We start from the raw sequence: 57,671 nt of genomic DNA on the forward strand, positions 1-57,671 counted from the left end.
CCGGCACGCATCCGAAATAAGTGGGGCGGACCCTCCCCACGGGGGGAGAGGGCTATTTTCGTATTCGGAAGCGTACCTTTACCTTTGCCCCCGTCAATGAAGACAAACTAAAAACAAACCGTTAAATGAATAACATCAAGATTACCGCTTACCGCGGTTTCTCCGCCGTTTCCGGCGAAACAAACCTCACCACCGTGATAACCAATATCCGCAACGGCGCCTACTTCCACACCGTCCAAAAGGTGGAACAGCACCTCCGCCTGGGCGACCTTGCCAAAGCGAACGCCGTGAAGAAACAGCTCCCTTTTTTCACGCTCACGGGAAATTACTCCTCGCTGCGGCAGGCGCACAGCCTGCTGCGCTACAACCCCGTCATCACCATAGACGTGGACGGCCTGGCGGACGACCGGGTGGATGCTGTCCGCCGGTTGCTCGAGGCTGACGCGGACGTGGTGGCGTGCTTCCTCACGCCCAAGCGCCACGGTTTCAAGATATTCCTGTACCTGCGTACGGAGTATGCCCGTCGCCTGCGCAAGACGACTTTCTCCGTACCCGTCATCACGTACGCCGAACTGGAGAACCACCATGCGCTGATGTACGAGTCGGCACGCCTGTACGTGGAGCGGCTCATCGGGCTGCCGGTGGATGTGAGCGGCAAGGACATCAGCCGCGGGTTCTTCGCCTCGTTTGATGCACAGGCGTACCTGAACACCTCCCTGCTGGCGGAGATTGAGGAGGTGACCACACGCGTGACGGTGCCGGAGAAAGTCGCTAAGGCGGGAGAGAGGAGGAAGAAAGCGGCGGCAGCGGAGCCGGCGGCAAAGATCCCGGCGGACGGCGGAACGCAGGAGCACAAGGCGCAGGAGGGCGACGAGCCCTCCCTGCCTCCCGACATCGCTCCCTGGCATCTCATGGAATATAAAAAGGCGCTCAACACCACCCGCCGCACGGAGAACTTCCGCAAGGGCAACCGCGACAACTTCCTCTTCATACTGGGCAACCGCTGCTTCCGCAAGGACATCCCCCAAGAGGTTGCCGCCGCCCTTGCCCGGCGGGACTTCCGGCAAGACGGTCTGGACGTGGATACCGCCATCGGCAACGCCTACCTGTATGTGAGCAAGACCTGCGCCGCCGAGAAAGCGAAGGAGGAGAAAGTGCCCGCAGCGAGCCGCATCATGGACTTCCTTGCGCTGCGCTACCGTTTCCGCCGCAATACGGTGCTGGACCGTCTGGAGTTCTGCGAAACGGGAGACACCGGGCAGGAGGACGCCCGCACCGCGCCTTCCTCCTTCAGCCCCCTGCGCCTGAAAGACCTGAACTCCATCTACGTGGGCCTGCTGACTGAGGGCATCAACTGCTCGCTGAACACGCTGAGGGCCATTGTGGACTCGGACTACGCGCCTTTGTTCAATCCCTTCGAGGACTACCTGCTGAACCTCCCGGCATGGGACGGCGCCACGGACTACATCGGCGGACTGGCGGATACGGTGCAGACGGCGGACAGGGAGTTTTGGCGCGAGAGTTTCCGCCGCTGGCTGGTAGGCTCTGTGGCGTGTGCGCTGGACGGGAAGAAAGTGAACCAGCTTGTGCTGATACTCTTCGGCGGCCAGGGCAAGGGCAAGAGCACGTGGATAAGCCGGCTGCTGCCGCCCGAATGGAGCGAGTACTACCATACGGGCATGATTTCTCCGGACAGCAAGGACGACATGCTGCTGCTCTCCACCCGCTACCTCATCAACATGGAGGAGTTTCAGGGCGTGAGGCCTTCGGACCTCGCGGGGCTGAAGCGCATCATCACGCAGGAGAGCGTGACGCTACGCAAGGTGTACGATACGCAGGCCTTCTGTTTTGCGCGCCACGCCTCGTTCATAGCCAGCACGAACAAGCGCCAGTGCCTGCAGGACATTGACGGCAACCGCCGTTTCCTCCCCTCGGAGGTGCTTTCTGTGGACTACGGGCGTCCCGTGAACTATCAGGGTGTCTACTCTCAGGCGATGTCACTGCTGGACAGCGGCTTCCGCTATTGGTACGAGGGCGACGAGATAGACTGCCTGAACACGCATAACGAACGCCACCGCATGAAGGACCCGGTGGAGGAGAACCTGTTCATCTTCTTCCGCCGCCCCCTTCCGGAGGACTTGTCGGTGCAGTGGATGCCTGCCTCCGCCATCCTCACTCACCTCACCATTTACGGCAAGGTGCAGGTGAACCGGCAGACGCAACAGGAATTGGTGCAGGCGCTCGAGAAGTATGAGTTCGAGACGCGCACCAACAATCAGGGCAGTACGGAGTATGGGGTGGTGAAGTACCGGTCGGACGAGGTGGAACGGAACTTCAGGCAATAGGTGTACATCAAAAAAAGTTTTGCCTGTGGTGCAAAGTCCGTTTGATGTATATCAAATGGGATTTGCAAGACAGGCAATTGTAGTTTATGCAGATTTTGGGGATGTCTGTCATTCAGAGAGTATCCTGTCATTCAGAGCGAAGCGAAGAATCTACTTTCTCTTATAATACAGGGAAGAGATTCTTCGCTTCGCTCTGAATGACAGGATACTCTCTGAATGACAGACACTCTCTGAATGACAGATAGTTTTACGGCTCTCCGAGCGTCTCCACAATCATCCTCACCTGCCTCCTCGTATAGTGGTGGTCTCCGGGGCCTTCTCCCGCACTGTACATGGCGTTGTACAGTGCGGGGTTTCTCTTTATCCAATAGCGCATCTTGCGCATGGCGGGCACGAGCGGCATATCGGGATTGTACAGGTGTGCTAACTCCGCTTTCCGGTAGGAACGGATAATGAACGGCTCTTCAATGCAATGGTTTTCCATCTTCTTTTTTTGTTTTAAGTGGTTGATAATAGCTGTTTTTACTCTCTTAAATGTAGCTCAAATATACGGAAAAATCATGGATTACGGAAGTAAAAAGCGTATTATAATCGGTTGAAATTCAATGAAATCGTAAAGCCGAACCTTACTTCCACGCGTGCCGGGGAGAAGATTGAATTTCTCGATGTGCAGGCAGCGATAGACGGTGAAAACTCCGGTGGCGGCGGCAATGGTAGCGGGATTCCCGACGAGGGGGATAAGGACAATCCGCTCGGATAGTAAATTTGTAATATGGAATAATTTCAAACTTGACATGAACAAACGGGCGTTACTTTTTGTTTCAACTATGAAGATAAAATTTACAAGTATATGGAGACTTTAAATAAAACTGACATTGGACTAATAGGTCTTGCCGTAATGGGAGAGAATCTCGCACTGAATATGGCAGACAAGGGCTGGCAAGTTTCGGTTTATAACCGTACGGTTCCGGGGATTGAAGAAGGCGTGGTGGAACGTTTCATAAACGGGCGCGCACGGGGTAAAAATATTAGAGGTTATACGGATATGGCACGCTTTGTGGAATCTGTTGCCACTCCACGCAAAATAATGATGATGGTTCGTGCAGGCAGTGCCGTGGACGAACTGATGGAACAACTCTTTCCGCTGCTGTCGCCGGGAGATATACTGATAGACGGCGGCAACTCCAACTACGAAGATACCAACCGCCGCGTGGCGCTGGCGGAGGAGAAAGGTTTCCGCTTTGTAGGCGCAGGCGTTTCGGGCGGTGAAGAGGGTGCGCTGAACGGCGCTTCCATCATGCCGGGCGGCTCGGTGAGCGCATGGGAGGATGTGAAACCCGTCTTGCAGAGCATCGCCGCCAAAGCATCCGACGGCACGCCCTGCTGCCAGTGGGTGGGACCTGCGGGCTCCGGTCACTTTGTCAAGATGATTCATAACGGAATAGAATACGGCGATATGCAGCTTATCTCCGAAGCCTACTGGGTGATGAAGAACCTGCTGAAGCTGGATAACGAGGAGATGTCCTCCGTCTTTTCCCATTGGAACGAAGGCAAGCTGCGCAGCTATCTTGTTGAGATTACCGCCCGCATCCTGCAACATAAGGATAAGTCCGGCGGCTATCTGATAGACAAGATTCTGGACGCCGCCGGGCAAAAAGGAACCGGCAAATGGTCGGTAATCAATGCGATGGAACTGGGCATGCCGTTGGGACTGATTGCCACAGCGGTCTTTGAACGAAGCCTGTCGGCACAAAAAGGCCTGCGCGAAGCGGCATCCAAGCATTTTGCGTGCCAACGCACGGATGTGGTGTACAACAAACCCGAAATGGTGAAGGACATTTACTCGGCGCTGTATGCGTCCAAGCTGGTGTCCTATGCACAAGGTTTTGCCGTGCTGCAACGCGCTTCGGACGCTTTCGGGTGGAACCTCGACCTCGCCTCCATCGCCCGTATGTGGCGGGGCGGCTGCATCATCCGCAGCATCTTCCTGAACGACATTGCCGCCGCCTTTGAACAAAGCGAAAAACCGCGGCATCTCCTGCTCGCCCCTTACTTCAGCAATGAGATGAAACAGCTGCTTTCCGGCTGGAAGCACTTGGTGGCGCACGCCATGAAGGAGGAACTTCCGGTTCCCGCCTTCTCGTCGGCATTGAACTATTTCTATTCACTCGTTTCAGCCAAGCTGCCTGCAAATATGATTCAAGCGCAGCGCGACTACTTCGGAGCGCATACCTTTGAACGTGTGGACGAGCTGAGAGGACAATTCTTCCATGAGAACTGGACGGGACACGGAGGAGATACGAAGTCGGGGACATATAATGTATAGAGTGGGGGAAAAACATAAAAACTATGAATAGATTTGTGATGATAATTTTCGGCGCTTCCGGAGACCTGACGAAGCGTAAATTGATGCCGGCGCTGTACACCTTGTACAAGGATAACCGCCTGCCGGAAGATTTTTCTATTTTGGGTATCGGACGTACCGAGTATCAGGACGATACCTACCGTACTTACATCCGGACAGAGTTGGAACGTTTTGTTTCGGCAAAGGAACATACTGCCGAACATATGGCGGGGTTCTGCAACCGGTTGCACTATCTTTCGCTGAATCCCGCCGAAGCCGCCGATTACGGCAAGCTGGACACCCGCCTGCAAGAACTGACGGGCGAACGGGAACCGGACGGAATGCTGTATTATCTGGCTACGCCGCCGTCCCTGTACGGCGTGATTCCCCTCCACCTCAAAGCCGCCCGGCTGAACCGGCCCCATACACGCATCATCGTGGAGAAGCCCTTCGGCTACGACCTTGAGTCGGCGCGCGAACTGAACCGTATCTATGCCTCGGCGTTCGAGGAACATCAGATTTACCGCATAGACCACTTTCTGGGCAAGGAAACGGCACAGAATATCCTCGCTTTCCGCTTTGCCAACGGTATCTTCGAACCGCTTTGGAACCGTAACTACATAGACTATGTGGAGATTACAGCGGTGGAGAATCTGGGCATCGAACAGCGGGGCGGCTTCTACGAAGGAACCGGAGCGTTGCGTGACATGGTGCAGAACCACCTCATCCAACTGGTGGCGCTCACAGCCATGGAGCCCCCCGCCGTATTCAACGCCGATAACTTCCGCAACGAAGTGGTGAAAGTGTACGAATCTCTCTCGCCGCTGACCGAGGAAGACCTCAACGAGCATATCGTGAGAGGACAATACACGGCGTCAGCCACCAAACCCGGCTATCGCGAAGAGAAGAATGTGGCCCCCGACTCACGCACCGAAACGTACATCGCCATGAAAATCGGCATCGAGAACTGGCGTTGGAGCGGCGTCCCCTTCTACATACGCACCGGAAAACAGATGCCCACCAAAGTAACCGAAATCGTGGTGCACTTCCGCGAGACACCCCACCAGATGTTCCGTTGTGAAGGCGGTAACTGCCCGCGCGCCAACAAACTGATTCTGCGCCTGCAACCCAATGAGGGCATCGTGCTGAAGTTCGGCATGAAAGTGCCGGGCCCGGGGTTCGATGTGAAACAAGTGATGATGGACTTCAGCTATTCCGACTTGGGCGGCCTGCCCACCGGAGACGCGTATGCCCGCCTGATAGAAGACTGCATACTGGGAGACCAGACGCTCTTTACGCGCAGCGATGCCGTGGATGCGTCATGGCGTTTCTTCAACCCTGTGCTGAGATATTGGCAGGAACATCCTGACGCCCCGCTATACGGCTATCCTGTGGGAACATGGGGCCCTTTGGAGAGTGAAGCTATGATGAATGAGCATGGAGCCGAATGGACAAACCCATGCAAGAATTTGACCAATACCGATGAATACTGCGAATTATGAAAAGTTATATATATCCAGCTGCAACTACTACAGCGCGTGCTCTTATACGCTACATTATAGATATGATGAACCGTGAGCCGGAGAGAATCTTTTACATTGCTTTCAGTGGAGGGACGACCCCCTGCCTGATGTTTGACATTTGGGCGCATGAGTACCGCGAGGAAACCCCATGGATGCGAATGCGCATCTTCTGGGTGGATGAGCGTTGCGTACCCGTGCACGACTCGGACAGCAACTACGGCAATATGCTGCGCCTGCTGCTGCAGGAGGTGGGTATGCCGGACGAGTTCGTATTTCCCATCTGCGGAGCCTGCCGCCACCCGGAGAAAGAAGCGAAACGCTATTCGGACTTGGTGTTCAGCACCGTACCGCTGCGTCGGGGCTTCCCCTCCTTTGACATGGTGCTGCTGGGTGCAGGAGATGACGGACATACGTCTTCCATCTTCCCCGGACAGGAACACCTGCTCTCTTCCTTCCTGCCGTACGCGGAAAGCATAAATCCTTATAACGGCCAACCGCGTATTGCCATGACAGGCTGCCTGCTCTTTGCCGCCAAGAAGATTGTATTCCTGATTACCGGCAAGAGCAAGGCAAAAGTAGTATATGACATCCTGAAATCGGGCGACATCGGTCCCGCAGCCTATGTGGCGCATCACGCCGAAGACGTGGATGTATTTACGGACATAGAGGTAGAGTCCCGGTAAGCGGTCACCCTTTAGAGGTGCCGCTCTCCAGTATGCTTACTATGGAGAAGAGTGTGAAACAAATGCCGCCCAAGCCCGCCAGTACGCGTGCAGGCACGAAATAGACATCGTGTATGCCCGCCGCTTCGAAAAGAAAGGCGGACAGAAACAGGCAGAGAAGCGCAGTGAATACAGGTATCAGCGGGATTCGGCTTGCCAGCTTGAAGGTGTTGCGCCAGATTGCCGCCAACAGTATGACTTTGCTCGAAATACTGTAACAGACCAATCCCAATCCTATCATTATATATCCTATGGAGGACCTTGCAGGATTGGGATTGGCCATTACCAGCAAGCCCCAAAAAATGCTCAGCGTTCCCGCCGCAAGCACCATCACAGGCCACCATTTGCGCTCGGTGTGCGAATAGCTGTTGCGTATCTGGCGTACGATGGTGGCGACCAGTGCCACGAGAGCGGTGCAAATGCAGGAAATTCCCGCCATGACGTGTCCGGCAACGTAGTAGGCATTGTGCACACCGCTCTGCGCAAGTAACCGGAAAGTCCATATCCAAGCGGCAAGCGCCAGTAGAGCCGCAACACCGATAAGGATGTTACCCTGCGTGGCGGTAAATGCCTGCGGGGGAGTATTGTGTCCCGTAGCATTGGAATTGGCGGGGATAAGGGTAAAACGGGTGGAGGAAGTGGCGGTAGTTGCCACGCAAGCGGTGATGAAAGCCACGCCGCAAATGACGTGTCCGGCAACGAAACGGGCGGCAGTGGAAGTCTCGCCGATATATTCCCACCCGTAGATGAAGGTCAGCAAGGCAGCCAGATAACCCAAAACGGGCAGGGCGTATTTGGCAACCGTGCTGTAAGTGTGGATAATCTGCCGGATAATGGTTGCCGCCGTTGCAAACAAAGCAATGCAAATCATTCCCAACGACATCACCACCGGGCCGGCTACATACTTGGCAGAGTCCGTCCCCATATCGAGCACGAAAGCCCCGTAGCCGAAACAAAACAAAGCCATCAACAGAGGTATGGCACGAAAAAGAATACTGATTCCATAATTCATAACTATCTTCTTTTAAGTTTTCTCCCTCTAACAGTAGCATTCTGACTTTGTTTCTCCTTTTAAGTTTTATTTATAGGATATAATGCTTGGCAGGTTAAATCAAGGCGCAAGACGTACGATTTCCCAACTTCCGGATTCCGGATGGGGAGAGGCGGCAGGGTGGGAGCGTTCTCCTTCCCGGAGAGTGTAGAGGAAACGGTCGTGCAGCCGGCTTTCCCTCCCCTGCCAGAACTCGAAACGGGTAGGGGTGACGGCGAAACCACCCCAGTTGCCGGGACGCTGTACGGTCTGTCCCGCCAGTTTAACGGCTTCCTTTACAAAGGCGCGGATAATCTCCCTGCGACTGTTGATGGCATGACTCTGCGGAGACACCCTTGCGCCAATCTTACTCTTGTAGGGCCTGGTGGAGAAGTAGGCATCCGATTCCTGCGGGGAACATTTTACAGCTGTCCCCTCGATGTGTACCTGCCTCTCCAGCTTATGCCAGACGAAAGAGAGGGATATGCGGGGATTCGCCGCAAGCTGTTGCCCCTTGCGGCTTTCGTAGTTGGTATAGAAAATGAACCTGCCGTTCTCCACACCTTTCAGCAATACGGTGCGGGTGGAGGGATGTCCGTCCGGAGAGACGGTGGCGACAATCATGGCGGTAGGCTCGTCTTCACCGCAATGCAGGGCATCATCGAGCCAACGGGCAAACTGCCCGAAGGGGGTTTCCGATACCGTATTCGGTGTCAGCTTACCTTTCTTGTATTCTTTTCGTATGTCCGAGAGTGGTGTGTCCATATTGTCTTCATTTGTAATTATAACAATAAAGGACCGAAAAGGTTGTTACTTCAGCCAAGTGGCACGCTTCCACAGATACTCCAACGGCCCGTGCGTATGGCGCTTCATCCACCAACGGCAGAAAGCGAGTTGCAGTACAAAAAGCCCGATGCCTGCCAGACAACTGGCGGTGATGCCCCAGTGAGTATGGAGGCCCAGCCCCCAGTTATAGAACAGGAAAGAACCGATGATGCTCTGCGTGATGTAGTTCGTGAGGCTCATCTTCCCGTAAGGGGTAATCTTCATCATCAGCCCGCGCAGATTGGTCCGGTAGAAAGCGAAGATGACGCCCGAAACCAGTACCAGCATGAATGAGAACTTGGACAGGGAAGTGATAATAAGGCTCAGCGGAGCAAGCACAGACTTGTCAGCGATGAAGTCCGGCAACATATTGCCCAGCCCGTACAGCGGGAAGAAAGCGACAAGGGCACCGCAAAGCACCTTATTCCAGAACTTTATGTTCTCTTGCAGGAAAAGCCCCCGACGGCCTATCAGCATACCGAACAGGAAGAGCGCAGCCGTCTGGAACACGCGGGCATTGTCCCAAGCCCAAGCAAGACTGGCGAGCTGCCCCTCCCACAGATTGACACGCAGGGTTTCGAGGAACGTTCCGTGGCTCTGCATCTCGAAAGTGGCCTGCCAGAAACTATCCGACGGAATGGACGGTGTCACGAAAGAGGAGTCCGCGCAAGCGCGTATCACGTAGTAAAGCGGCAACGGCTGTATCAACAGTACGCAGCCCAAGAGGAAGACCCACTTGTCTTTCATCCGGCAAGTCAGCGGCAGGATGAAGCCCATCAGCGAATAAAGCACCAACACCTCGCCCGTAAAAAAAGCGGCATTGAAATTGCCGATGATGAACAGTAGTACCAACCGCCAACAGAAACGTAAACGGAAATCATTGCCGCGCACACGCCGGTTATTGTCTTGGACGAAGAAACTGAACCCGAATAGCAATGCGAACACAGCGTATGCCTTCCCGCCGAACATGAAGAAAAGCCCGTCCCAAATGGCCTTATCGGAGAAATTGAGCCACGCGCTCTGAGTGGCAGTGTCCGGATAGGAATAGAAATTGAAATGTTCGATAGAGTGCAAAACGATGATGCCCATAACGGCAAGCCCGCGCAGCGCATCGGCTACGTCAATCCTTGTGTGTTTTTCTAACTTTTGTGTCATGATATCAGTGTAAATTTATTAGAGATAAATGCTTTTTTGTATTAAAAATGCAAATATAGAATTTATTATCTGATTTTGGGAAATCATAATCAGTGCAAAAAGTTTAATCAATGTAATATTACTCTAACTTTTCTTCTTATTACTTCGTAATATTATTTTTTTTTATTTTATTTGTATATCACAATCAATCCATTTTTTTTATTAAAACACTAAAAACAACATGACAAAAAAGAGTATCTTATTGTGTGGTGTGCTGGCTCTCCTTCTATGGACAGCATGCTCGGAAACAGAGAAGTATCAGTATCCGTTTCAGAATCCTAAACTAAAAGTAGAAGAACGTGTTGACAATTTGATGTCGTTGCTCACCCTCCAAGAGAAAGTCAGCATGATGATTAACCGTTCATTGGCTATCGAGCGATTGGGTATTCCTGCCTATAATTGGTGGGGAGAAGCCTGCCACGGTCTGATAGCAGGCGGAGTTACCGTATTTCCTCAATCCATCGCATTGGCCGCCACTTTTGATGACCCTTCACAGCTGACCACCTATACAATGGTGTCGGACGAAGCGCGTGCACGCTACAACACCTTGCCGCTTGACGGTGATATAGGTCCCTACGTATCAGCCATCCCTAATCTTACTTTTTGGGCTCCAAATATCAACATCTTCCGAGACCCCCGTTGGGGAAGAGGTCAAGAAACTTATGGAGAGGATCCCTTCCTGATGTCAAGAATGGGCTTAAATGTCGTATTGGGAATGCAAGGCGATGATGAACATTATTATAAAACACACGCCTGTGCCAAACATTATGGAGTACATAGTGGTCCAGAACCACTACGCCATGAATTCAATGCCGTGGTTTCGATGCGTGACTTATGGGAAACGTATCTCCCTGCTTTCGAGACACTGGTAGTTAAAGGAAATGTACGTGAAGTAATGTGTGCATACAGTGCCTATGAAGGTGAACCATGCTGTGCCAGCAATCGTTTATTGGTAGATATATTACGTAATCGCTGGGGATTTGACGGAATGGTGGTAAGCGACTGCGATGCCATCAATGACTTTTATGTGAAAGGTCGCCACGAGACACATCCGAATGCAGCCGCAGCCAGTGCAGATGCAGTACTGACCGGTACAGACCTGGAATGCGGACGAAGCTACAATGCATTGATAGAAGCCGTAGAGAAAGGCATCATCAAGGAAAAAGATTTAGACGTTTCTTTGCGCCGTATCCTTACCGAACGTTTTCGCTTAGGATTACTGGACCCTGCCAAATATGTACCTTATTCCAAAATACCGGGCAGTGTGATTGATTGTCAGGAACATCGGGACCATGCTTTGAAGATGGCTCACGAATCACAGGTTCTCTTAAAAAATGAAGGTAACATACTGCCATTGGACAAAAACATCAAATCTATTGCCGTAGTTGGTCCTAACATCAACGACTCCATTATGATGCGTGGCAACTACAGCGGCTCGCCTACTCATTGCATCACCATTTTGCAAGGTCTTCAAAACAAGCTGCCCAATACTCGTATCATCTCCGAGCGTGGCAGTGAAATCGATTCTGATTATTTGCAAATACCGCAAATACACCTGGTAAAGCATGATACACAAAAAGGATTTTTGGCCCAATACTATGCCACACCCGACTTTTCAGGAGAAGTAATCAATACAAGCCATACAGAAACAATCAACTTCCGTACAGAAGGCGGATACGGTTTTGGAAAAGATGTACCTTCTTCAGATTTTAGCGCCAAATATTCCGGAACATACGTTCCTGATTTCACCGGTACTCTTTGCTTCTCTGTCAGGGGTGACAATTATGTACTAAAGGTTAATAATAAAAAGATAGGCGAATATGCTCCCAAGGAGTTGTCGTTTAAATATACTCCGGGGATGGAACTTACAGAAGCTCAACGCCGAGAGTTTACTGCATCTATGAAAGGCAGACGTGGTTCCATTTATACACTTCAAGTAAAAGAAGGCGAAACCTATCAGATTGCCCTTGACTATAAATCCGGTAAAGAAGGAAGAGTCTCACAACTCTCTGTTGATATGTATGAACGCAAACTGGCGGAATTTGAGGAATTGAAAGAGAAAATTAAGGATGTTGAGGTCATTATATATGTAGGTGGAATTACTCCCACACAAGAAGGTGAAGGACATGAGCGTGCGAGAATTGAGTTGCCTGATGTGCAAAAGCGTTTCTTAAAAGCAATGCGCGAAACCGGCAAACCTGTAATCTATGTAAACTGTTCCGGTAGTGCCGTAGCATTAGCTGACATTGATTATGCATACGATGCACTTTTGCAAGCTTGGTATCCGGGTCAAGAAGGAGGTACAGCCGTTGCCGACGTACTGTTTGGAGATTATAATCCTTCCGGAAAACTTCCGGTAACATTCTACAAGTCAACGGAACAGTTACCCGAATTCACCAATTACAGCATGGATAACCGTACTTATCGCTATTTTAAAGGTGAACCTCAATATGCATTTGGTTATGGGTTGAGTTATACAAATTTTAAATTTGGTGCAGCAACCCTCTCTTCCAATTCTATTAAGGCTGGTGAGAAAGTAGAAATTACCATTCCTGTAACCAATGCCGGTAAAATGGATGGTGCTGAAATAGTACAAGTATATGTTAAAAGTCTGACCAATCCTAATGCACCTATCAAATCACTTAAAGGCTACGTACGTCAGGATATAAAAGCGGGTAAAAGTGAAAAGGTGAAAATCACACTCGAACCTGAATCGTTTGCTTATTATAATGCAGATGTGGACGGATTGAAAATTTTCCCCGGTAAATATCAAATATTGTATGGTAATTCCTCGCGGGATATAGACTTAAAGTCATTGGATTTGGAAGTTACACCTGCCGTATAATAAGCGAATGATGTAACAGCATTCTTTAACGGATCACTTCCTTGCTATATATAGCAATAGAAAGACAGAATTTGGGGATATTCCTTAAAATTAGAACATAAGGAATATCCCTATTCTTTTGCATTATAACTATTATCTTTGCCCCATGACTTACAAAAAGGCTTTATTAGTATAAGCCTATAAATAAAAGCACTTCCAACGTTCGCTTACGGAGGAAGTGCTTACACAAAAACTAAACTAGACTTAACTAAACTATTCTATTGGGGGAGTTTCACAACTCCTATCTGTTCGCCGCAAAGGTAAAAAAACATCTTTTAATATGCAATAGGATATTATTAGAAATCGACCATTTTCAATAAAACATATACGAATGGGTGTCTTTTTAACTCCTTTTATTAAGAAAATCTTGAAAAACTTGCTTATAGCTGTCACTGATAGGAATGTAGTTCTTGCCAAAGACAATACGTCCGCGGTCGATGATACGTATTTTATCCTTTTGGACAATGTAGGAACGGTGTACACGCATGAAGCGCGAAGCGGGCAGAAGTTCTTCCATGGATTTCATGCTCATGAGTGAGAGGATGGGCTTGGGAGAGTTCTCTTCGTAGATTTTGATATAGTCTTTCAGCCCTTCGATGTAAAGGATGTTTTTCAGCTCCACTTGTACAAGCTTGTAATCGCTTTTTACGAAGATACTTTCGATTTCCTCTTTGGGTTGTTGCAAGAGTTCAAACCATTGTACGGCCTTATTGGCGGCTTGCAGGAAATCTACATACGAGATGGGTTTCAGCAAGTAGTCGAGCGCATTGACCTTGTAGCCATCTATGGCATATTGGTCGAAGGCGGTGGTGAAAACAACGCGGGTATGCGTATCTACCATTTTAGAGAACTCCAGCCCGTTGAGTTCGGGCATTTGGATGTCGAGGAACAGAAGGTCGACAGCCTTGTCCGACAGGTCGTTCATAGCCTGTACCGCACTGGAGTATTTACCTGTGAGTTCTAAAAACGGGGTTTTGTTGGCGTAACTCTCCAAAAGATTCAGGGCCAACGGTTCGTCATCTACAATTGCGCACTTCAAATTCATATTATCCGTGATTGATTACTAATACTGATTTATATTCTTTTCCATCCTCACTTACGCCATGCAGCCATTGGTACTGACCGGGGTAGGTCAGCTCCAAACGCTTGTGCACCTGTTCCAGACCGATGCCGCTTCCACTCTTGTCGGCTTCGTCTTTAGGGTGGTGGCTATTGGCGATTTCACACCGTACCTCATCGGCGCTTTCACTGAAGTAGATGCGGATATAACTGGGCTCGGTGGGAGAGATGCCATGCTTGAACGCATTCTCTATAAGAGAAATAAATATCAGCGGAGCAATCTCCGTAGGGCTGTCCGGACGAATGTCGAAACGTGTTTCGACGGTAACATTGGAGGAGAGGCGGATGCGCATCAGTGCGATGTAATTCTTGATGAAATCCATTTCTTTGCCCAATGCTACGAAGTTTTGCTGATTATCGTAGAGTACGTGACGCAGAAGGCGGCTCAGTTCTTGTACGGCAACTTGCGCCTTGTCCGCATCAAAGGCTATGAGGGCATAGATGTTGTTCAGCGTATTGAGCAAGAAATGAGGATTGAGCTGATTGCGCAGGTTCTTCAATTCCGCTTCCGTACGACTTTTCTCGGCTTCGCGACGGGCGGCTTCTACTTGTACCCAACGCCCGCTAAGGCGGATAGCCGCACTCAACCCTACGGTAAGTATCATGGAGAATAAATCGCGCATGATGAATATCCACTTCGGCGGTCCCATGTGTCGTCTGCCCTCGTTCGCGTCTTTTACATAAGTATGGAATGCGTACTCCTGCCAGAAGTGCACTCCGGCGGTAACACAGACTATCAGCAAGACGTTCAGCAACAGATATTTCCTGATGCGCCCCTCGAACAGGTAATGAGGAATGAGGAAACAGTAGTTACTGTAGAACACAATGAGGAACGAGAGCGGAACGACACTGCCATGACGCAGATATTCCATCAGCGTAATGGTGAATCCGCTGCGTGTCATCATCACGAAAGGAAATGCAAACACAATTCCCCAGCCGATGATGTGAATCAGGGCTTCAATGATGCGTGAACGTGAGTAGAGAAATTGTTTCATATGAATGCAAAGATAGTCTTTTTTAGCGATTACTCATACCGTATAGCTTCTATCGGATCCAAGTCTGCGGCTTTTTTGGCAGGATACCACCCGAAGAACACTCCCGTCACCGTACAAACGGCGAAACTGAGGAACACGCTCCACGCTTGTATGTAAATGGGCCAATGAGCCACACTCTTCACTATCCAGCTTGCACCGCAGCCGATAATGACACCGATAAGTCCGCCTGTGATACTGATAAGGATGGCTTCAATAAGGAACTGCGACAGAATATCCACCCCTCTGGCACCCACACTCATACGCAAGCCGATTTCACGGGTGCGCTCCGTTACGGACACATACATGATGTTCATAATACCGATGCCGCCTACTACCAGCGATATGCCTGCAATGCAGGCGAGTAGCGTGGTCATCAGGTCGGTGGTGGTATTCAGCATCGAACTGAGCTCCTGCTGGCTGCGTATGGTGAAATCATCGTCGTCATTGTCTTTCAGCTTATGGTTGCGACGCAGAATTTTGGTAATTTCATCGGTGGCATTGTCCGTCATGTCCTCGGTGAGTGCGGAGGCGAAGATGCCTTGCAGGTAGGTCTGAGCAAGCAAACGCTTCATTACGGTGGTGTAAGGGGCAAGTACAACGTCGTCTTGGTCCATACCCATACTGTTGTAACCTTTTGCCTTGAGTACACCCACCACGCGGAAAGGCACTTGGTTGAAGCGGATAATGCGTCCTACGGGGTCCTCTCCATTGGGGAAAAGATTATCCTGTATCGTCTTGCCGATGACACATACTTTGGCGGAGGTCTGTATATCGGTTTCGGTAAACATCGTGCCGTTGTCCACCGTAAGCTGCCTGATTTCGAGATAGTCCGTACCTACGCCGCTTACAGAAGAGGGGTAGTTGTTGTTGCCCGCGATAAGCTGTCCCGAAGAGGAGACGTTGGGGCTGACTGCAGACAGGAAGTTCGTTTCGTTGCGCAGCGCCTCGTAGTCAGCAAGCTTTAGTGTCTGCATGGCACTGGGGTCTTGGCGGACACCGCCACGCATATCCGCTCCCGGATGAATCATTATCATATTAGAGCCCATTTCGGAGATTTGCGCCTGAATACTTTTCTTCGAACCTTGCCCGATAGCGAGCATCGTGATGACGGATGCCACACCGATGATGATGCCCAACATGGTGAGGAATGCCCGCAGCTTATTGTTGGCAAGTGCCCGGAGAGCTATTTTGAAAAGGTTGGTTCCATTCATTAGTTTACTGTTTTATGAAATTATTTTAGTCTTACACGAAACTGTGTTAATCATCCTCTTGCTTGGGCAATGCCGCCAATGTCTCGGCGGCATTCAGAATATCGGGATTGACTTTGTCATCTTTCACTTGTCCGTCGCGCAATACGATGTTGCGGCTGCTGTATTGGGCTATCTCCGGATTGTGCGTTACGAAGATGATGGTACGTCCCTCGGTATGCAGCTTTTGGAAAAGCACCAGAATCTCGAACGAGGTTCGTGTGTCCAGATTACCGGTGGCTTCGTCTGCCAATATTACGGCAGGATCGTTCACCAGTGCGCGGGCAATGGCCACACGTTGCATCTGACCGCCGGACATCTGATTGGACTTGTGTTCCAGACGGTCGCCCAGTCCTACGGCTTTCAGTGCTTCAACAGCCCGTTTGCGGCGTTCGGAAGCCGATATGGAGGAGTTGTACATCAACGGCAATTCCACGTTCTCTACGGCTGTAGTTTTGGGCAGCAAATTGTAGTTTTGGAAAACGAAACCTATTTTACGGTTGCGAAGTACGGCACGTTGGGACTTGCTCATGGTGCGGATGGAGATACCGTCTAACAGGTACTCGCCTACCGTAGGTGTGTCCAGACAGCCGAGTATGTTCAACAACGTTGACTTTCCCGAACCGGATGTACCCATAATCGTGACGAACTCTCCTTCATTGATGGAGAACGATACGCCCCGCAGTGCATGTACCGTTTCGTCTCCCACATGGAAGTTGCGCTTTATATTCTGAAGTTCAATTACGGCTTTGCTCATGATTAATGATATATGTTTGTAAAATTATCATTTACTCTTCTTCTTGTTTCCTCCCGGAGGACCCGGCATGAAAGGGCTCTTCTCGCCGCTTGCTTCCTGTGGCATACCTGCTACACCTTCTCCCGGCATACGTCCTATGGTGGCTTCAGTCACTACCACTGCGCCTTCATTGATGCCGCTGATAATTTCCGTGTTGATGCCGTTGGAAATGCCCACCACTACCGGATGCGCGGTGAATGTATTCCCTTCACGAGTCCAGAGTTTGTACTCGCCATGACAGTCTTTCACGATGTCATCGTCACCGATAAGCGGCTTTTCGGGAGTGAAGCGAAGAGCACGCGCAGGAACGGAAAGAACATCTTTACGGTCGAGCGTGTAAATCGTGACATTCGCCGTCAGACGAGGTTTCAGCTTCAGGTCGGGGTTGGGGGCGGAGATAACCACTTCGTAGGTAACGACTGTTGTGGATGTGCCGGTAGAGCTTGTAGAACTGTCCTCTCCCAAACGGATTTGCGTTACAGTACCTTCAAACGTATCGTTAGGATAAGCATCTACGGTAAATGTTACGCGCTGCCCTTCTTCCACACCGCCTATATCGGCTTCATCCACATCGGCCACCACCTGCATCTGTGTCAGGTCGGCGGCAATGGTAAACAGGGTAGGAGTCTCAAAGCCGGATGCCACCGTCTGTCCTTCTTCTACCGCACGGTTGATGACTACCCCGTCAATGGGCGAGGTGATTGTAGCGTATGACAGGTTGCGCTCCGCCTTTGCCAGCGATGCCTGGCTGCTTTCGTAGTTGCTTTTGGCTTTCTCGTAATTGTAGACAGACTGCTCGTAATCGGTGTCACTGATGAGTTGTTTCTCGTGCAATCCCCGGTTGCGTTCGTAGTTCTTTTTCTGATACTCGTATTCAGCTTTTGCACCGTTGTATGCGGCACGTTGTGAAGCCACCTCGCTTTGCAGTGTCACGCGGTCCATTTCAGCTATTAGCTGGCCTTTGGTGACTACGGAATTGTAATCGGCATATATTTTGTCGATGATGCCGCTGACCTGCGTGCCGACTTCCACTTCTGTTACCGGTTCGATTGTGCCGGTGGCGGTTACCGATTCCGATATCTCACCTTTGGTTACGGTGGCTGTCTCATAGGTCACCTTATGCTTGGCTTTGGAGCCGCCGAAGAGCCAGAAGCCTGCACAGGCCACTACAACGACAATTGCAGTGATGAGGATAATTTTCTTCTTGTTCATACTCTATATGTCTTTATTGATTTGTTTAATCTTACTTGATATATCTTTTTACTTTCGGAGATTTATTAGAGCGCAATCTTCTCTCCCTGATAAAACATCAACAGTTGCGTGTTCAGTATCGCCATGTATTTGGCTTGTAGCATTTCCTGCTGTGCGCTGAGTAGGTTACTCTTCTCTGTCAGAAGTTCCACGGTGTTCTTCATGCCGAGGTTGAACTGCTCTTGAATGAGGTCGTAACTGATTTGTGTGCTGCGCAGCTTCTCTATGGCAGCCACATAACGCTGCTGGGCACTGTTGGCATCCAGCCACAATCCTTCAATGGTCTTGTACAGGGCTTTCTGATTGTCCAGTAAGTCCAGTTCGCTGGATTGCTTCTGGATTTTGGCTTTCTGTACGGCGCTTTTGGTTTGGCGGTTGTTGAAGATAGGTATGCTTACGGTTACTCCCAGTGAGTTGTTCCAATTCTGTTTGATTTGTTCACCAAAGGTGAAGTCGTTGCCGTTGGTGTTGGTGCTTCCTATGCCTGCACTTAAACTGACGGTGGGAATGTAGCCGGAACGGGCGATGTTGATATCAAGTTCCGAGGCCTTGACGTTCAGTCTGCCTGCCTCGATTTCAGGACGTAAAGTGAGGGCGGAACGATATACATCTGTCTTTGAGGGTAACGGAGACAATACATTCTCATCGCCAAGTGTAGGGATGTAGAGGTTCATTTCTTCTTCGCCGTCCAGTTCGAGAAGCTGCTTCAGTTGCAACTTATAGTCTTGCAGAGTGGCTTGTGCGGTTACCAACTGATATTTGTCTGTACTGACTTGCGCTTCCAGTTGGGCGAGGTCGCTCTTGGCGATGCTTCCTGCTGCAAGCAAGGCGCGTGCCCGTTCGCATTCCGCCCGGCTGACATCGAGGGTTGCTTCGTTCACTTTGACGGCTTCGGCGGCATAGAGTATCTGTACATAGGTCTGCGTGATGCTTTCTTCGATACTGTTCTCTGTTTCCGCTACGTTCAATTCGGCGATACGGTTGTTCATGCGTTGTTGTTTCAGGGTGTTCAGCCGCTTGCTGCCGTTGTAGAGTGTCCAATTGGCATCTATACCGTAGCTGCCGTTATAGCTGGTCTTGCTTTGGCTGCTGGTGATGTTGTCACCGTCAATAATCGTGCTGACTTCGCTATTGGGACGGTTTACAATACGTTGGCTTACAGATGCCGTAAGGCTGGGGAAGAGGGCTGCTTTGGCAGTCTTTACATCCACTTCACTACTTTCAGCATTGAGACGGTTCTTGCGAAGGGTGATGTTCTGCTGTAAAGCGTAGTCAATGCAAGTCTGCAAATCCCATTGTGCAGGAAGTGCGTGCACGCTGTCCTGTTGCTGTACACCGGTGACGGCATCTTGCGCCTGCAGCGTTATATTGCAGGTACAAGTACTTGCCACACACAGCGACACCATTGTCAATCTTCTTACGTTTATCATATTACCTAAGTTCTATAGTTTTTTACTTTGACAAAGGTATGCGGCGCTCTTGAAAGCCGCAAAAACAATAGATGTTGACCGGATTTGTGTCGGCTGATTACTTTTTTCTGCCGATAATTAACTTTTTAGGCTTTTATTTGTTATTTATATAAAAGTATTTTATATTTGTAATGATTATAAATTAAGCTCCTATGAGAAACCTCGTAACCGGTATCTGGCGATTCTATCTTGAAGGCTTCCGAAGTATGACATTAGGGCGTACTTTGTGGCTGATAATCGCAATCAAACTATTTATCATGTTTTTCATCCTCCGTCTTTTCTTCTTTCCTAACTATCTGAATAAAGCTGCGGTAGGCGCTGATAAGGAAGATTATGTCAGTCGGGAACTGATACTGCGGGCAGGAGGGGAATAGTGATTATTTATACCTCTCTTATATGTAACACTTAATAATTAACATTTAATTCTCATGCTTGAAAACATTGACACTTCTCTGATTGACTGGTCGAGAGCGCAATTTGCCTTGACCGCTATCTATCATTGGATTTTTGTGCCGCTTACTTTAGGACTGGCGGTAATTATGGGCATCATGGAAACGGCGTATTACCGTACGGGTGACGAGTTTTGGAAACACACTGCCAAGTTCTGGATGAAGCTCTTCGGCATCAATTTCGCCATAGGTGTGGCTACGGGATTGATTCTGGAGTTTGAATTCGGTACGAACTGGAGTAACTACAGCTGGTTTGTGGGCGATATTTTCGGTGCTCCGCTTGCTATCGAAGGTATCTTGGCGTTCTTCATGGAGGCCACGTTCATAGCGGTGATGTTCTTCGGCTGGGACAAGGTGAGCAAACGTTTCCACCTTGCTTCTACTTGGCTTACAGGACTGGGAGCCACTATTTCCGCTTGGTGGATTCTGGTGGCAAACGCTTGGATGCAGAATCCGGTGGGTATGGAGTTCAATCCCGATACTGCCCGCAATGAGATGGTGGACTTTTGGGCTGTGGCTACTTCACCGATGGCTGTCAACAAGTTTTTCCACAGTATATTGTCCGGCTGGGTACTGGCTGCTGTGTTTGTGGTAGGTGTAAGTTGTTGGTATTTGTGGAAAAATCGTGAGAAGAAGTTTGCCTTGTCAAGCATAAAGATAGCTGCCTGGGTGGGACTGTGTGCTGCCATACTTTCCGCATGGACAGGTGACGGTTCCGGTTATCAGGTGGCGCAAAAACAGCCTATGAAGCTGGCTGCCATGGAAGGTTACTATCAGGGACGGGAAGGTGCCGGGTTGGTGGCATTCGGTATTCTTAATCCTGAAAAGGAAACGGCTGATGACGGAAAAGATGCTTTTCTTTTCCGTATGGAGATTCCCAAATTCCTTTCTTTGCTTGCCGAACGTGATTCAAAGGCTTTTGTACCGGGCATCAATGATTTGTTGAAGGGCGGATATCCTCTGAAAGACGGAACGACTGCACTCTCCGCCGAGGAAAAGATTGAAAAGGGAAAGACGGCCATCGGAGCTTTCTCCGCCTATCGAAAGGCTAAAGCTGCGGGCAATGATGCCGAAGCACAGGTGGCAGCCAAAGTACTGAAAGAGAATGTGGCGTATTTCGGTTATGGATATATTAAAGATGTAAATGAACTGGTTCCCAACGTACCGCTTACATTCTATATGTTCCGTGTCATGGTGATATTGGGCGGATACTTCATCCTATTCTTCATCGTAATTTTGGTTCTTGCCTATAAGAAAGACTTGTCACAGATGCGCTGGATGCATTGGGTGGCAATGCTGACCATTCCGCTGGGCTATATTGCAGGACAGGCAGGCTGGGTAGTAGCCGAATGCGGACGTCAGCCGTGGGCCATTCAGGATATGCTGCCTACCAGTGCCGCTATCTCCAAACTGGATGTTGGCTCGGTGCAGATAACGTTCTTTATCTTCCTCGTGTTGTTCACCATTATGCTGATTGCGGAAGTGGGCATTATGTTGAAGGCGATACGGAAAGGACCGGAAGGAAGAGGATAAAAGGTGATACCTTGTCACTCTATCACATTATAACTTTATCATATTTTAAATTATGAGTACTTATATATTTCTTCAACAATATTGGTGGTTTGTAGTATCCCTGTTGGGAGCTATACTGGTTTTCCTGCTGTTTGTGCAGGGTGGTAATTCGTTGATATTCTGTCTGGGCAAGACGGAGGAGCAACGCAAGATGATAATTAATTCTACGGGGCGGAAGTGGGAGTTTACATTTACTACGCTTGTAACGTTCGGTGGTGCGTTTTTTGCATCGTTCCCGTTGTTTTACAGCACAAGTTTCGGCGGAGCATACTGGCTGTGGATGATTATATTGTTTACTTTTGTGTTGCAAGCTGTCAGCTATGAGTTCCAGTCAAAAGCGGGCAACCTGTTGGGTAAAACAACGTACCGTGCTTTTTTGGTGATAAACGGAGTGGTAGGTCCAGTGTTGTTGGGAGGCGCTGTGGCAACATTCTTTACGGGATCGGAGTTCTATATTAATAAGAGCAATATAGCTGATACGGTGATGCCTGTTATCAGTAGTTGGGCCAATGCGGGACATGGTTTGGATGCGTTGCTCAACCCTTGGAATGTGGTACTGGGACTGGCGGTATTCTTCCTGGCGCGTATTCTCGGCTCTCTCTATTTCATTAATAATATCAGCGACGCGGATTTGGTGAAGCGTTGCCGTCGTGCGTTGTGGGGTAATACGGGATTGTTCTTAGTATTCTTTTTGGCATTCGTAATCCGTACGTTGCTTGCCGAAGGTTATGCGGTAAATCCGGAAAGCGGAGAGGTATTTATGGAACCCTATAAGTACCTGACGAATTTCATCGAGATGCCCGCAGTGCTGATTGTATTTCTTGCAGGTGTGCTTGCTGTGCTTTGGGGAATTATCCGTACGCTGTGGAAGCCCGCTTTCGACAAAGGAATATGGTTTGCCGGCATAGGTACGGTGCTTACGGTATTGGCTTTGTTGCTTGTGGCGGGCTATAACAATACTGCCTATTATCCCTCTACCGCCGATTTGCAAAGCTCGCTTACACTGGCAAACAGCTGTTCCAGCCAGTTCACACTGAGAGTAATGGCATATGTTTCTATTTTGGTTCCTTTTGTGCTTGCTTATATATTCTACGCATGGCGCAGCATCGACAAGAAAAAGATTGATGTGCAGGAGATGCAGGAAGAAGGGGGACATGCTTATTGATAACCTGTAGTTTCTTTATGAAAATCTAAAGATATTGAATGATAAAGCCTCGCATTTGGATTCCAAATGCGAGGCTTCTTGTTTTATACTCCTTGCGTATGAGAAGTAAGAGAAACAGTTACTCTTAAATGATTATTTCTTTTTAAAAGTAATTTCTGTATATTCTTCCTCACCATCTTCGTCTTTATCATGCCATACAATAACAGCTGTATTGGTATTTAAGGTTGTAATAGTGTATTCCTCATCATACCCATACTCTGTGATAATAAGTTTGTTGTTGTCTTTAATCTTCCAAGTGATTTCGTATTCATCGGAATATCCGTCATAGCTATATTTGTAAGTTCCTGTACCACCTTTTTTGAAAATATAGGTATCTTCGGTGTAGGCTCCGTCATAGCTATCGGTTTTCCACTTATCATCATCATCCAGATACTTTTCCCAACCTTTCATCCAAGTAGATTCCCAAGTACCAATGATTAGTTCGTTGGCATCTCCGGCAATACCACCTTCGTCGTCATCACCACAAGAAGTAAAACCAACACATAATGCCAACATTATGCATGACATCCAAAATTTAAGTTCAAAGTTTTTCATATTGTTCTTTTTTTGAAATTAATATTAAAACGGCACAAAGATAAATTCTATTAGATTGAAAAACTTTGTCTTTTTGTGGTTTTTATTTACACAGAAGTGTTGTGTAATATTCTACAAGAAACGTATATTATTCTGAATCATTTTTATTATCGACAGGAAGGAGGGGAGAATCTTTTAGCTCGGCGGAGTAATATTGGAAGAAGTCATGATTTAATATATAACAAATGCGCATTAATAAATCTGTGTCTAAACTTTGTCTTTTAAAGATGGAATACACATTGGTACGATCGCAATATAATTTCTTTGCGAACCAACTTGCGGTACGTTCTTGACGATGTAACTCAGTTTCTATCAGTTTGCCAATGTTTATCATTATGTGTATAATAATATATACTAGTAATTGTTTTTCTGATGTATTATAAACTAAATTTATTGTTTTCTATTTGTTCTTTTTTATTTGCCTATTACAAAAATAAGAAAATTCTTATTTCTTCACAAGAAAAACTTTTTTTTATTTCTTTTTTCTTAAAAGCAGAGACTTTCTCTTCCGGAAATTTCGGTATGAGTTTCATCAATCGCAGTATCTGTCCTTGCCTTTTCAGTATGTAACTTGAAGGGTGTGCAGAGTCAAAACGTATAGGGTTGGGTAAAGTTGCGGCAATCAGTGCGCACTGTCCGGCTGTGAGTTTGGCTGCAGTGGTGTGGAATTTGTATTTGGCGGTGGCTTGTGCTCCATAAATGTTTTTACCCATTTCGATGGAATTGAGATAGACCGTCATAATCCGTTCTTTCGACCAGAAAAGTTCTATCATCCACGTGAAGTAGACTTCAAAACCTTTGCGAATCCATGAAGACTGAGGCCATAGGAATACATTCTTTGCCGTCTGCTGACTAATGGTGCTTGCCCCGCGTTTCCGTTTGCGTTTTTCGTTTTCTTTCATAGCTTTCTGTATCTCAATGAAATCGAAGCCGTTATGGGTGGCAAAGCGATTGTCCTCCGAAGCGATAACGGCCATAGGCAGATGAGAGGAGATTTTGTCGAACGCTACCCACTCGTGATGCCATACGGGACTTTCTCCCTTAAACATCTGCTGTACGCTTCGAATAACCATTAATGGAGTGATGTATACCGGTACAAAACGATAAACCACTACCATAACGGTAGTGGATATAAAGAAAAAAAACAACAGGTTGCGGATTATCCGCAGAGGTTTGGAGAATTTCATATGTATTCGGTTAATGAAAACTAATTAAGCGGCTTTGCCGCTTAATTGTCATTTCCCTGCTTCCGCATTCCTAATCATCTGTTCACTGGCATACATGAATATCACCACCCGACGGTTTTGGCTGGCAGACAAACTTTCATCGTATTCATTATATCCCACACCTTCCACTTGTTTAAATTGTGAAGGAGACACGCCACAATCCTGCAAATAATTCTCTACGGCATAGGCGCGGTTCTTGGAAACTTTCATATTGGCTTCGTATGTACCGACCTTATCGGTATGGCCTATTATTGCGATGTCCGTAGTGGTGTCTTCCTTCAAAATCTTGGCAAGGTCGCGCAGGGAAGCTTTGGCATCGTTACTCAGTGTAGAGGAGTTAAAGGCAAACAGAATACCGGAATCGAATGTTACCTTTACAGCATCCAGATTGTTGGCATCTTTCACCATTTCCACCTGTGCACCTTCAATTTTGGCGGCTTCGGCAGCTTTCTTGTCCATCTTATGACCGATTGCCACACCTGCACCCGTACCCACTGCGGCACCCACTGCGGCACCGATAGCCGCACCTTTGCCCTTACCGAACAATCCGCCGATAATGGCTCCTGCCGCTGCACCCGAACCTCCACCGATGATTCCACCTTTTGTTGTATTATTCATGGTGCTGCAACTACCCAGTAATATAGCACTGCTCAGCAAGAATGCTGTAAATTTCATTTTCTTCATACTCCTATTTTTTAATTGGTTCAAGTTTTACTGATACAAATTTATGTATATAATACATTCGTTGACACCAAAAAGTTTACCGTTGTACTTTTTTTAGAGAATTTTCCTTTTAATAAATATAAACCACCCCGTCAGAATCAATCCTTTGGCAATGGTAGTGCTGCTTACCGCCCACCAAATTGCATCCACTCCAAACCCCATTTGCACAAGTACCAAAGCTACCGGAATACGCATATAGTTGCATCCTATACTAACGATAGCCGGCGGTACAGTGCGCCCTATGCCGTAAAATACACCTTGCATGGTTATTTCCAGCATCATGAACAATTGTGAGTAACCGTCGATGCGCAGAAAGTTACCTCCAGTGCGGTAAGCGGCTTCTTCGGGTACGAAAACCGAGAATACCTCGCTGCCATAGAAGATGAATAGTAGCGAACAGAGTGTGCCGAATACCCCCGTCATCCAAAGCGTCGTCTTCCATGCCTGCCATACACGTGCTTTCTGTCCGGCGGCATAATTTTGTGCTATGAAGGCACTGAGTCCCGTAGAGAAGCCTTGTGACGTATTCCAAGTGATAGCTTCTATTTGTCCGCCTGTGGTGAAAGCCATAAGTCCGATATGCCCGCCTTGTTCAGCTGCCGTACGTGAGAGGAACATATTGACAAAGGCAAACAGTGTGTTTAGTGTAGCAACAGGCAGCCCTAACTTAAATATACGCTTGCTGTACTTCTTTTTCAATCGGATGAAAAATGGAAATCCTCCGAGCAAATCATCTTTTTGTCGGAGCTTGTAGATGAAGATGAAGCATACGGCAGCTTCGGACAGCCATGTAGCAAGTGCTGCTCCCACCGTTCCCCAACCGAAGCCGAAGATGAAGAGAGGGTCGAGCAAGATGTTCATCACAAGTCCTGTTCCGCTAATGTAGAACGGTGTCTTGCTGCGCCCTGATGCGTTGTAGATACCCGTAAAGGCGGCGGACAGAAAGACAAAGGGTAATGCCGTCGACACGATGCGCAAATAAGTTACGGCATTGTCGGTGATATATGTTTCCAACTCGAAAAGGCGCATGATGGGCTGGGCGAAAGCAAATAACAGTCCGCCCCAGCATACGGAAATAAGTAATGCAATGCTGATGTTGTGCGAGGCGAACGCACGTGCGTCTTCCTGGTTTTTCGCTCCGATGGACTGTGCCACGCTGACTTCCGACCCTACCTTGTTCAGCAAGGCGATAGAACCTGACATCCATGTGAGAATACCTACCGCACCTACTGCTGCAACCGCCTCACTGCCCAATCTGCCCACCCAAGCCATGTCCGTCAGGCTGTATGCCATTTGGATAAAGGAAGTGGCCATAATAGGCATCGCCAGACTGAACAGCTGGCGATTGATAGGTCCTTGAGTCAGATTTTTTGCTCCAAGCACGGTATTGCGAATTAGTTTACTTATAATTCAAGAAACTCTCTTGCACCAGTTTCCCCGCTTGCCATACAGCACGTATGTTCAGTTCCTTATCCAATATCAGGATGTCGGCATCCTTATCTTTCTGCAGAGAACCTTTCCGGTCGTACACTCCCATAATACGTGCCGGAGTTTCAGAAGCCATACGTAAGGCGTCTCCCAACGGGATACCGGCTTTTGTCATGGTACGTACCAACACATCCATAGTAGCAATACTGCCTGCCAGAGAAGACCGGTCGGCAAGTTTGCATACACCGTCCTCAATGATATAGCGGGGATCGTTGATTTCCTTGCCTTCGGTGGCAGCGCAGGAGAGGGCATCCGTTACGAGACAGGTATGTTCCACGCCTTTCAGCTTATATGCCAATCTTAGGATGGTGGATGGCAGGTGGATGCCGTCGGCGATGAGTTCAATGGTCATGCCATCGGTCAGGTAGACGCTCTCCACAGTGCCCTCGTACTTGTATTCGCGGCGTTTGTGGAAGCCTGGCATGGCATTGTAAAAGTGTGCGGCATGGGTGAATCCGGCATCGTAGGCGGCACGGATGCCATCATATTCGGCTTCGGTGTGCGATACGGCTGCCAATATGCCTTTTTCGCGCAGGTAACTTGCAAACTCCAGTGCACCGGGCAATTCGGGGGAAGCATCCCATCGACGGATACAACGGGTACTTTCTACAAGTTCCCGGTATTCTTGTTCGTCAATCTCTTTTACTTGGTCGGCAAACTGTTCACCAGCCATTTTTTTGTTGAGGTAGGGACCTTCGATGTGAAGTCCCAATACGGGGCTGTCAGGCTCTGACATAAGCTGTTCGCACACTTGGACAGCCTGGTGCAGCTTGCTGAACGGAGAAGAGGAAATGGTAGGGTAGAAGCTCGTAGCACCATGATTGAGGTGTGCATTGATGATGTTGCGGAACGCTTCTTCTGTACATTCATTGAAGTCGTGTCCGCCACCGCCATGTGCGTGCATACAGACAAAACCGGGCACGATGTACATACCTTTGGCATCAATGAGCCGTGCGCCGATAAGGGCGAGGTCGCAGTTAGTCACTTCGAGAATTTTTCCGTCGCGCATCAGGACGGAACCTTCATTCAGCCAACCTTGCGGGGTGAATATGCGTCCGTTAATAATTTGAGTAAGCATTTTCAGATTTATGATTTAAGATTTATAAATTATGATTTCAGCGTTGTGATTTCCGTCTCCGGTGGTGGCGCTGTTTGTGCTTGTACTTGCGTATCTTGCCGTACACCAACCAAATGAATAATACTCCGAATACAGAAAATATCAGCAATACGATACCGGTGTTGAGGTTGTCTCCTTTCACGCGGCTCCACATCTCGAGTACGAGTTCGGTACGGTCGCCGAAGTCACGTATCATGGCACAGCGTTCCACTACTTTTCTGTCGGGATATTGTACGGGGTTTATTTGCAGACTGTCTGCACCTACACCTTCACCAAAAAAGTAGCTGAGGTCGGAGCGCGTCTCAATGGAAGTGTCCCGCTTGGCTTCCATAATTTCGGGAGTGGCAACAGCACTTACGTAGCCTATAGCATCCATGTTGCGCAGGGCGATATCTGGTTGACAGAGATAGTTAATGAAGTAGGAGGCAGCCTTTGGATTGCGTGCGTATTTGGGGATTACCCAACCGTCATACCATATATTACTGCCCTCACGCGGCACTTCATAGGCAAGGTCCACGCCTACTGCTCCGGCTTCTTCAATGGCCCATACGGCGTCACCGCTCCAAGTGAGGTTGAGCCAGGTCTTGTTCTTGGTCATCATCTCTTTGCCAAAGTCTGCTTCCCAACCAGATATGTTGGGTTTCATAGCTTTCAGATATTTCTCGGCAAGGACTATGGTCTGTGAGGAATTGTCATTCATAAGTTGCTCTACGGTTACAATACTGTCAGCAAGCTGGCGGGCATGGGCGTAGATAATGGCGGTTCCGTAGGCATCGCGGTAGCTGTCTTTCATCAGGATTTTGCCCTTGTTCTTGGAGTTCCACAGGCAATGCCAGCTGCCGGCTTCGTCAAGAGTGATGAAACTACGGTTGTAGAGGATGCCGGCTGTACCCCACATATAAGGTACTGCATAGTCGGTGGTGATACGTCCCGGTTGACTGGTCTTGTTCAGCTCCCGACGGATGTAGGGGGAGATGTTGGGCAGGTAATCCGGAGTTTTGCCGAAATTGCGGTTGATAGGAAGGAGAAGGTTTTTTTTCAGCATTCGTTCGATGATGTACTCCGAAGGGCACACCACGTCAAAATCCTCATGACCACGCTCTATTTTGGTGAGCATTATTTCGTTAATGTCGAACACTTGGTAAACGAGACGGATATCCTCACCCGTTTGCTGTTTATACCAAGCAGGAAATTCGGCAAGCACATCTTCGTCGATGTAGTCCGCCCAGTTGTAGACTTTCAGTACGTGGCTGCGCTCCTCGCCCGAGTCCTTACAGGAAACGGCTGTGAGGATAAAGCAGAGAAGAAGAAATATGTCTGTAAATCGTTGCATTGTTTTCGTTTGGCAAGTTTATCTTGGCTATATTTTAATTTTTCTGCGCACGTTCCGCACGTTTGTTGATGACAATCAGCAACACCAACACTGTAATGAAAATTATGGTGGACAGGGGACGCAGTTCCGGTGTCAGTCCTCCTTTGCGCGCATCAGCGTAGATATAGGTAGAAAGCGTTTCCAGCCCTTCGTTTCCAATAGTGAATATGGTTACCGCGAAATCATCGATAGAGAGCGTAAAAGCAAGTATAAATCCGCTTATCATTCCCGGAAATATCTCCGGCAGAATTACTTTGCGCAATGCCTGAAAAGGAGTGGCTCCAAGGTCGAGGGCAGCTTCATATACATTTTGGTTCATCTTTTTCAGACGGGGCATTACGCTCAACACCACGTAAGGGGTACAGAACGTGATGTGCGCCAGTACTACTGTGGTGAATCCCTGAGAAATACCGAAACTGACAAACAACAAGAACAGTGACACACCCGTAATGATGTCCGCATTCATCATCGGAATGGCATTAGCGAAGTTCATCACTTGGCGTGTACGTGTACGCAGGTTGAAGATGCCGATAGCTGCGATGCTGCCCAACGCCGTACTGGCGGTAGCAGCTAATATAGCGATGGCAAAAGTGTTCCAAATGGCGTTCATCAGAGAATGGTGCATACCACCTGTAAAGAGTGAACTGTACAGCTTCGTGGAGAATCCTGTCCAGTTACCCAGCACTTTGGCTTCAGTGAACGAGAATATCATTATAATAAGTATAGGCGAGTAGAGCAGCGCAAGCAGCAGCCACAGGTAGCCTTTGGCAAGAATACGTGTCATCATATCACACCTCCGCTTTCATTGGATGCGCCGTCCTCCTCGTTAGTAAAGAGGATGGTGACGCCTATCAGCAATAGCATGATGAGCGACAAGGCTGCACCGTAGTTCCACATTCCGTTGTAAATATTCTCTTGCACGGTCGTTCCAAAGAGTTTGATATTGTTCATCGTCAGCAGTTCGGCAATGGCAAAGGTACTCACCGTAGGCATAAATACCATTACTATACCGCTCATGATGCCCGGCATGGAAAGAGGCAGTATCACTTTACCGAATACTTGCAACGGGTTGGCTCCGAGGTCTTGAGCAGCTTCTATGAGGTTGTGATCCATCTTCTGTAATGTATTGTAGATGGGGTATATCATGAAGGGTAGGAAGTTGTACACCATGCCGAACACGAGCGCACCTTCACCCAGCGGCAGGTTCAGAAAGTCGAACAGCGCTACGGTGGCAAGTGTACGTATCAGTATGTTCACCCACATGGGCAGTATGAAAAGCACCACCATCGTCTGCGAAGTGTTAAACTGTTTCTGACTGAGGATATATGCCGCAGGATAGCCCAGCAACAGGCATGTCAGTGTCGTGATGATGGCTATGCCGATAGAGTACACAAATGTATTCATTGCCTCCGGATGCATCATGAATTTGCGGAAGTTGGCAAAGGTAAAAGCTCCCTCGGCATCCGTAAAGGCATATAGTACAATCAACAGGAGCGGCACTATCACAAATATCAGCAGAAACAGTGCATAGGGAACTGTCCAATTGCGCCGCCGCATGAAAAAAGAAGATAACTTACTTAACATCACATATTAATTTATCGCCTTGTCACTCTATTATCTTATCACCTTTTTTCACCCGTATATTCTCGGGTGCAATCCGTATTCCCACTCTGTCTCCGTCATCCCATACATCGTTGGTGTCTACGAAGATATCTTCGTCCCAATCAGTAAACACAGTCAGGTGGTAATGATTCCCTTTGTAGAGGATAAATTTCACTTCGCCCGTCAGTCGTCCGTCTTCTTCGTTGTCTTCGAGGATAACGTTTTGGAAGTCCACTTCTACCTTTACGGGTATTTCGGGTTGTATGTCGCGTACCGGACTGCACTCGAAGCTGCAACCCAAGAATTCCACATGTGTTTCATCCAAAAGTTTTCCTTCGAAGGTATTGCAGGTGCGTTCTTTCTTCATTACGTGGATGTCGAAGGGCTTTACCAGTAAGCCCACCTCCCTGCCGGCTTCAAAGCAGTGATAATCCTGTACCATCAATTCGTAGCCTTCACGGGTCTGCACCAGCATCTCGTAGTGTACGCCTTTGAAGATGGAACTTGTTACGGTTCCCATCAGCTGTGCCGCATCAGAAGGGTCGAAAATGTAGATGTCTTCCGGACGGATAACTACATCCACCTGTGCCTGTTCTCCGAAGCCTGCATCCACACAGTCAAATTCGTGCCCGCAGAATGCGACGAGCTGGTCGTGCACCATTACACCGTTCAAAATGTTACTTTCGCCGATGAAGTCGGCTACAAAAGAGTTGGTTGGTTCGTTGTAGATGTCTATCGGAGTACCGATTTGCTGTATTTTGCCTTCACTCATTACGACAATGGTGTCGCTCAGCGTAAGGGCTTCTTCCTGGTCGTGGGTGACATATACGAAAGTGATGCCCAGCTTTTGGTGCATCTCTTTCAGTTCCATTTGCATATCCTTGCGCATTTTCAGGTCGAGGGCGGCAAGGGGTTCATCAAGGAGCAGCACTTCGGGCTCGTTGACGATGGCGCGGGCTATGGCAACACGCTGTTGCTGTCCGCCGGAGAGGGAATCCACGTCGCGATCCTCATAGTCGGTCATGCCTACCATACGGAGCGCCTGTTTCACTTTCTTTTCGATAGTGGTGGCGGGCAGCTTCTTCAGCTTGAGACCGAAAGCTATGTTATTAAATACATTGAGATGTGGGAACAAGGCATACTTTTGGAATACAGTATTTACCGGACGGCGGTGGGGAGGTGTCTGTGTGATGTCTTTCCCTGCAATGGTAATCACTCCTTCCGAAGCAGTCTGGAAGCCTGCAATCAGACGCAACAACGTCGTCTTTCCGCAACCGGACGGTCCCAATATCGTTACAAACTCGCCCTTACGGACAGACAAATTTACATCATTCAGTACGGCTTTATCTCCGAAGAACTTTGATACGTGCTCTACACTGATGATGCAGTCGGACTTTTGCATAAGCGTTTCTTACTTTATCCAAACTAATTAAACAAATCTCTACCTGATATAGTCAGTCATAAAAAAGTGGCGCAAAGGTACATATTTTCTTGTAATTTTTAAGGGTTATGAATTATAAGTTATGACTTATTTGCCAATGCTTGCAAATAAGTCATAACTTTGCCGTCCGTAATATTAAATTCCTTATAAGAAATGGAAAAGAAAATCGTACTTATCACCGGCGCTTCTTCAGGTATAGGAGAGGGCTGTGCACGCAAATTTGCTATGAATGGTTACCGCCTGATTCTCAACGGACGGAATGTAGAAAAGCTGATTGCTGTAAAGCATAAACTGGAAGCGGAATACCATGCGGATATTTGCCTGTTACCTTTCGACGTACGTGACCGCCAAGCTGCGAAAGCCGCTCTTGACTCGCTTCCCGAAGCATGGAAGGCGATAGATATTCTCATCAACAATGCCGGACTGGTAATCGGTGTGGACAAGGAGCATGAAGGTAATCTGGATGAGTGGGACATTGTTCTCGATACCAATATAAAATCCTTGCTTGCCATGACACGTCTTATTGTTCCCGGAATGGTGGAGCGAGGATGCGGCCATATCATCAATATGGGTTCCATCGCAGGCGATTATGCCTATCCGGGCGGCAGCGTATACTGTGCCAGCAAAGCTGCCGTAAAAGCGTTATCTGACGGTTTGCGCATCGACCTTGTGGATACCCCCATACGAGTGACTAACATTAAACCCGGTTTGGTGGAGACTAATTTCTCTGTGGTACGTTTTCGTGGTGACAAATCCGCTGCCGATAATGTGTACAAAGGCATCCGCCCGCTTACAGGCGATGACATTGCTGAAGTTGTGTATTTTGCAGCTGCCGTACCCGAACATATTCAGGTGGCAGAGGTGTTAGTAATGCCTACTAATCAGGCTACAGGTACAATTGTTAGCCGGAAATAAGCTCTATTTTGCAACAACAGAAGTGCAAGAGTATACTTGAGCAAAGAACGTATGCCGTTTGTTTACGTAAAATAACACTTGTTATTACTCTCGTAAAAAACCCAAAAAAGGTAAAAAGGTTTTGCTCCTACGCCATAGGCAGCTAACTTTGGAATATCAATATTTAAAATCATAAAAGCATATGAAAAAATTAATCTTATCTCTTGCACTTTGTTGTGCAGCTACTAATTTCTTTGCGCAGAATGCCGATCCTGCACAATTAGTCAACGAAGGTAAAGCCGCACTTGAGGCTAAGAATTATCAAGTAGCATTCACAAAATTCAGCACTTATCTTACACAAACAAACAACCAAGATTCTGTAATTGCATTTAATTGTGGCGTTTGCGCTGACAAAATTAAGAAACCGGCTGATGCCTTAAAATATTTTGATATAGCTGTACAGAAGAAGTATAACTTAGCCAATGCTTATATAGGTAAAGCAGGTGCATTGAAGGACTTGAAGAAGAACGATGAATATGTCGCTACCCTGAAAGAAGGCCTGGAAGCTGTTCCCGGTAATAAAACTTTGACTAAACTGTATGCCACTTTCTATGTAAATCAGGGTATTATGGCACAGAAAGCCAAAAAGAACAGTGATGCGGAAGAGGCCTTCAAACAAGCGCTTGCTATTCAGCCTAACAATATAAATGCGCTCAATAGCTTGGGAACATTGAGTTATAGTCAAGGTGCGGCTCTGTTAAAGACAGATGCTGATAAGGCAAAAGAAGAATTTAAGCAAGCCAAGGAATGCTTGGACAAATTGCTCCCACTGTTATCTGCCGATAAACCGGCTCAAAAGAAAATGAAAGACAATGCAAATACCATGTTGACTTTCATCAATTCTCAGTTGCAGTAAGCCATAAAAAAACGATTGTAAAAAGAGAGGCAGGTACCGGAAGATACCTGCCTCTCTTTTTATGATTATTTCTATATTTATTTAGTTTTTCTCAATACCACTGCGGTACGTGCCGGAATATAGAGCTTCAACCACTCCTTTTTCTCCTTCTTATACAGAGGATCTGAAAGTGTAAAATGTTTCACTGTATCATCAGCAAGACCATTACCGCCATAGTCAGGATTGTCCGTGTTTAATATAACTTCATAAGAACCTGCAGGAACCAAGAATCCGTAATCAGTGAAAGACTGTTTAGGATTGAAGTTAAATACAAATATCAAATCCTTGCGCATATATGCTAAAATCTGGTCTCCGTCATTATGCCATATTTCTTGCACCGGTGTAGCTTGGAAATTCTTTACGCTTTTGATAACTCCCAACATGGCGCAATCAAAATCGCCCAGATAATGGTATGCCAAATTTTTGTTGTCTACCAAATCCCATTGACGACGGGCATACTTACATGACCAGCCATTACCCTCACGAGGAAAGTCTATCCATTCAGGATGCCCGAATTCATTACCCATGAAATTAAGATAACCGCCATTAATAGTCGTTGCAGTCAGCAAACGTATCATTTTGTGTAAAGCAATGCCACGATGTACCGTATAGTTTTCATCGCCTTTCTGCATATGCCAGTACATATCAGCGTCTATCAGACGGAAAACAATGGTTTTGTCACCTACCAATGCCTGGTCATGACTCTCCGCATAAGATATTGTTTTTTCATCTTGACGGCGATTGGTTACTTCCCAAAACATACTGGACGGTTTCCAGTCTTCATCTATCTTTTCCTTGATAGTCTTAATCCAATAATCGGGAACATTCATCGCCATACGATAATCAAATCCATAGCCTCCGTCCTCAAATTTTGCAGCCAAGCCCGGCATCCCCGATACTTCTTCTGCGATGGTGATTGCCTTGGGATTAACTTGATGAATCAATCGGTTGGCAAGTGTCAGATAACAAATGGCATTATCATCCTGATGACCGTTGAAGTAATCTCCGTAATTACAGAACGCCTCACCCAAACCATGACTGTAATATAACATAGAGGTTACACCGTCAAAGCGGAAACCGTCAAAACGATATTCTTCCATCCAATATTTGCAGTTAGACAGCAAGAAATGAATAACTTCATTTTTTCCGTAATCAAAGCAGAGTGAATCCCACGCCGGGTGTTCACGGCGAGCGCCCGGATAGAAATATTGATTCGGATCACCGGCAAAGTTACCCAAACCTTCAACTTCGTTCTTCACTGCATGAGAATGGACAATATCCATGATAACGGCAATGCCCATACTGTGGGCCGTATCAATTAATTCTTTCAGTTCGTCCGGAGTACCGAAACGTGAAGAAGCCGCAAAGAAACTGGATACATGATAGCCGAAACTTCCATAATAAGGATGCTCCTGAATTGCCATAATCTGAATACAGTTATATCCGTCTTTGGCAATGCGGGGGAGAATCTTTTCTTGGAATTCCTTATAACTACCCACTTTTTCTTCCTGTTGCGCCATGCCGATGTGGCATTCATAAATCAGCAACGGGTCAGTGGCAGCTTTAAAAGCTTTTTTCTTCATCTTGTACGGTTTCTCCGGATTCCATACTTGGGCGCTGAATATCTTGGTTTGCTCATCTTGAACAACCCTGTTGGCCCATGCCGGAATACGTTCGCCGCAACCGCCGTCCCAATGCACCATTAATTTATATAAATCACCGTGTTGCATGGCATCAGCCGGCAATTTTATTTCCCAGTTACCGTTTGCTTTGCGTTTCAGACTGTATTTTTTTTCTTCTTTCCAACCGTTGAATGTACCTATCAGGAAAATCTGAGTGGCGTTGGGAGCCCATTCGCGGAAAATCCAGCCATCAGCGGTGCGATGCAGACCAAAATAAAGATAGCCGGATGCAAAATCCGATAATGTTTGTTTTCCCTTGTTGGTCAGCTCCGCCTCTTTTTCAGCAGCATGTTTATGGCGTCCGTTTATGGCATCTGCAAAAGGTTCCAGCCAAGGGTCATTCTTAATCAAATTCAATGTTTCCATAGAGGATTAATTTTGGGTATATGATATTATGCTTTAACTTTTACAATTACTTTTTTCACGCCGTCCGGAGTGATACCCGGAGCGTGTCCGTCTTGCGGGAAGAAAATGGCAAACATACCCGGTTTCACTTCAATGTAGCTTTCCGCCAGACCGGCAAAGAAAGTAATATCTTTTTCCGCATTATAGGGAGCGTCTGCCGGAACACAGTCTTTAGCGGCAGTATAGCCCATTAGTTCAGTACCTGATAGAGGAATTTGGATGTCGATAAAATCTCTGTGGGTTTCCAGCTTTGCATCTTCCTTTGCTTTCGGTTTGGTTTGCGCCACGTTTACAAGCAAGTCCTTACCTTTAAGTTCTGTCTTTCCCACTTCCAAAGCGTTCAAGTCGTGTGATTTCAAAAACTCAATGGCTTGTGCGAATAAAGGATTCAGCGAAGCATATTTCTCTATGTTTTCAAGTCTGTCTACTACCATAATTCAAATGTTTTAAGTTAGTTATAAATAGGTAATTATTCAAAGTCGTCTATTGTATAATTTACAAAGTCCGAAAAGCGTTTCATCTGTTTGAAAATGTCATCAGTACGGTCCAGAAAGTCCGGAGCAAGGAAAAAACTGTCCGGCTGATAGCAGGCAACGGTATATTCCTTACATTGCAGATATTTCAAGTACGGATAATCTTTAGGGAAACCTTTCGGAGCTGTTTTTAGGAAATTCTCTCCGATGACGGGGAAGTATTGTTTGAAAGCTGCATCTTCGACAATCCCACGGAATTCATCCATATTATCATAAACAGCTTGTCTTAAAGCCTTCAGCAGGGGAGAGGGCGGGCAGTAGCTGCCACCTGCCAAAAGGCAGTTTCCCGGTTGCAAATGGACATAATAGCCGCAATGGTCGGATTTTTTTCCCTTGGCATTGATGTAGCCGCCAAAATGATTTTTATAAGGTGTTTTATCTTCCGTAAAGCGTGTATCCCGATAGATGCGATACGTACACTCTTTGGCTTCAATGCCGCGAATACTTTCATCAAATAATGAGATACGGGAGATAATTACTGTCAGCAAGTTCTCAAACTCGTTCCGGGCATTTTCATACTCATCCCGGTGAGCGTTGAACCATTCACGATTATTGTTGGCGGATAGTTCTTTCAGAAATTGAAATATAACAGGGACGTTCATATCATATAAATCCTTATTTCTGCCAAATTTACGGATAATATTTCTAACATACTACAAACAGGCATAAAAAAAAGCATCGGCTCTGGTAAACCGATGCTCCTTACACATTTATCAATCAAACAGACGCTTCTGTTTTTTGATGTACTTACTTATCACAAGCGGGTACGTCTCCTTTAATTAATCTTATATCTAATACTATGAAAAACACATCTATATAACATTGCACTTCCAGATTTTGTTCATAAGGGTGAGGATTACTTTAGCAATTGTTATATCTTTGCAAGAAAATATGTGAGATATGAAAGAATATAAATACGATGAAGAAAGCGTCAATACCTTGATAGAGTGGGCTAAGACAGCGTCATTCCCCGAACAGGTAATATTGAGCGAAGCCGAAAATATTTTTGATGTAAAAAGGTATGTACAGGCCAATCTGAATGACATAGCCGCTCATTATCCGGATGAGTTCTATAATTCGGCTATCACTCATTTATATCGATTAAAGGATAAGATGGAAGGCAAAGATAATGCAGAGTGATTGGTTCACCCTGCATTGTCTTTTCGGCTTATAGTTTAATTTTGAGAATCTTACCGCTGCATCCTTCTACGGACACTTCCGTAGCTTTATAGGGCAATAAACTTATTTTTTCTTCCTTACCGGTCAATAAGTCTACGGCTTGATACTGATCCATCTGCGGTATTTGCAGAAAATCGAAAGCATGGGAAGGAATATTGATTGCAAGGTCTGCCGATATATGGTCGAAGTTTACGACAAACAGCAACAAATCCCGTCCGAACTTACGCAGAAAAGTATATTGCTTATGCTCGTTGAAGCGCCAGCCGTTTACGTTGGCATACATCAAGTCGAAGAAGTCCCCTTGTGAAATTGCCTTTTCTTCGTTGCATAAGGTCAATATGCGTTGGTAGATGCCATACAAATGTTTTTGGTTGTCCGTCAGCATCTTTCCGTCAAATTTTCCGCCATTGCGCCAGCGGCGAATAGTATCTACACTCCAATAATCAAAAATGGTGGTACGTCCGTCTCTGCCACTGAATCCTTCGCTGTCCATACCCAATTCGCCGAATTCCTGTCCGAAATAAATCATCATGGGGTTTACATTCATACACGCCGATACGATAAGGGCGGGAATAGCTTTACGCGGATTACTTGCAAAGAAATCGGAAGCGATACGTTGTTCGTCATGGTTTTCCAGAAAATTCAGCATCCGCTTTTCTATTCCACCCAGACTTTGCCATGCCCGTGTAATGGCGGTAGCGGATTCATTGCCGCAAACTATCGCACGAAGCGTATCATATAATCCCACTTTATCATAGAGGTAATCAAATTTTCCGCGAAACAGGTAGTTGCCGTATTCCTTCGGATTATATACCTCGGCAATAAAGAGCAGGGCAGGGTACTTGGCCTTTACTTGCGGAATAGCCCATTCCCAAAACTCAACGGGAACCATTTCCGCCATATCGCAACGGAAACCGTCGATATTCTTATCCGCCCAGAACATCAGAATGTCCAGCATCTTGGTCCATGTATCGGGAACGGGATTGAAATGGCAAGTACCGCCATTCTGATAATCCACGCCATAATTCAGTTTGACTGTTTCGTACCAGTCGTTGATGTTAGGATATGCGTCAAAGCGGTTGTTACCGGTAGCCTTGGCGGGAAACTCCCTATAAGGTTCGGTGGCAGCGCCTTTCATGTCAAATTGTCCATGCAGTTCCGACTGCGGAATATAGTAAAAATTGTTATAGGGACTGAACGCATAGCTTGTATCATCGTTTGCCCCCAACTGAGAAGTACCGTCCGGCTGCATATCCGAATGATATTGGCGTGCCACATGATTGGGTACAAAATCGATAATAACTTTCAGTCCGCTACGATGTGTGCGTTGTACCAGATTCTCAAACTCTTTCATCCGTTCGGGAACATCCTTTGCCAAGTCCGGATCTACATCATAATAGTCCTTTATCGCGTATGGCGAACCGGCCTTGCCCTTTACGATAGCCGGATGATCGGGCTGGATATTATAGCGACGGTAATCCGTTTGCGTTGCGTGTTCAATGATGCCGGTATACCAGATATGGGTAGCACCCAGTTTCTTGATTTCCCCTAATGCTTTGGCGGTGAAGTCCGCCATCTTGCCACATCCGTTTTCGGCAATACTGCCGTTATTGATACAGTGGTTATTATTATTACCGAATAGTCGGGTAAACACTTGATAGATAATCAGTTTGTTTTCGTCGCTCATTTCTTTTTATTTAGAGAATGGTTATTGTTATTCTTTCCAAATAGTGCCTTTTTCTATTTGCAGGCGTTCCAGTATGTCGTTGGTGGCATTATACCCTTGCATAAATATTTCTTCCGCTTTTTCCAACTCCCTGTTGCTGTAGCCGTCCAGATTATAAGGCTCTATCAGCAAGTCGGCTTTCTCCCGTTCGGGGAACGAATTGGAACGGAACATGAAGTTGTACGAACGCAAGGCCACACTTACGATATTCATTTTGTACTTAGGCGCCATTAAAGGACTCACATTGATTGCCACAACCTTTTCACATACCCTCCGGATAGTAGTTACAGGCAAGTTCATCAGCAATCCGCCGTCCACGTAATACGTCTCGTCTATCTTTACGGGTGCAAACAATACAGGCATACAGCAAGATGCGGCCACACGTTCGGCGATATCCCCTTTATGAAAATGCGCAAGGCGTCCGTGGTCCAAATCCGTAGCGGTGATAATCAACGGCAGCTGTAAATCTTCCAGTTTTTTCGCTTTCAGGTTACTTTTCAGGAAGTCTTTGAATTCACTGAGTTCAAACAAACCCACTTTGGGAATGACCAGTTTTGTCAAATCCTGAAATTTATGCCCGGCAAAATAATCCAGGACTTGATGGGGTTCGTTGCCGTCTGCATAAAAGACGCCGGCCAGCGCACCTGCACTGACACCGGAAATTATGTTGGGCTTAATATCATGCTCCAATAATGCCTGCATGGCTCCTAAATGGGCAAAACCTTTAATGAAACCGCCGCTCAAGGCATAACCGATAGAGTATTTATTAGAGAACCAGTTGTTCGTTACTACTTCCATGTTGTTGAAATCTACTATTTTTGTTCGGTACGAAATTAGTTATTTTATCGTAGTAAGAAAGGAAAATAGCAGAAAAATGTTCATTTATTATAGTATCCACGGAAATTTAAAGCACGTTTCATCAAACAACGCATAGTCGGCCGTGCCGTTTACAGCAAAGGTTTTGATGCTGCGTGCCTCTTTCAGCAGTTCACGCGCCAACTTTATGGTAGACCCCGTTTTTATGCGGTCGTCCACCAGCAAGATACTTTTTCCCTTGAAATCAAAATCAACGGGAGCCAGCAGTTGCGGAGCATCGTACTTAGGGTGCTGGTATTCGTCCCTCAAGTTGATGCGCAGCAGATGCACTTCTTTTTGCAAACGCTGGTTGATGATGCCTGCCGGAACGATTCCGCCGTTGGCAATGGCTACAATCATATCGAAATCATCGTGGAACTCAATCGTACGGAAACGCTCCAGTACTTCTTCCATTGTTTTTGCCATACAGAGTAATGCGGTTTATATTTTTATCAACTCGTAATCCATCGTTCCCAAGCCCATCTTTTCCGCATGCCGCAGTCCGGCAAGCCAGTCTGTGTCAGGATGTATCATATGGAATTTGTCGCAGCCGCACAAGTCTTCATGTTCATGCTTCTTGGCAAGTACATTATCGCTGTGCAGTACGGGAGCCTGAATCACTAAATCCGCGCAAGCCATATCCAATGCTACGGGGTCTGCCGATGCCAATATGCCGAGGTCGGGAATGATGGCAGCGTCATTATGGTTCCAGCAGTCACATTCAGGTGATACGTTCATGATGAAACTGATGTGGAAGTGCGGCTTGTCTTTCAGTACGGCGACGGAATATTCCGCAATCTTGTAATTCAGGCGTTCGGACGTGTCCCAGTCGCTTACTACGGCGGCATCATGCTGGCACAGAGCCACGCATTGTCCGCATCCCACACATTTTGCATAGTCAATTTCCGCTTTACGTTCGGCATTCAGATGTATGGCGTCATGGGCGCAATGCTTTACGCATATATTGCATCCGATGCAATTTTCGGCATCTACTTTGGGCTGTGATGATGCGTGCAATTCCAGTTTGCCGCCTACGCTGGCACATCCCATTCCAAGATTCTTCAGAGCGCCGCCAAATCCGGCTTGCTCATGTCCCTTAAAATGATTCATGCTGATGATGATATCCGCATCGGCAATGGCAGTACCAATCTTAGGGGTGGGGCAGTACTCTCCGTCTATCGGTATCTCCCTGTAATCCGTGCCTTTCAGCCCGTCGGCTATAATAACCTGACATTGGGCGGATATAGGATTAAAACCGTTCTCCATGGCACTCTGCAGATGGTCTACCGCATTGGAGCGACGTCCGGAGTACAGCGTATTGCAATCTGTCAGGAAAGGTTTGGCTCCGAAACTGCGGAGCAGATTTGCCATGCGTGCGGCATAATTAGGGCGGATATATGCCAAGTTGCCCGGTTCGCCAAAATGTATCTTGATAGCGGTAAAGCTGTCTTTTAAAGGAAGCTGTCCGATACCTGCACGTTTAAGCAAACGTTCCATTTTGTCTAAAAGATTAGAGGTGGGAGAAGTGCGTAAATCCGAAAAATATACTTTTGCTTTTTCCATATATATACCTGTTTATTGTGATTGCTCTTGCAAAAGTAATAGATAAAATTAAATAATGGTAAAAAAGAAAGCTTATTTTTCCTCGGGAAAGAAATGGCATAAAGGTCCGTTCCCATGCCCTATATGCAGGTCTTTACCGTAAAGTATTGCTTTGTTTATGTAGGCTTTAGCTTGGCGGACAGCTTCTTCGAGTTCCTTGCCACAGGCAACAAAGGCAGCTATGGCGGAAGAAAGCGTGCAGCCCGTACCATGAAGATTGCAGCTCTCTATCTTTTGTTGCTCGAACAGGCTGAAGCCACCGTTGCTGTACAACACATCGCACATTTCACTGCCGGACAAGTGCCCGCCTTTCACCAATACGGCACAATGATAGCGGTTTGCCAATTCGCAAGCCGCTTGCTTCATGTCCTCTATATCAGCGACCGGGTGCGAAAGGAGTAAAGACGCTTCACTTAAATTGGGAGTTATCAGGGAACAGAGAGGAAACAGTTCTTCTTGGATGATGCGAATGGTGTCTTCTGTCATTAGCTTTCGTCCGCTGGTAGATACCATTACGGGGTCGTAAACCACAAAACGGGGTTGAAATCTCTGCAAACACTCCGCAATGGCATGCACAATAGCGTCATTGTGAACCATTCCTATCTTGACAGCTGCCGGCTGCAAATCTTCCATTACGGAGGTTATCTGTGCACGGACAATATCTGACGGGATAGAGTAAACGGCTTGAACTCCCACTGTGTTTTGTGCCGTAACGGCGGTAATGACAGAGGCTGCATAGCCTTTCAACGCAGAAATAGTCTTGATATCTGCCTGTATGCCTGCACCGCCGGAGCAATCGGAACCGGCAATGGTGAGAATGACTGGAATAGTTGACACGATGATAAAATGATTAATGATTAAAACAGAGATGCAGAACGAGTTAACTCTTTGAAATGATTGATAAAATCCGCTCCTGTCCGATTCCATATATCTCCCAAAAGAACCGCACCGCCGAAACCTGATGAACTGATTTCAGAAAAGCGTTCTGCCGTGACGCCGCCCAATGCCATTACTTTAGCATCTATAATGCCCGCTTGCCGCGCCTTTTGCAGGGTGTCGGAAGTATAGGCAGAGGAATATCCCTCTTTGGAAATACTGTCGTATATGGGGCTGAGGAATACGTAATCGCAGGTTGTTTTGTATTTTGAGACTTCTTCCAATGAATGACAGGAACGACTGATGTGTCCGGTAAAGCCTGCCGGCGCTATCGGGTTGCGTCCATTCAGATGAATGCCTTTCAGATTTCGGTAAGACGCCAGTTGGAAATGCTCGTGAGTGACGATACGTTCCAGATATTCCGTCGGGAGCCTGTTCAATAAATTTTCCATATCTTCATACGAAGCGCCGGGTTTCCGAAGATGCAGAATCTCAAGCCCTGCATCGAACAGGGAAGTGATTGCTTCGGCTTCTTCTTCAAAGAATACAGGTAGGGTAATCGTTATCAGTTTCATACTTTTCGGGGTATTGTTTTTATGCACATTTACTAAATGAAGGGCAAATCGTTCGTTTTTACAGTAGAAGAACGAACGATTGCATGGTTCTTAAATCCACAGTCCATAATTTTCCTGCCAAGACCTCGCCGTAGCCGCAGATGAGCTTCAGCGTTTCACTTGCTTCCACGCTGCCCACAATGGCGGGGGTAACACCTACGACCGAGTTGTCGGGAGCGGGCATTTGCAGTGTCGCGGTTTCGTCGGGAAACAAATCCCTGTATGTCTTGGGTCGCTCGCCGTAACAGAATACGGAGACTTGGCCTTCAAATCCCTGAATGGCGCCGTATACATAGGGCTTGTTCAGTGCGCTGCAACTATCACTAATCAGATAGCGGGTAGAGAAGTTATCGCATCCGTCCACAATGATGTCATATTCGGTAATCAGGCGGCGGACATTCTCCTGATTGAGGCGGAAAGGATAGGTGTGCACCTTTACGTCACTGTTCAAAGCCTGTAGCTTTCGGGCGGCGCAATGTACCTTAGGCTGTCCCACTTCGTTCTCTGCATACAATATCTGGCGTTGCAGGTTGCTGATACTGACTGTGTCAGCATCCGCCAAGCCTATTGTACCAACTCCTGCACCTGCAAGATAGAGGGCGATAGGGGAACCCAGTCCGCCTACGCCTACTATCAGAACTCTTGCCTTATGCAGTTTTTCCTGTCCGTCTTCTCCTATTTCGGGAAGGGAGATTTGTCTGCTGTATCGGGTCATGTTGAGAGATATATAAGATATATGAAGAGAGACTATACCCGTTTCAGGTCGAAACTGGCATCCCAGTCTTTCCATACGGGCTCGCGTCCCAAATTCTTCAAGGCTTTGTCTACTTCTACGGCCTTGCGTTCATCGCTGACGTGGAATTGCTCCAGAGTTTGCGGATAGCTGTAATATCCACCCGGTTCAGTCTTGCTTTCCGCGCTCATGGTGGTAACTCCCAGAGTTGCCATGTGGTCGCGTATGAAAGCCGGTTCGCGGGTAGAGTAGGATATATCCACATCATGGTCGAATATCCGCATGGCAAATGTAACTTGCGCCAGTTCGCGGTCGCTCATAATTACGTTGGGTTGGAAGCCGCCGTTTTCCGAGGGGCGCATACGCGGGAAGTTGACGCTATACTTTGTTTTCCAGTAGTGCTTCTGGAGATAGCGCAGGTGGTATGCCATCATGCAGATATCGGTTCTCCACTCTTTCTCCAAGCCGATAAGCACTCCCATGCCGATGGAATGCACGCCCGCCTGTCCCATACGGTCAAAGCCGTTGACACGCCATTCAAATTTGGACTTCATGCCGCGCGGATGATAGATGTTGTAGTTTGCCTTATGGTAGGTTTCCTGAAAGCAAATGACGCCGTTCATGCCATGTTCTTTCAGCTCGGCATACTCTTCGGCTTTCAGGGGCATTACCTCAATCTTCAGGTTACTGAAATAAGGCTTTGCCAAGTCGAGTGCGCGGGCTATGTACGGAACGCCCGCCTTAGCCGGATTTTCGCCCGTAACCAGCAACAGGTTCTCAAAAGGAGCGAGCTTTTTGATAGCCTTGTATTCGTTCACTATTTCCTCTTCCGTCAAGATGGTGCGGGGCATGGGATTGCTGATGTGGAAACCGCAGTACACGCACGAGTTGGTGCAGGAGTTCGTAATATACAACGGCACAAACATGGAAATCGTTTTTCCGAAACGCTCTTCCGTATATTTCTTGCTTAAACGTGCCATTGTCTCCAAATAGGGGACGGCTGCCGGTGAGATGAGCGCCATAAAGTCCTCTACATCACAATGTTCTTTGGAAAGGGCACGACGTACGTCCGCATCTGTTTTGGAGTTGATGCGGTCGGTCGTCTCTTCCCATGATATTTTTTCTAATTCGTCTGAAAACATATAATCCTATTTTAAGAATCACTCTTTTTTCTTTAATTCTCTCGACAACCGCATTGCGCAGAAGTTCGGTCCGCACATGGTGCAGTATTCTCCGTCGACGTGGTGTCCTGCCCGGAAATAGGTCTGTGCGCGTTCCGGGTCGAGCGAGAGGTCGAACTGGTCTTTCCAGCGGAACTCGTAGCGTGCCTTGCTCAAGGCATTATCGCGTACTTGCGCACCGGGATGTCCTTTGGCAAGGTCGGCGGCATGGGCGGCTATCTTATAAGTAATGACACCCACGCGTACATCTTCTTTATCGGGCAATGCAAGGTGCTCTTTCGGTGTAACGTAGCACAACATTGCCGTACCCAGCCAACCGATTTGCGCCGCACCGATGGCAGAAGTGATGTGGTCGTACCCCGGAGCAATATCCGTAACCAACGGGCCGAGCGTGTAGAACGGCGCATTGTGGCACTTCTCTATCTGGCGTTCCATATTCTCCTTAATCTTGTGCATGGGCACGTGTCCGGGACCTTCGATGAAAGCCTGCACATTCTTGTCCCAGGCACGGAGTACAAGTTCGCCCATGGTGTCGAGTTCGGCAAATTGCGCTTCGTCATTGGCGTCGTACGTAGAACCGGGACGCAGGCCGTCGCCCAAGGAAACGGCTACATCGTATTGCGCCAATATGTCGCAGATGTCGTCGAAATGTTCGTACAGGAAACTCTCGCGGTCGTGCACCAGGCACCATTTGCTCATGATGCTTCCGCCGCGGCTCACGATGCCGCACAAACGTTTATCCGCCAAGTGCACGTTGTGGCGGCGGATGCCTGCGTGTATGGTGAAGTAGTCCACACCTTGCTCGCATTGTTCAATCAAAGTGTCCCGATAAAGTTCCCAAGTAAGTTCCTCCACTTTGCCGTTCACCTTCTCCAACGCCTGATAGATGGGCACTGTGCCTACGGGAACCGGACAGTTGCGGATAATCCATTCGCGCGTCTCGTGGATGTTTTCTCCGGTAGACAGGTCCATTAAAGTGTCACCGCCCCATTTGCAGCTCCAAAGGGCTTTCTCCACTTCTTCGTCGATGCTTGAAGTGGTGGCGGAGTTACCGATGTTCGTATTGATTTTTACAAGGAAGTTGCGGCCGATAATCATCGGTTCGGCTTCGGGATGGTTGATGTTGGCGGGCAGCAAAGCACGCCCTTCCGCTATTTCCCGACGGACAAATTCGGGAGTGATATGCGTTTCTATTCCCAATTCGGCGCAATTCATGTTTTCGCGAATTGCCACATATTCCATTTCGGGAGTGATGATGCCTTGCTTGGCGTAATACATCTGCGTGCAACATTTTCCTTGTTTGGCGCGGTAGGGCAGTGAGATATGCTCGAAGCGCAGATGGTCGAGCGACTTGTCGTCACGGCGCATACGACCGTATTCCGAAGTAATCTCCGGCAATTGCTCCACATCGTCGCGCCGCAAAATCCACGGCTCGCGCAGGCGGGGCAATCCTTTCTTAAGGTCAATCTCTATGTTGGGGTCGCTGAACGGACCGCTGGTGTCGTAAATGTAAACATCCGGATTGGGAGTAATGACTTTTTCTTCTCCTGCAAAAGTTGTACTGGGCACTTGCTCTACTTTGCGCATAGCCACACGGAGTTCCGGATATATGGTTCCCGGCAGGTACACTTTCTCTGAACGGGGAAATTTTATTCTTGGTTTCATGTCAGATACGATTTGAGTATGTATTTTTCTTTTCTTGTTTTGTGACGTCTCGAAATGCCTTTTTCCTTTTTACTAAAACTCCGGAGAAGATTTACTAAAACTTAGGGAGAGATTTACTAAATCTTCGGGAATGTTTTACTAATTCTGTCCTTCTCCGCCAGCAACAGTCGGGAAAGCGTTTTTTACTCCTGTTCATAAAAAGTAACCAAAAAGGCTTATTTGTCAAATAATCGGCTCTTATTCGTTCAGAAAAGAAGTCAATGGTGAACTGGCTTCGGCAACAAAGTTGTCCGCCTGCAATCCCAAGCCGGCTTCGTAAGCCATACGTCCGGCTTCTACGGCTTGTCTGAAGGCTTCTGCCATCGCCACGGGATTGCCCGCTACGGCAATGGCCGTATTGACCAGACAGGCGGAAGCGCCCATCTCCATTGCTTCGGCGGCATGGCTGGGAGCACCGATGCCCGCATCCACCACTACGGGGATGGTGGCTTGTTCGATGATAATCCGCAGGAAATCGCGTGTCTGCAACCCTTTGTTTGTACCGATGGGCGCACCCAGCGGCATGACGGTGGCGGCTCCGGCTTCTTCCAGACGTTTGCAAAGCGTAGGGTCTGCCTGACAATAAGGAAGGACTATGAAGCCCAGTTTTACCAACTCTTCCGTAGCTTTCAGGGTCTCGATGGAGTCGGGAAGAAGATAACGCGGGTCGGGGTGAATTTCCAGTTTCAGCCAGTTGGTTCCGAATGCTTCGCGCGCCATTTGTGCGGCAAATACGGCTTCCTCGGCATTGCGCACGCCGGAAGTGTTGGGCAGAAGCTGGATGTGTGGATGACGGATATGTTTCAGCATATCATCTTCCTTGTTCTCCAGTTCTATACGCTTCATGGCCACCGTTACCATCTCTGTACCGGATGCCAGAATGGATTGCTCCATGATTTCATTGGAATTGAATTTTCCCGTTCCCAAAAACAGGCGGGAGCTGAATTCACGTCCCGCAATAATTAATTTCTCCATATCATTTTATTTGTTAAGTGAATTTGCTTAATTAACCTATACTATCTGTCATTCAGAGCGCAGCGAAGAATCTCTTCTCTTGATGTATGCACAGAGAATAGATTCTTCGCTGCGCTCTGAATGACAGATGTTCCTGATATAAATTAAATTTCAGCACTTACTTATCTCAATATTGGTTTGTTTGATTGATTTCCGTCTGTTTGATTGATTTCCGCAAGAATCCTTCGCATCTCTTCTGCCGGATGCTCCGCCCGCAGCACAGTACCCGAAAGGGCGATGCCCGTGACGCCTGTCTGCATGACAGACGGAATGTCGGCGAAAGTAATTCCGCCGATAGCGACGACAGGAAGGCTGATATTCTCCGCCCGCATCCGGCGGATAATCTCTTTATATCCTTCCAAACCCAGTATGGGGCTGAGCTTCTGTTTGGTTGCAGTGTATCTGAACGGTCCGCAACCGATGTAGTTTACTCCGTCGAGCCAATGCTTCTTTACGTCTTCGTATGTGTTGGCTGTGCCGCCTATGATATATTCGCTGCCAAGTATGCGCCGTGCTTCGGCAACGGGCATATCGTTCTTGCCGAGGTGTACGCCGTCTGCACCGATTTCCTTGACCAGTTCCACGTGGTCGTCAATGATGAAGATAGCGCCGCAATCATTGCATAGCTTCCTTATTTCCGCCGCTACGGGCAGTATGTCTTCTTTCCCGGCATCTTTCATGCGCAGCTGTATCCACCGGCAGCCACCCTCCAAAGCCATGCGGGCGGAATCGAGGTAGGAATACTTCTCGGTGTAGTGTGTAATGAACTGAACTGATTTCATAGTCTCATCCGCCGCAGGCAGCTTTTATTATAACAATGGATATACCTTCGGACAGGGCATAATCCGTCCACTCCGCACGTGGAATCATGCGGTTGTTTACGGCAACGGCAATACCTTGCGCCGGCAAGGAAAGGTCGTTTGTCAATTGCGAAAGGGTAGCGGCATCGGTTTCCACTTCTTTGTTGTTGATTAATACTTTCATGTTTTGTTTCTGTTAAGTAAAACAATGGAAGTAAATACAAAGAAGTACCGTTAAGGTAAGTTCTGTGAAGAAAAAATATCCAATTCCTACGGCAGTACTAACTGCATCAGGTTCGAGGGTATAATCTCAGCCCGTCGGGGCACCCCTTTGTCTTTACAGCGGCAAAGGTAAAGGAAAATAAGATATAAAAAACAAAAGGAGGGATTTTTTTCTTAAAGCAGAGGGAAAGAAAATACATCGGAAGGCGAATACATTATATATAATGATTGAACCTGATTCAGTATAAGACAAAGACAAGCTTGTCATATACTAAATCAGGTTCAACCGAAAAAAACTTCTATGGATTATGCTATGCCATGGGCTGTTGCACCGGCATCAATCTTCTTGATAAGTCCTTGCAGAACTGCGCCCGGGCCACATTCGGTAAAGTCTGTAGCGCCATCGGCAATCATGTTCTTCACGGTTTGGGTCCAGCGTACGGAAGCTGTCAGCTGGGCAACAAGGTTCTTCTTGATTTCAGCCGGGTCTGTGTGGGGCAGAGCATCTACATTCTGATAGACAGGACACTTCGGAGTGTGGATTTCAGTAGCGTTGATAGCTGCCTCCAACTCGACTTTAGCGGGATTCATCAGCGGAGAGTGGAATGCACCGCCTACCTTCAAAGGCAAAGCGCGCTTTGCACCGGCGGCTTTCATCAACTCACAAGCCTTGTTGATGCCTTCGATAGAACCGGAGATTACAATCTGTCCCGGGCAGTTATAATTGGCAGCTACACAAACTTCGCCTTCCGCGCTTACCTGTGCGCAGATTTCCTCAACTTTTTCATCCGGCAAAGCAATGATGGCAGCCATAGTGGAAGGCTGTGCCTCGCAGGCCTTCTGCATAGCCATGGCGCGGGCATATACCAATTTCAAACCGTCTTCAAAGCTCAATGCACCGGCGGCAACCAATGCGGAGAACTCGCCGAGAGAGTGACCGGCAGTCATTTCAGGTTTGAAATCATCACCCATGCAGAGTGCGGAGATAACGGAATGAAGGAATACGGCAGGTTGTGTTACTTTGGTTTGACGCAAATCTTCGTCCGTACCGTTGAACATAATATCTGTAATACGATACCCGAGGATATCATTTGCTTTCTCAAAAAGTTCTTTGGCTAAAGCCGAGTTTTCGTACAAGTCTTTTCCCATTCCTACGAACTGGGCACCTTGACCCGGAAATACAAATGCTTTCATATTTACTTATTTTTAGTGTTTAATTAAAAAAGTGGTGCAAAGGTATAGGTTTTTCTGATAACCACCGCACAAATGGGCGTTTTTTGTGCAATGAACTTTTTTTACATACAGCCTGCAATACAATATGTAGTGTTCCCGAAAGGCAGATTGAGATATAGTAAAATCCTTATAAATTAAGCACTTTACGGTTATTGTACATATTACAATTACACCCGGCGATGATAACCTAAATCTACATATTGTATTTTATATGATAACAATATAAAATGATATTGTAAAATGTATGATATGTATTCATCTGTAAAATAATGCTTTATAACATAGTAAAAATATTCTTTTTCTCTATTGCGAATTAGAAAAACCTCATTATATTTGCAGCCGTTAAACATAAATATTATGCAAAACATGGAACATAATATGCCTTTGGCAAACAATCATATTTCCGTAGATTGTGTAGTGATCGGTTTTGACGGAGAACAACTGAAGGTCCTGCTGGTAAAACGGGCAGGAGAGGAGGAAGGCGAAATCTTTCACGATATGAAACTTCCCGGCAGCTTGATTTATATGGATGAAGATTTGGATGAAGCCGCCCAACGGGTGTTGAATGAATTGACCGGACTCAAAAATGTAAATTTGATGCAATTCAAGGCTTTCGGTTCCAAAAACCGCACAAAAGATCCCAAAGACGTACATTGGCTGGAACGTGCCATGCAGTCCAAAGTGGAACGTATTGTGACCATTGCATACCTTTCATTGGTAAAGATAGACCGCACTCTGAATCGTAACTTGGATGACTATATGGCGAGCTGGGTAGCTTTACCGGATATTAAAGCGTTGGCATTTGACCACAACCTTATCATAAAAGAAGCAATAACTTATATCCGCCAATATATAGAGTTTAATCCATCGTCGTTGTTTGATTTGTTACCGCGTAAGTTTACCGCGTCTCAACTCCGGACTTTATATGAACTGCTGTACGGCAAACAGATTGATGTACGCAATTTCCACAAAAAGATAGCCCTTATGGAGTATGTGGTTCCTTTGGAAGAAAAGCAACAGGGTGTTGCCCATCGCGCAGCACGGTATTATCGCTTTGATAAAAAGATATATAATAAGGTGAGGCGATGAAACAGCGATAGGGTGATAAAGTGGCAGGTGAATAGGAATAGTAATACCTTTAATTTTTAATTCAATATGTATTTATTAGGTTATGACATCGGCAGCTCGTCCGTAAAAGCGAGTTTGGTAAACGCAGAAAGCGGCAAATGTGTATCTTCTGCATTTTTCCCGAAAACAGAAGCAGAAATTATTGCCGTAAAACCGGGTTGGGCAGAACAAAATCCGGAAAACTGGTGGGAAAACTTAAAACTGGCGACACAAGCCGTATTGACTGAATCCCGTGTAGATGCAGCAGACATCAAAGCTATTGGTATATCTTACCAAATGCATGGATTGGTGTGTGTGGACAAAGAACAAAATGTACTGCGTCCGGCAATCATCTGGTGTGATTCCAGAGCCGTACCCTATGGACAAAAGGCTTTTGAAACATTAGGAGAAGAGATGTGTCTTTCTCATTTACTGAATTCTCCGGGTAATTTCACAGCGTCCAAACTTGCTTGGATTAAGGAAAATGAACCGTCTGTCTACGAGAAAATATACAAGATTATGTTGCCGGGCGATTACATTGCCATGAAGTTGAGCGGCACAATCTGCACTACCGTATCAGGCTTGTCGGAAGGTATGTTCTGGGATTTCAAGAATAATCAGGTGGCGGACTTCTTGATGAAATATTATGGTTTCGACCATTCATTGATAGCTGACATTAAACCGACTTTCTCCGAACAGGGACGTGTTAATGCCGCCGCTGCCCAAGAATTAGGCTTGAAAGAGGGTACGCCTATTACATATCGCGCCGGCGACCAACCCAATAATGCACTGTCGCTGAATGTATTCAACCCGGGTGAAATAGCATCTACTGCAGGTACATCGGGAGTGGTTTACGGTGTGAACGGTGAAGTGAATTATGATCCGAAATCACGTGTCAACACTTTTGCACACGTTAACCATACAACAGAACAAACCCGTTTGGGAGTGCTCTTGTGCATCAATGGTACAGGTATCCTTAACTCATGGGTAAAACGTACCGTTGCTCCCGAAGGCATTTCTTACAGCGATATGAATGTGCTTGCCGCTCAGGCTCCTATCGGAAGTGCCGGTATCAGCATTCTGCCCTTCGGCAACGGTGCGGAGCGTATGTTGGAGAATAAAGAAATAGGTTGCTCCATCCAGGGCGTGAACTTCAACCAACATGGCAAACAGCACATTATTCGTGCCGCACAGGAAGGTATTGTATTTTCCTTTAAATATGGCATCGATATTATGGAGCAAATGGGTATTCCGGTACAAAAAATCCACGCAGGTAAAGCCAATATGTTCCTCAGCCCGCTGTTCCGCGAAACGCTGGCAGGTGTGACAGGAGCCGTAATCGAACTTTACGACACTGACGGTTCGGTAGGTGCAGCCAAAGGTGCAGGTATAGGTGCAGGTATCTACAAAGATAATAATGAAGCCTTCGCCACACTTGAAAAACTGGAAATCATAGAACCGAAACAAGCTGACCGCCAAGCATATGCCGACGCATACGCACGTTGGAAACATTGTCTGGATATAAACATGAAATAACAAATAATCAAATAGTAATATTAACCCTTTAAAACAATTAGAATTATGGCAACAAAAGAGTATTTTCCCGGAATAGGAAAGATTAAATTCGAAGGTAAAGAGAGTATGAACCCGATGGCATTCCGCTACTACGATGCAGAGAAAGTTATCATGGGTAAAAAAATGAAAGACTGGTTGAAGTTTGCTATGGCATGGTGGCACACTCTCTGCGCAGAAGGTGGCGACCAGTTTGGTGGCGGTACAAAGCACTTCCCTTGGAATGGTGATGCTGACAAAGTACAGGCTGCCAAGAATAAAATGGATGCAGGTTTCGAATTCATGCAGAAAATGGGTATCGAGTATTACTGCTTCCACGATGTAGACCTTTGCGAAGAAGCCGCTACTATCGAAGAATACGAAGCAAATCTGAAAGCTATCGTTGCTTATGCTAAACAAAAACAAGCTGAAACCGGTATCAAACTGTTGTGGGGTACTGCCAATGTATTCGGTCACGCACGTTATATGAACGGTGCTGCTACCAATCCTGACTTTGACGTTGTAGCTCGCGCTGCCGTTCAAATCAAGAACGCTATCGACGCAACAATCGAGCTGGGTGGTTCAAATTATGTATTCTGGGGCGGACGCGAAGGCTATATGTCTCTGCTGAACACTGACCAAAAACGTGAAAAAGAACATCTTGCACAAATGTTGACTTTGGCACGCGACTATGCTCGTGCACGTGGCTTCAAAGGTACATTCTTGATTGAACCGAAACCGATGGAACCTTCCAAACATCAATATGATGTAGATACTGAAACTGTAATCGGCTTCCTGAAAGCTCACAACCTGGATAAGGACTTCAAGGTAAATATCGAAGTAAATCATGCTACATTGGCAGGTCATACATTCGAGCATGAACTTGCAGTTGCTGTGGATAACGGTATGTTGGGCTCTATCGATGCTAACCGTGGTGACTACCAGAACGGTTGGGATACAGACCAATTCCCTATCGACAACTACGAATTGACACAAGCCATGATGCAGATTATCCGCAACGACGGTTTGGGCAACGGCGGTACTAACTTCGATGCCAAGACTCGCCGTAACTCTACAGACCTTGAAGATATCTTCATCGCTCACATTGCCGGCATGGATGCAATGGCACGTGCTTTGGAAAGCGCAGCCAAACTGCTTGAAGAATCTCCTTACAAGAAAATGCTTGCTGACCGTTACGCTTCCTTTGACAGCGGTAAGGGTAAAGAATTTGAAGAAGGCAAGCTGACTTTGGAAGATGTCGTAGCTTACGCAAAAGCTAATGGCGAACCTAAACAAACCAGCGGTAAACAAGAATTGTACGAGGCAATCGTAAATATGTATTGCTGATTTTAATTAATTACGAATTACAAATTATCAACTATCGGAATAGCGGTTCTGCAACATTTTGCATCACCGCTGCCGGTAGCCCATAATTTGTAGTTCGTAATTTGTTATTAATTCCTAATCTAATTATATCATGAATTATACAGAAAAAGGTAGCAAGATCTACCTCTTCTCTATTGTACTTGTGGCTGTCATAGGCGGTCTACTTTTCGGTTATGATACAGCGGTTATTTCCGGAGCCGAGAAAGGACTTCAAGCTTTCTTCATGGGAGCCGATTTTGAATACACAGATGCAATACACGGCATTACATCATCCAGCGCATTGATAGGTTGTATCATAGGTAGTGCCGTCTCCGGTTTTTTTGCTTCCAGATTAGGTCGCAAAAATTCTCTCTTTTTAGCTGGTATTCTGTTCTTTTTATCAGCATTGGGCTCATACTACCCGGAATTCCTGTTTTTTGAGCATGGTGTTCCTTCTTATTCTCTTTTAGTTGCATTCAACTTCTACCGGGTTTTAGGTGGCGTGGGTGTAGGATTGGCATCTGCTATCTGTCCGATGTACATTGCAGAAATTGCTCCAAGTAACATTCGCGGAACATTGGTTTCATGGAACCAATTCGCTATTATCTTCGGTCAGTTAGTCGTTTATTTTGTGAATTTCCTGATTTTGGGCAGTCATGCAAATCCTGTAATAGACTTGGTTAACGGGGTCAATCAGATAATGAATCCGGAAGCTGCTGCATGGACTACGGAAACAGGCTGGCGTTTGATGTTTGTCAGTGAGGCTGTTCCAGCAGGGTTGTTTGCTTTATTGGTATTATTAGTTCCTGAAACGCCACGCTATCTTGCTATGTGCGGTAAAGACGAAAAAGCATTGAACGTACTGAGCCGTATCAATGGTTCGTCACAAGCCAAAGTTATCTTAGCCGAGATTAAAGCTACTACCGAAGAAAAAACAGAAAGACTTTTCACTTACGGTTGGATGGTTATCTTCATCGGTATCATGCTGAGCGTATTCCAGCAAGCTGTCGGTATCAATGCCGTCCTTTATTTCGCTCCGCGTATATTCGAGACAATGGGTATGGCTAATCCAATGGTACAGACCGTGCTTATGGGCGTTGTCAACATTCTGTTTACCCTGTTGGCTGTATTTACAGTTGAGAAGTGGGGGCGTAAACCGTTGCTTATTTCCGGTTCTATCGGTATGGCTGTAGGAGCTTTCGGTGTGGCGCTTTGCAACATTGTAACAGGACTTCCTGCAATAGTTTCCGTTATCAGCATTATGGTTTATAGCGCTTCGTTCATGTTTAGCTGGGGTCCCATCTGCTGGGTACTGATTGCTGAAATCTTCCCGAATACCATTCGTGGTGCTGCAGTGGCTATTGCAGTGGCATTCCAATGGATTTTCAACTTCATAGTTTCGTCTACTTTCCTGCCGATGTACAATATGCGTCTCGGAGAAATGGGAGACAAGTTCGGCCATATGTTTGCATATGCTCTTTATGGCATTATCTGTGTGGTAGCTGCCATTTTCGTATGGAAGCTTGTTCCCGAAACGAAAGGCAAGACTCTGGAAGATATGACTAAACTTTGGAAAAACAGAAAGTAAGTTTATCAAAGTTTCGTTCTAAATAAAGATAAAGGCTGCGCAATGTTTGTTTTAAACTGCGCAGCCTTTATTCTTAAAAAAATCACACTTTACAAAGCTTAATGTATCAGTAAAACCGTAACTTTGCATCGTTTAAATTCAGGTAGAACACAAAGATTATGGACGAAATGAAAATCAATAAGGTGCAAATACGTAATCTGCAAATAGAAGATTACGATCAATTGGCACAATCATTCACACGTGTTTATTCAGATGGAAGTGATGTATTCTGGACACACAAACAGATAGAAAAACTGATTCGTATCTTTCCTGAAGGACAGATTGTAACGGTAGTGGATGAAAAGATAGTGGGATGTGCACTCTCCATTATCGTAAATTATGATGATGTAAAGAATGACCATACCTATGCTCAGGTTACGGGTAAGGAAACGTTTAATACTCATAACCCTAAAGGTAATATTCTCTATGGTATCGAAGTCTTTATCCATCCTCAATACCGTGGATTGCGTCTGGCACGCCGTATGTACGAATACCGTAAGGAAATCTGCGAAACGCTGAACCTGAAAGCCATCATGTTTGGCGGACGTATTCCTAATTACCACAAGTATGCCGACCAGATACGTCCTAAAGAATATATCGACAAAGTAAGACAGAAAGAAATTTATGACCCGGTACTGACTTTCCAGTTGAGCAACGACTTCCATGTACGTAAAGTGATGCGCAACTATCTCCCTAATGATGAGGAATCCAAGCATTACGCCTGCCTCTTACAGTGGGATAATATTTATTACCAACCGCCTACGCAGGAGTATGTAAGTCCGAAAACTACAGTGCGTGTCGGTCTGGTACAATGGCAGATGCGTACTTATAAGACATTGGATGATTTATTTGAACAAGTGGAATTCTTTGTGGATGCCGTTTCTGACTATAAGAGCGACTTTGTACTTTTTCCGGAGTATTTCAATGCACCGTTAATGGCGAAATTCAATGATGAGGGAGAGTCGGAAGCTATTCGCGGACTTGCCGCTTATACCGATGAAATCAGGGAACGATTTGTAAAGCTGGCCATCAGTTACAACATCAATATCATTACAGGCAGTATGCCGCTCATTAAGGAAGAGGACGGACGCTTGTACAATGTGGGATTCCTTTGCCGTCGCGACGGAACATACGAAATGTACGAGAAGATACACGTCACTCCCGATGAGATTAAAAGCTGGGGATTGAGCGGCGGTAAATCTCTGCAAACATTCGACACGGACTGTGCAAAAATAGGCGTGC

General features: G+C 47.0%; 52 protein-coding genes and 1 riboswitch (1 of these 53 running past the window's edge). Of the genes, 17 read left to right on the forward strand and 35 right to left on the reverse strand.

The features are described 5' to 3' along the window. Positions 1-125: 125 nt before the first annotated feature. A complete protein-coding gene (locus KG118_RS08365; RefSeq protein WP_213388407.1) occupies positions 126-2,345 on the forward strand; it encodes a VapE domain-containing protein in 2,220 nt (739 codons plus the stop codon). A 247-nt stretch (positions 2,346-2,592) separates the two neighbouring features. On the opposite strand, the gene KG118_RS08370 is transcribed toward KG118_RS08365, so the two are convergent. Then, positions 2,593-2,829, reverse strand: coding sequence for a DUF4248 domain-containing protein (locus tag KG118_RS08370; RefSeq protein ID WP_213388409.1), 237 nt, complete (start codon positions 2,827-2,829; stop codon positions 2,593-2,595). A 111-nt stretch (positions 2,830-2,940) separates the two neighbouring features. Between KG118_RS08370 and KG118_RS08375 the strand changes: the two genes are divergently transcribed. The 4 genes from KG118_RS08375 to pgl all read left to right on the forward strand — a co-directional run bounded on the left by KG118_RS08375 (position 2,941) and on the right by pgl (position 6,895). After that, positions 2,941-3,105, forward strand: coding sequence for a hypothetical protein (locus KG118_RS08375; RefSeq protein WP_199598705.1), 165 nt, complete (start codon positions 2,941-2,943; stop codon positions 3,103-3,105). Positions 3,106-3,195: 90 nt separating this feature from the next. Further along, positions 3,196-4,671 carry a decarboxylating NADP(+)-dependent phosphogluconate dehydrogenase gene (gene gnd, locus KG118_RS08380; protein ID WP_117710276.1) on the forward strand — a complete coding sequence of 492 codons (1,476 nt, stop codon included), beginning with the start codon at positions 3,196-3,198 and terminating at the stop codon, positions 4,669-4,671. Positions 4,672-4,694: 23 nt separating this feature from the next. Continuing rightward, positions 4,695-6,191 (forward strand): glucose-6-phosphate dehydrogenase, encoded by a 1,497-nt coding sequence (gene zwf / locus KG118_RS08385; RefSeq protein ID WP_117710275.1) that lies wholly within the window; start codon positions 4,695-4,697, stop codon positions 6,189-6,191. Further along, positions 6,188-6,895, forward strand: a complete 708-nt coding sequence (gene pgl, locus KG118_RS08390) for a 6-phosphogluconolactonase (RefSeq protein ID WP_213388411.1) — start codon at positions 6,188-6,190, stop codon at positions 6,893-6,895. Before zwf ends, pgl begins: the two co-directional genes overlap by 4 nt. 4 nt (positions 6,896-6,899) lie before the next feature. On the opposite strand, the gene KG118_RS08395 is transcribed toward pgl, so the two are convergent. From KG118_RS08395 to KG118_RS08405, 3 genes are all read right to left on the reverse strand, one after another. Next, complete coding sequence (locus KG118_RS08395) at positions 6,900-7,946, reverse strand: DUF2776 family protein (protein ID WP_117710273.1); 1,047 nt, start codon at positions 7,944-7,946, stop codon at positions 6,900-6,902. Positions 7,947-8,045: 99 nt separating this feature from the next. Next, a complete protein-coding gene (gene pdxH / locus KG118_RS08400; protein WP_213388412.1) occupies positions 8,046-8,729 on the reverse strand; it encodes a pyridoxamine 5'-phosphate oxidase in 684 nt (227 codons plus the stop codon). Between the two features lie 45 nt (positions 8,730-8,774). Then, positions 8,775-9,944: a DUF418 domain-containing protein gene (locus KG118_RS08405; protein WP_117710271.1), complete on the reverse strand. Its 1,170-nt coding sequence runs from the start codon at positions 9,942-9,944 to the stop codon at positions 8,775-8,777. Between the two features lie 220 nt (positions 9,945-10,164). Here KG118_RS08405 and KG118_RS08410 point away from each other — a divergent pair, with 220 nt between their 5' ends. Beyond that, entirely contained in the window at positions 10,165-12,828 is a 2,664-nt protein-coding gene (locus tag KG118_RS08410; RefSeq protein WP_117710270.1) for a glycoside hydrolase family 3 C-terminal domain-containing protein, read from the forward strand. A gap of 382 nt (positions 12,829-13,210) precedes the next feature. Here the strand turns inward: KG118_RS08410 and KG118_RS08415 are convergent, their stop codons facing one another. The 6 genes from KG118_RS08415 to KG118_RS08440 form a co-directional block, all read right to left on the reverse strand. Further along, positions 13,211-13,912 (reverse strand): LytR/AlgR family response regulator transcription factor, encoded by a 702-nt coding sequence (locus KG118_RS08415; protein WP_117710269.1) that lies wholly within the window; start codon positions 13,910-13,912, stop codon positions 13,211-13,213. Position 13,913: 1 nt separating this feature from the next. Next, the gene (locus KG118_RS08420; protein ID WP_117710268.1) at positions 13,914-14,981 is read right to left on the reverse strand and encodes a sensor histidine kinase; all 1,068 of its coding nucleotides are present in this window, start codon (positions 14,979-14,981) and stop codon (positions 13,914-13,916) included. Positions 14,982-15,010: 29 nt separating this feature from the next. Then, positions 15,011-16,231, reverse strand: a complete 1,221-nt coding sequence (locus KG118_RS08425) for an ABC transporter permease (protein ID WP_117710267.1) — start codon at positions 16,229-16,231, stop codon at positions 15,011-15,013. A 46-nt stretch (positions 16,232-16,277) separates the two neighbouring features. Next, entirely contained in the window at positions 16,278-17,024 is a 747-nt protein-coding gene (locus tag KG118_RS08430; protein WP_117710266.1) for an ABC transporter ATP-binding protein, read from the reverse strand. A gap of 27 nt (positions 17,025-17,051) precedes the next feature. Further along, a complete protein-coding gene (locus tag KG118_RS08435; protein WP_117710265.1) occupies positions 17,052-18,275 on the reverse strand; it encodes an efflux RND transporter periplasmic adaptor subunit in 1,224 nt (407 codons plus the stop codon). 65 nt (positions 18,276-18,340) lie between these two features. Continuing rightward, on the reverse strand, positions 18,341-19,744 hold the full coding sequence (locus KG118_RS08440; protein WP_117710264.1) for a TolC family protein: 1,404 nt from the start codon (positions 19,742-19,744) through the stop codon (positions 18,341-18,343). Between the two features lie 191 nt (positions 19,745-19,935). Here KG118_RS08440 and KG118_RS08445 point away from each other — a divergent pair, with 191 nt between their 5' ends. The 3 genes from KG118_RS08445 to KG118_RS08455 are packed head-to-tail and all read left to right on the forward strand — an operon-like array spanning position 19,936 to position 22,969. After that, positions 19,936-20,157, forward strand: a complete 222-nt coding sequence (locus KG118_RS08445; RefSeq protein WP_117710263.1) for a DUF4492 domain-containing protein — start codon at positions 19,936-19,938, stop codon at positions 20,155-20,157. A gap of 54 nt (positions 20,158-20,211) precedes the next feature. After that, positions 20,212-21,765, forward strand: a complete 1,554-nt coding sequence (locus tag KG118_RS08450; protein WP_117710262.1) for a cytochrome ubiquinol oxidase subunit I — start codon at positions 20,212-20,214, stop codon at positions 21,763-21,765. A 52-nt stretch (positions 21,766-21,817) separates the two neighbouring features. Next, positions 21,818-22,969, forward strand: a complete 1,152-nt coding sequence (locus KG118_RS08455; RefSeq protein WP_117710261.1) for a cytochrome d ubiquinol oxidase subunit II — start codon at positions 21,818-21,820, stop codon at positions 22,967-22,969. Between the two features lie 132 nt (positions 22,970-23,101). On the opposite strand, the gene KG118_RS08460 is transcribed toward KG118_RS08455, so the two are convergent. The 9 genes from KG118_RS08460 to potA all read right to left on the reverse strand — a co-directional run bounded on the left by KG118_RS08460 (position 23,102) and on the right by potA (position 32,532). Further along, complete coding sequence (locus tag KG118_RS08460; protein WP_233514836.1) at positions 23,102-23,524, reverse strand: lipocalin family protein; 423 nt, start codon at positions 23,522-23,524, stop codon at positions 23,102-23,104. Between the two features lie 503 nt (positions 23,525-24,027). Next, positions 24,028-24,789: a monofunctional biosynthetic peptidoglycan transglycosylase gene (gene mtgA / locus KG118_RS08465; protein ID WP_117710258.1), complete on the reverse strand. Its 762-nt coding sequence runs from the start codon at positions 24,787-24,789 to the stop codon at positions 24,028-24,030. Between the two features lie 48 nt (positions 24,790-24,837). After that, entirely contained in the window at positions 24,838-25,512 is a 675-nt protein-coding gene (locus KG118_RS08470; protein WP_117710257.1) for an OmpA family protein, read from the reverse strand. Between the two features lie 93 nt (positions 25,513-25,605). Next, positions 25,606-26,934 (reverse strand): MATE family efflux transporter, encoded by a 1,329-nt coding sequence (locus KG118_RS08475; protein WP_117710256.1) that lies wholly within the window; start codon positions 26,932-26,934, stop codon positions 25,606-25,608. A 16-nt stretch (positions 26,935-26,950) separates the two neighbouring features. Next, on the reverse strand, positions 26,951-28,117 hold the full coding sequence (gene nagA / locus KG118_RS08480) for an N-acetylglucosamine-6-phosphate deacetylase (RefSeq protein WP_117710255.1): 1,167 nt from the start codon (positions 28,115-28,117) through the stop codon (positions 26,951-26,953). Positions 28,118-28,154: 37 nt separating this feature from the next. Then, positions 28,155-29,489 (reverse strand): ABC transporter substrate-binding protein, encoded by a 1,335-nt coding sequence (locus KG118_RS08485; RefSeq protein ID WP_117710254.1) that lies wholly within the window; start codon positions 29,487-29,489, stop codon positions 28,155-28,157. Positions 29,490-29,523: 34 nt separating this feature from the next. After that, complete coding sequence (locus tag KG118_RS08490) at positions 29,524-30,315, reverse strand: ABC transporter permease (RefSeq protein ID WP_117710253.1); 792 nt, start codon at positions 30,313-30,315, stop codon at positions 29,524-29,526. After that, positions 30,312-31,112 carry an ABC transporter permease gene (locus KG118_RS08495; RefSeq protein ID WP_117710252.1) on the reverse strand — a complete coding sequence of 267 codons (801 nt, stop codon included), beginning with the start codon at positions 31,110-31,112 and terminating at the stop codon, positions 30,312-30,314. The genes KG118_RS08490 and KG118_RS08495 overlap by 4 nt, the downstream gene beginning before the upstream one ends. A gap of 22 nt (positions 31,113-31,134) precedes the next feature. Next, positions 31,135-32,532: a polyamine ABC transporter ATP-binding protein gene (gene potA, locus KG118_RS08500; RefSeq protein WP_117710251.1), complete on the reverse strand. Its 1,398-nt coding sequence runs from the start codon at positions 32,530-32,532 to the stop codon at positions 31,135-31,137. Between the two features lie 192 nt (positions 32,533-32,724). On the opposite strand from potA, the gene KG118_RS08505 reads away from it, so the two are divergent. After that, positions 32,725-33,486 (forward strand): SDR family oxidoreductase, encoded by a 762-nt coding sequence (locus KG118_RS08505; protein WP_117710250.1) that lies wholly within the window; start codon positions 32,725-32,727, stop codon positions 33,484-33,486. Positions 33,487-33,667: 181 nt separating this feature from the next. Beyond that, positions 33,668-34,381: a tetratricopeptide repeat protein gene (locus KG118_RS08510; protein WP_117710249.1), complete on the forward strand. Its 714-nt coding sequence runs from the start codon at positions 33,668-33,670 to the stop codon at positions 34,379-34,381. A 77-nt stretch (positions 34,382-34,458) separates the two neighbouring features. Here KG118_RS08510 and KG118_RS08515 read toward each other — a convergent pair whose 3' ends face one another. Genes KG118_RS08515 through KG118_RS08525 form a run of 3 tightly spaced genes read right to left on the reverse strand, consistent with a single transcriptional unit; the run spans position 34,459 to position 37,642 of the window. Then, positions 34,459-36,468: an alpha amylase C-terminal domain-containing protein gene (locus tag KG118_RS08515; RefSeq protein ID WP_117710248.1), complete on the reverse strand. Its 2,010-nt coding sequence runs from the start codon at positions 36,466-36,468 to the stop codon at positions 34,459-34,461. A 26-nt stretch (positions 36,469-36,494) separates the two neighbouring features. Further along, a complete protein-coding gene (locus KG118_RS08520) occupies positions 36,495-36,941 on the reverse strand; it encodes a YhcH/YjgK/YiaL family protein (RefSeq protein WP_009120996.1) in 447 nt (148 codons plus the stop codon). 35 nt (positions 36,942-36,976) lie between these two features. Beyond that, positions 36,977-37,642, reverse strand: a complete 666-nt coding sequence (locus KG118_RS08525) for a DUF2461 domain-containing protein (protein WP_117710247.1) — start codon at positions 37,640-37,642, stop codon at positions 36,977-36,979. A gap of 298 nt (positions 37,643-37,940) precedes the next feature. On the opposite strand from KG118_RS08525, the gene KG118_RS08530 reads away from it, so the two are divergent. Further along, positions 37,941-38,180: a DUF6965 family protein gene (locus tag KG118_RS08530; RefSeq protein ID WP_117710246.1), complete on the forward strand. Its 240-nt coding sequence runs from the start codon at positions 37,941-37,943 to the stop codon at positions 38,178-38,180. 28 nt (positions 38,181-38,208) lie between these two features. Here KG118_RS08530 and KG118_RS08535 read toward each other — a convergent pair whose 3' ends face one another. The 13 genes from KG118_RS08535 to fabD all read right to left on the reverse strand — a co-directional run bounded on the left by KG118_RS08535 (position 38,209) and on the right by fabD (position 50,740). Then, positions 38,209-39,906, reverse strand: coding sequence for an alpha-amylase family protein (locus KG118_RS08535; protein WP_117710245.1), 1,698 nt, complete (start codon positions 39,904-39,906; stop codon positions 38,209-38,211). A 27-nt stretch (positions 39,907-39,933) separates the two neighbouring features. Then, complete coding sequence (locus KG118_RS08540; protein WP_117710244.1) at positions 39,934-40,743, reverse strand: patatin-like phospholipase family protein; 810 nt, start codon at positions 40,741-40,743, stop codon at positions 39,934-39,936. An 87-nt stretch (positions 40,744-40,830) separates the two neighbouring features. Then, positions 40,831-41,226: a phosphoribosyltransferase gene (locus tag KG118_RS08545; RefSeq protein ID WP_117710243.1), complete on the reverse strand. Its 396-nt coding sequence runs from the start codon at positions 41,224-41,226 to the stop codon at positions 40,831-40,833. 15 nt (positions 41,227-41,241) lie between these two features. Beyond that, a complete protein-coding gene (locus KG118_RS08550; protein ID WP_117710242.1) occupies positions 41,242-42,363 on the reverse strand; it encodes a DUF362 domain-containing protein in 1,122 nt (373 codons plus the stop codon). A 72-nt stretch (positions 42,364-42,435) separates the two neighbouring features. Beyond that, complete coding sequence (thiD, locus tag KG118_RS08555; protein ID WP_199598703.1) at positions 42,436-43,239, reverse strand: bifunctional hydroxymethylpyrimidine kinase/phosphomethylpyrimidine kinase; 804 nt, start codon at positions 43,237-43,239, stop codon at positions 42,436-42,438. Between the two features lie 20 nt (positions 43,240-43,259). After that, positions 43,260-43,853: a thiamine phosphate synthase gene (locus KG118_RS08560; protein ID WP_117710573.1), complete on the reverse strand. Its 594-nt coding sequence runs from the start codon at positions 43,851-43,853 to the stop codon at positions 43,260-43,262. Between the two features lie 58 nt (positions 43,854-43,911). Then, positions 43,912-44,607 (reverse strand): HesA/MoeB/ThiF family protein, encoded by a 696-nt coding sequence (locus tag KG118_RS08565; RefSeq protein WP_117710241.1) that lies wholly within the window; start codon positions 44,605-44,607, stop codon positions 43,912-43,914. 32 nt (positions 44,608-44,639) lie between these two features. Continuing rightward, positions 44,640-45,767: a 2-iminoacetate synthase ThiH gene (thiH, locus tag KG118_RS08570; RefSeq protein ID WP_117710240.1), complete on the reverse strand. Its 1,128-nt coding sequence runs from the start codon at positions 45,765-45,767 to the stop codon at positions 44,640-44,642. An 18-nt stretch (positions 45,768-45,785) separates the two neighbouring features. After that, complete coding sequence (gene thiC, locus KG118_RS08575) at positions 45,786-47,471, reverse strand: phosphomethylpyrimidine synthase ThiC (RefSeq protein ID WP_117710239.1); 1,686 nt, start codon at positions 47,469-47,471, stop codon at positions 45,786-45,788. 237 nt (positions 47,472-47,708) lie between these two features. After that, positions 47,709-48,485 (reverse strand): thiazole synthase, encoded by a 777-nt coding sequence (locus tag KG118_RS08580; protein WP_117710238.1) that lies wholly within the window; start codon positions 48,483-48,485, stop codon positions 47,709-47,711. Between the two features lie 161 nt (positions 48,486-48,646). Beyond that, positions 48,647-49,306: a thiamine phosphate synthase gene (locus KG118_RS08585; RefSeq protein WP_117710237.1), complete on the reverse strand. Its 660-nt coding sequence runs from the start codon at positions 49,304-49,306 to the stop codon at positions 48,647-48,649. Positions 49,307-49,310: 4 nt separating this feature from the next. Beyond that, on the reverse strand, positions 49,311-49,508 hold the full coding sequence (gene thiS, locus KG118_RS08590; protein ID WP_117710236.1) for a sulfur carrier protein ThiS: 198 nt from the start codon (positions 49,506-49,508) through the stop codon (positions 49,311-49,313). 66 nt (positions 49,509-49,574) lie between these two features. Then, a riboswitch (TPP riboswitch) is annotated at positions 49,575-49,665 on the reverse strand. Positions 49,666-49,852: 187 nt separating this feature from the next. Next, positions 49,853-50,740 (reverse strand): ACP S-malonyltransferase, encoded by an 888-nt coding sequence (gene fabD / locus KG118_RS08595; protein WP_117710235.1) that lies wholly within the window; start codon positions 50,738-50,740, stop codon positions 49,853-49,855. A 396-nt stretch (positions 50,741-51,136) separates the two neighbouring features. Here fabD and KG118_RS08600 point away from each other — a divergent pair, with 396 nt between their 5' ends. The 5 genes from KG118_RS08600 to KG118_RS08620 form a co-directional block, all read left to right on the forward strand. Next, positions 51,137-51,868, forward strand: coding sequence for an NUDIX hydrolase (locus tag KG118_RS08600; protein ID WP_117710234.1), 732 nt, complete (start codon positions 51,137-51,139; stop codon positions 51,866-51,868). 66 nt (positions 51,869-51,934) lie between these two features. Then, on the forward strand, positions 51,935-53,422 hold the full coding sequence (locus KG118_RS08605; protein ID WP_117710233.1) for a xylulokinase: 1,488 nt from the start codon (positions 51,935-51,937) through the stop codon (positions 53,420-53,422). 45 nt (positions 53,423-53,467) lie between these two features. Then, positions 53,468-54,784, forward strand: a complete 1,317-nt coding sequence (gene xylA, locus KG118_RS08610) for a xylose isomerase (RefSeq protein ID WP_117710232.1) — start codon at positions 53,468-53,470, stop codon at positions 54,782-54,784. A gap of 130 nt (positions 54,785-54,914) precedes the next feature. Next, positions 54,915-56,390 carry a D-xylose transporter XylE gene (gene xylE / locus KG118_RS08615; protein WP_117710231.1) on the forward strand — a complete coding sequence of 492 codons (1,476 nt, stop codon included), beginning with the start codon at positions 54,915-54,917 and terminating at the stop codon, positions 56,388-56,390. Between the two features lie 158 nt (positions 56,391-56,548). Next, a protein-coding gene (locus KG118_RS08620; protein WP_117710230.1) for a carbon-nitrogen hydrolase family protein crosses the window boundary here: on the forward strand, positions 56,549-57,671 show its 5' portion. Its footprint extends 413 nt past the window's final position; only the first 1,123 of its 1,536 coding nucleotides appear in the window; its start codon is at positions 56,549-56,551; its stop codon lies beyond the right edge, outside the window.

Source organism: Bacteroides propionicigenes (genome assembly GCF_018390535.1).
Lineage (GTDB): Bacteria > Bacteroidota > Bacteroidia > Bacteroidales > Bacteroidaceae > Bacteroides > Bacteroides propionicigenes.

Coding starts and splice junctions, on each gene's coding strand:
- KG118_RS08365 (WP_213388407.1), top strand. CDS start 126: ATGAATAACATCAAGATTACCGCTTACCGCGGTTTCTCCGCCGTTTCC.
- KG118_RS08370 (WP_213388409.1), bottom strand. CDS start 2,829: ATGGAAAACCATTGCATTGAAGAGCCGTTCATTATCCGTTCCTACCGG.
- gnd (WP_117710276.1), top strand. CDS start 3,196: ATGGAGACTTTAAATAAAACTGACATTGGACTAATAGGTCTTGCCGTA.
- zwf (WP_117710275.1), top strand. CDS start 4,695: ATGAATAGATTTGTGATGATAATTTTCGGCGCTTCCGGAGACCTGACG.
- pgl (WP_213388411.1), top strand. CDS start 6,188: ATGAAAAGTTATATATATCCAGCTGCAACTACTACAGCGCGTGCTCTT.
- KG118_RS08395 (WP_117710273.1), bottom strand. CDS start 7,946: ATGAATTATGGAATCAGTATTCTTTTTCGTGCCATACCTCTGTTGATG.
- pdxH (WP_213388412.1), bottom strand. CDS start 8,729: ATGGACACACCACTCTCGGACATACGAAAAGAATACAAGAAAGGTAAG.
- KG118_RS08405 (WP_117710271.1), bottom strand. CDS start 9,944: ATGACACAAAAGTTAGAAAAACACACAAGGATTGACGTAGCCGATGCG.
- KG118_RS08410 (WP_117710270.1), top strand. CDS start 10,165: ATGACAAAAAAGAGTATCTTATTGTGTGGTGTGCTGGCTCTCCTTCTA.
- KG118_RS08415 (WP_117710269.1), bottom strand. CDS start 13,912: ATGAATTTGAAGTGCGCAATTGTAGATGACGAACCGTTGGCCCTGAAT.
- KG118_RS08420 (WP_117710268.1), bottom strand. CDS start 14,981: ATGAAACAATTTCTCTACTCACGTTCACGCATCATTGAAGCCCTGATT.
- KG118_RS08425 (WP_117710267.1), bottom strand. CDS start 16,231: ATGAATGGAACCAACCTTTTCAAAATAGCTCTCCGGGCACTTGCCAAC.
- KG118_RS08430 (WP_117710266.1), bottom strand. CDS start 17,024: ATGAGCAAAGCCGTAATTGAACTTCAGAATATAAAGCGCAACTTCCAT.
- KG118_RS08435 (WP_117710265.1), bottom strand. CDS start 18,275: ATGAACAAGAAGAAAATTATCCTCATCACTGCAATTGTCGTTGTAGTG.
- KG118_RS08440 (WP_117710264.1), bottom strand. CDS start 19,744: ATGATAAACGTAAGAAGATTGACAATGGTGTCGCTGTGTGTGGCAAGT.
- KG118_RS08445 (WP_117710263.1), top strand. CDS start 19,936: ATGAGAAACCTCGTAACCGGTATCTGGCGATTCTATCTTGAAGGCTTC.
- KG118_RS08450 (WP_117710262.1), top strand. CDS start 20,212: ATGCTTGAAAACATTGACACTTCTCTGATTGACTGGTCGAGAGCGCAA.
- KG118_RS08455 (WP_117710261.1), top strand. CDS start 21,818: ATGAGTACTTATATATTTCTTCAACAATATTGGTGGTTTGTAGTATCC.
- KG118_RS08460 (WP_233514836.1), bottom strand. CDS start 23,524: ATGTTGGCATTATGTGTTGGTTTTACTTCTTGTGGTGATGACGACGAA.
- mtgA (WP_117710258.1), bottom strand. CDS start 24,789: ATGAAATTCTCCAAACCTCTGCGGATAATCCGCAACCTGTTGTTTTTT.
- KG118_RS08470 (WP_117710257.1), bottom strand. CDS start 25,512: ATGAAGAAAATGAAATTTACAGCATTCTTGCTGAGCAGTGCTATATTA.
- nagA (WP_117710255.1), bottom strand. CDS start 28,117: ATGCTTACTCAAATTATTAACGGACGCATATTCACCCCGCAAGGTTGG.
- KG118_RS08485 (WP_117710254.1), bottom strand. CDS start 29,489: ATGCAACGATTTACAGACATATTTCTTCTTCTCTGCTTTATCCTCACA.
- KG118_RS08490 (WP_117710253.1), bottom strand. CDS start 30,315: ATGATGACACGTATTCTTGCCAAAGGCTACCTGTGGCTGCTGCTTGCG.
- KG118_RS08495 (WP_117710252.1), bottom strand. CDS start 31,112: ATGTTAAGTAAGTTATCTTCTTTTTTCATGCGGCGGCGCAATTGGACA.
- potA (WP_117710251.1), bottom strand. CDS start 32,532: ATGCAAAAGTCCGACTGCATCATCAGTGTAGAGCACGTATCAAAGTTC.
- KG118_RS08505 (WP_117710250.1), top strand. CDS start 32,725: ATGGAAAAGAAAATCGTACTTATCACCGGCGCTTCTTCAGGTATAGGA.
- KG118_RS08510 (WP_117710249.1), top strand. CDS start 33,668: ATGAAAAAATTAATCTTATCTCTTGCACTTTGTTGTGCAGCTACTAAT.
- KG118_RS08515 (WP_117710248.1), bottom strand. CDS start 36,468: ATGGAAACATTGAATTTGATTAAGAATGACCCTTGGCTGGAACCTTTT.
- KG118_RS08520 (WP_009120996.1), bottom strand. CDS start 36,941: ATGGTAGTAGACAGACTTGAAAACATAGAGAAATATGCTTCGCTGAAT.
- KG118_RS08525 (WP_117710247.1), bottom strand. CDS start 37,642: ATGAACGTCCCTGTTATATTTCAATTTCTGAAAGAACTATCCGCCAAC.
- KG118_RS08530 (WP_117710246.1), top strand. CDS start 37,941: ATGAAAGAATATAAATACGATGAAGAAAGCGTCAATACCTTGATAGAG.
- KG118_RS08535 (WP_117710245.1), bottom strand. CDS start 39,906: ATGAGCGACGAAAACAAACTGATTATCTATCAAGTGTTTACCCGACTA.
- KG118_RS08540 (WP_117710244.1), bottom strand. CDS start 40,743: ATGGAAGTAGTAACGAACAACTGGTTCTCTAATAAATACTCTATCGGT.
- KG118_RS08545 (WP_117710243.1), bottom strand. CDS start 41,226: ATGGCAAAAACAATGGAAGAAGTACTGGAGCGTTTCCGTACGATTGAG.
- KG118_RS08550 (WP_117710242.1), bottom strand. CDS start 42,363: ATGGAAAAAGCAAAAGTATATTTTTCGGATTTACGCACTTCTCCCACC.
- KG118_RS08560 (WP_117710573.1), bottom strand. CDS start 43,853: ATGAAACTGATAACGATTACCCTACCTGTATTCTTTGAAGAAGAAGCC.
- KG118_RS08565 (WP_117710241.1), bottom strand. CDS start 44,607: ATGACCCGATACAGCAGACAAATCTCCCTTCCCGAAATAGGAGAAGAC.
- thiH (WP_117710240.1), bottom strand. CDS start 45,767: ATGTTTTCAGACGAATTAGAAAAAATATCATGGGAAGAGACGACCGAC.
- thiC (WP_117710239.1), bottom strand. CDS start 47,471: ATGAAACCAAGAATAAAATTTCCCCGTTCAGAGAAAGTGTACCTGCCG.
- KG118_RS08580 (WP_117710238.1), bottom strand. CDS start 48,485: ATGGAGAAATTAATTATTGCGGGACGTGAATTCAGCTCCCGCCTGTTT.
- KG118_RS08585 (WP_117710237.1), bottom strand. CDS start 49,306: ATGAAATCAGTTCAGTTCATTACACACTACACCGAGAAGTATTCCTAC.
- thiS (WP_117710236.1), bottom strand. CDS start 49,508: ATGAAAGTATTAATCAACAACAAAGAAGTGGAAACCGATGCCGCTACC.
- fabD (WP_117710235.1), bottom strand. CDS start 50,740: ATGAAAGCATTTGTATTTCCGGGTCAAGGTGCCCAGTTCGTAGGAATG.
- KG118_RS08600 (WP_117710234.1), top strand. CDS start 51,137: ATGCAAAACATGGAACATAATATGCCTTTGGCAAACAATCATATTTCC.
- KG118_RS08605 (WP_117710233.1), top strand. CDS start 51,935: ATGTATTTATTAGGTTATGACATCGGCAGCTCGTCCGTAAAAGCGAGT.
- xylA (WP_117710232.1), top strand. CDS start 53,468: ATGGCAACAAAAGAGTATTTTCCCGGAATAGGAAAGATTAAATTCGAA.
- xylE (WP_117710231.1), top strand. CDS start 54,915: ATGAATTATACAGAAAAAGGTAGCAAGATCTACCTCTTCTCTATTGTA.